Annotated in this window: 74 protein-coding genes and 2 tRNA genes; 67 read left to right on the plus strand and 9 right to left on the minus strand. The window is 49.0% G+C overall.

Annotated features, from left to right (window positions below):
* Positions 1 to 827: 827 nt before the first annotated feature.
* Entirely contained in the window at positions 828 to 1061 is a 234-nt protein-coding gene (locus B5F29_RS02270; protein WP_087153072.1) for a hypothetical protein, read from the plus strand.
* Positions 1062 to 1196: 135 nt separating this feature from the next.
* Positions 1197 to 2222: an Rpn family recombination-promoting nuclease/putative transposase gene (locus B5F29_RS02275; RefSeq protein ID WP_087153073.1), complete on the plus strand. Its 1026-nt coding sequence runs from the start codon at positions 1197 to 1199 to the stop codon at positions 2220 to 2222.
* Positions 2223 to 2305: 83 nt separating this feature from the next.
* Here the strand turns inward: B5F29_RS02275 and B5F29_RS02280 are convergent, their stop codons facing one another.
* Entirely contained in the window at positions 2306 to 2554 is a 249-nt protein-coding gene (locus B5F29_RS02280) for a TIGR03905 family TSCPD domain-containing protein (RefSeq protein WP_206414171.1), read from the minus strand.
* Between the two features lie 167 nt (positions 2555 to 2721).
* Here B5F29_RS02280 and B5F29_RS02285 point away from each other — a divergent pair, with 167 nt between their 5' ends.
* From B5F29_RS02285 to B5F29_RS02300, 4 genes are all read left to right on the plus strand, one after another.
* Positions 2722 to 3429: a 5'-methylthioadenosine/adenosylhomocysteine nucleosidase gene (locus B5F29_RS02285; RefSeq protein WP_242955555.1), complete on the plus strand. Its 708-nt coding sequence runs from the start codon at positions 2722 to 2724 to the stop codon at positions 3427 to 3429.
* 79 nt (positions 3430 to 3508) lie between these two features.
* Positions 3509 to 4213: a hypothetical protein gene (locus B5F29_RS02290; protein ID WP_087153075.1), complete on the plus strand. Its 705-nt coding sequence runs from the start codon at positions 3509 to 3511 to the stop codon at positions 4211 to 4213.
* Between the two features lie 96 nt (positions 4214 to 4309).
* Entirely contained in the window at positions 4310 to 5656 is a 1347-nt protein-coding gene (locus B5F29_RS02295; RefSeq protein WP_087153076.1) for a glucose-6-phosphate isomerase, read from the plus strand.
* A 156-nt stretch (positions 5657 to 5812) separates the two neighbouring features.
* Positions 5813 to 6475, plus strand: coding sequence for an RluA family pseudouridine synthase (locus B5F29_RS02300; protein ID WP_087153077.1), 663 nt, complete (start codon positions 5813 to 5815; stop codon positions 6473 to 6475).
* Here the strand turns inward: B5F29_RS02300 and B5F29_RS02305 are convergent.
* On the minus strand, positions 6387 to 7355 hold the full coding sequence (locus B5F29_RS02305) for an AI-2E family transporter (protein WP_162608343.1): 969 nt from the start codon (positions 7353 to 7355) through the stop codon (positions 6387 to 6389). The two genes, B5F29_RS02300 and B5F29_RS02305, sit on opposite strands and share 89 nt — an antisense overlap.
* A 155-nt stretch (positions 7356 to 7510) precedes the next feature.
* Here B5F29_RS02305 and proS point away from each other — a divergent pair, with 155 nt between their 5' ends.
* From proS to B5F29_RS02430, 25 genes are all read left to right on the plus strand, one after another.
* Complete coding sequence (gene proS, locus B5F29_RS02310; protein ID WP_087153079.1) at positions 7511 to 8947, plus strand: proline--tRNA ligase; 1437 nt, start codon at positions 7511 to 7513, stop codon at positions 8945 to 8947.
* 12 nt (positions 8948 to 8959) lie between these two features.
* Positions 8960 to 10303: a CCA tRNA nucleotidyltransferase gene (locus tag B5F29_RS02315; RefSeq protein WP_087153080.1), complete on the plus strand. Its 1344-nt coding sequence runs from the start codon at positions 8960 to 8962 to the stop codon at positions 10301 to 10303.
* 99 nt (positions 10304 to 10402) lie between these two features.
* Complete coding sequence (locus B5F29_RS02320; protein WP_087153081.1) at positions 10403 to 11425, plus strand: CotS family spore coat protein; 1023 nt, start codon at positions 10403 to 10405, stop codon at positions 11423 to 11425.
* A gap of 9 nt (positions 11426 to 11434) precedes the next feature.
* The gene (locus B5F29_RS02325; protein ID WP_087153082.1) at positions 11435 to 13168 is read left to right on the plus strand and encodes a phospho-sugar mutase; all 1734 of its coding nucleotides are present in this window, start codon (positions 11435 to 11437) and stop codon (positions 13166 to 13168) included.
* Positions 13169 to 13284: 116 nt separating this feature from the next.
* Positions 13285 to 13728 carry a MazG family protein gene (locus B5F29_RS02330; protein WP_087153461.1) on the plus strand — a complete coding sequence of 148 codons (444 nt, stop codon included), beginning with the start codon at positions 13285 to 13287 and terminating at the stop codon, positions 13726 to 13728.
* A 50-nt stretch (positions 13729 to 13778) separates the two neighbouring features.
* Positions 13779 to 14051 carry an HU family DNA-binding protein gene (locus B5F29_RS02335; RefSeq protein WP_087153083.1) on the plus strand — a complete coding sequence of 91 codons (273 nt, stop codon included), beginning with the start codon at positions 13779 to 13781 and terminating at the stop codon, positions 14049 to 14051.
* A 7-nt stretch (positions 14052 to 14058) separates the two neighbouring features.
* Entirely contained in the window at positions 14059 to 14298 is a 240-nt protein-coding gene (locus tag B5F29_RS02340) for an RNA-binding S4 domain-containing protein (RefSeq protein WP_087153084.1), read from the plus strand.
* Positions 14299 to 14375: 77 nt separating this feature from the next.
* The gene (gene yabP, locus B5F29_RS02345; RefSeq protein WP_334293248.1) at positions 14376 to 14663 is read left to right on the plus strand and encodes a sporulation protein YabP; all 288 of its coding nucleotides are present in this window, start codon (positions 14376 to 14378) and stop codon (positions 14661 to 14663) included.
* A 4-nt stretch (positions 14664 to 14667) separates the two neighbouring features.
* Entirely contained in the window at positions 14668 to 15111 is a 444-nt protein-coding gene (gene yabQ / locus B5F29_RS02350) for a spore cortex biosynthesis protein YabQ (RefSeq protein ID WP_087153086.1), read from the plus strand.
* Between the two features lie 26 nt (positions 15112 to 15137).
* Complete coding sequence (locus B5F29_RS02355) at positions 15138 to 15449, plus strand: FtsB family cell division protein (RefSeq protein WP_087153087.1); 312 nt, start codon at positions 15138 to 15140, stop codon at positions 15447 to 15449.
* 149 nt (positions 15450 to 15598) lie between these two features.
* On the plus strand, positions 15599 to 17005 hold the full coding sequence (locus B5F29_RS02360) for a SpoIIE family protein phosphatase (protein ID WP_087153088.1): 1407 nt from the start codon (positions 15599 to 15601) through the stop codon (positions 17003 to 17005).
* 55 nt (positions 17006 to 17060) lie between these two features.
* Positions 17061 to 18458 carry a tRNA lysidine(34) synthetase TilS gene (tilS, locus tag B5F29_RS02365; RefSeq protein WP_162608344.1) on the plus strand — a complete coding sequence of 466 codons (1398 nt, stop codon included), beginning with the start codon at positions 17061 to 17063 and terminating at the stop codon, positions 18456 to 18458.
* Positions 18439 to 18966 (plus strand): hypoxanthine phosphoribosyltransferase, encoded by a 528-nt coding sequence (hpt, locus tag B5F29_RS02370; RefSeq protein WP_087153090.1) that lies wholly within the window; start codon positions 18439 to 18441, stop codon positions 18964 to 18966. The genes tilS and hpt overlap by 20 nt, the downstream gene beginning before the upstream one ends.
* Positions 18967 to 18983: 17 nt before the next feature.
* Positions 18984 to 20798, plus strand: coding sequence for an ATP-dependent zinc metalloprotease FtsH (ftsH, locus tag B5F29_RS02375; protein WP_087153091.1), 1815 nt, complete (start codon positions 18984 to 18986; stop codon positions 20796 to 20798).
* 251 nt (positions 20799 to 21049) lie between these two features.
* On the plus strand, positions 21050 to 23158 hold the full coding sequence (locus tag B5F29_RS02380; RefSeq protein WP_206414163.1) for a glycoside hydrolase family 13 protein: 2109 nt from the start codon (positions 21050 to 21052) through the stop codon (positions 23156 to 23158).
* Between the two features lie 61 nt (positions 23159 to 23219).
* The gene (locus B5F29_RS02385; RefSeq protein ID WP_206414173.1) at positions 23220 to 23942 is read left to right on the plus strand and encodes an AzlC family ABC transporter permease; all 723 of its coding nucleotides are present in this window, start codon (positions 23220 to 23222) and stop codon (positions 23940 to 23942) included.
* Entirely contained in the window at positions 23939 to 24238 is a 300-nt protein-coding gene (locus B5F29_RS02390; RefSeq protein ID WP_087153093.1) for an AzlD domain-containing protein, read from the plus strand. Before B5F29_RS02385 ends, B5F29_RS02390 begins: the two co-directional genes overlap by 4 nt.
* 99 nt (positions 24239 to 24337) lie before the next feature.
* Positions 24338 to 25933 carry a xylulokinase gene (locus B5F29_RS02395; RefSeq protein ID WP_087153094.1) on the plus strand — a complete coding sequence of 532 codons (1596 nt, stop codon included), beginning with the start codon at positions 24338 to 24340 and terminating at the stop codon, positions 25931 to 25933.
* A 101-nt stretch (positions 25934 to 26034) separates the two neighbouring features.
* Positions 26035 to 27018, plus strand: coding sequence for a D-2-hydroxyacid dehydrogenase (locus B5F29_RS02400; protein WP_162608345.1), 984 nt, complete (start codon positions 26035 to 26037; stop codon positions 27016 to 27018).
* 109 nt (positions 27019 to 27127) lie between these two features.
* Positions 27128 to 27307 carry an iron chelate uptake ABC transporter family permease subunit gene (locus tag B5F29_RS02405; protein WP_087153096.1) on the plus strand — a complete coding sequence of 60 codons (180 nt, stop codon included), beginning with the start codon at positions 27128 to 27130 and terminating at the stop codon, positions 27305 to 27307.
* Position 27308: 1 nt separating this feature from the next.
* The gene (locus tag B5F29_RS02410; RefSeq protein ID WP_087153097.1) at positions 27309 to 28061 is read left to right on the plus strand and encodes an iron ABC transporter ATP-binding protein; all 753 of its coding nucleotides are present in this window, start codon (positions 27309 to 27311) and stop codon (positions 28059 to 28061) included.
* A 20-nt stretch (positions 28062 to 28081) separates the two neighbouring features.
* Entirely contained in the window at positions 28082 to 28270 is a 189-nt protein-coding gene (locus tag B5F29_RS17230; RefSeq protein WP_087153098.1) for a hypothetical protein, read from the plus strand.
* On the plus strand, positions 28207 to 28587 hold the full coding sequence (locus B5F29_RS16670) for a hypothetical protein (protein WP_330397511.1): 381 nt from the start codon (positions 28207 to 28209) through the stop codon (positions 28585 to 28587). The genes B5F29_RS17230 and B5F29_RS16670 overlap by 64 nt, the downstream gene beginning before the upstream one ends.
* 110 nt (positions 28588 to 28697) lie before the next feature.
* Positions 28698 to 28768 (plus strand) — tRNA-Gly (locus B5F29_RS02425).
* A 28-nt stretch (positions 28769 to 28796) separates the two neighbouring features.
* Positions 28797 to 28868 (plus strand) — tRNA-Gly (locus B5F29_RS02430).
* Between the two features lie 30 nt (positions 28869 to 28898).
* Here B5F29_RS02430 and B5F29_RS02435 read toward each other — a convergent pair.
* The 4 genes from B5F29_RS02435 to B5F29_RS02450 all read right to left on the minus strand — a co-directional run bounded on the left by B5F29_RS02435 (position 28899) and on the right by B5F29_RS02450 (position 31475).
* On the minus strand, positions 28899 to 30014 hold the full coding sequence (locus B5F29_RS02435; protein ID WP_087153099.1) for a tyrosine-type recombinase/integrase: 1116 nt from the start codon (positions 30012 to 30014) through the stop codon (positions 28899 to 28901).
* 188 nt (positions 30015 to 30202) lie between these two features.
* On the minus strand, positions 30203 to 30667 hold the full coding sequence (locus B5F29_RS02440; RefSeq protein WP_087153100.1) for a hypothetical protein: 465 nt from the start codon (positions 30665 to 30667) through the stop codon (positions 30203 to 30205).
* A gap of 18 nt (positions 30668 to 30685) precedes the next feature.
* Positions 30686 to 31111 (minus strand): hypothetical protein, encoded by a 426-nt coding sequence (locus tag B5F29_RS02445; protein ID WP_087153101.1) that lies wholly within the window; start codon positions 31109 to 31111, stop codon positions 30686 to 30688.
* Positions 31092 to 31475: a helix-turn-helix domain-containing protein gene (locus B5F29_RS02450; protein WP_087153102.1), complete on the minus strand. Its 384-nt coding sequence runs from the start codon at positions 31473 to 31475 to the stop codon at positions 31092 to 31094. Before B5F29_RS02450 ends, B5F29_RS02445 begins: the two co-directional genes overlap by 20 nt.
* 373 nt (positions 31476 to 31848) lie before the next feature.
* On the opposite strand from B5F29_RS02450, the gene B5F29_RS02455 reads away from it, so the two are divergent.
* From B5F29_RS02455 to B5F29_RS02620, 34 genes are all read left to right on the plus strand, one after another.
* Positions 31849 to 32055 (plus strand): helix-turn-helix domain-containing protein, encoded by a 207-nt coding sequence (locus B5F29_RS02455; protein WP_162608346.1) that lies wholly within the window; start codon positions 31849 to 31851, stop codon positions 32053 to 32055.
* A complete protein-coding gene (locus B5F29_RS02460) occupies positions 32048 to 32230 on the plus strand; it encodes a hypothetical protein (protein ID WP_087153104.1) in 183 nt (60 codons plus the stop codon). Before B5F29_RS02455 ends, B5F29_RS02460 begins: the two co-directional genes overlap by 8 nt.
* Before the next feature lie 19 nt (positions 32231 to 32249).
* Entirely contained in the window at positions 32250 to 32501 is a 252-nt protein-coding gene (locus tag B5F29_RS02465; protein WP_087153105.1) for a hypothetical protein, read from the plus strand.
* On the plus strand, positions 32498 to 33055 hold the full coding sequence (locus B5F29_RS02470) for a hypothetical protein (protein WP_087153106.1): 558 nt from the start codon (positions 32498 to 32500) through the stop codon (positions 33053 to 33055). The genes B5F29_RS02465 and B5F29_RS02470 overlap by 4 nt, the downstream gene beginning before the upstream one ends.
* A gap of 334 nt (positions 33056 to 33389) precedes the next feature.
* Positions 33390 to 33662, plus strand: a complete 273-nt coding sequence (locus tag B5F29_RS02480) for a hypothetical protein (protein ID WP_087153108.1) — start codon at positions 33390 to 33392, stop codon at positions 33660 to 33662.
* Between the two features lie 79 nt (positions 33663 to 33741).
* On the plus strand, positions 33742 to 35172 hold the full coding sequence (locus B5F29_RS02485) for an AAA family ATPase (RefSeq protein WP_087153109.1): 1431 nt from the start codon (positions 33742 to 33744) through the stop codon (positions 35170 to 35172).
* An 11-nt stretch (positions 35173 to 35183) separates the two neighbouring features.
* Positions 35184 to 35813, plus strand: a complete 630-nt coding sequence (locus B5F29_RS02490) for a recombinase RecT (protein WP_087153110.1) — start codon at positions 35184 to 35186, stop codon at positions 35811 to 35813.
* Positions 35810 to 36607, plus strand: coding sequence for a PD-(D/E)XK nuclease-like domain-containing protein (locus B5F29_RS02495; RefSeq protein ID WP_087153111.1), 798 nt, complete (start codon positions 35810 to 35812; stop codon positions 36605 to 36607). Before B5F29_RS02490 ends, B5F29_RS02495 begins: the two co-directional genes overlap by 4 nt.
* Positions 36604 to 36915, plus strand: a complete 312-nt coding sequence (locus B5F29_RS02500; RefSeq protein ID WP_087153112.1) for a hypothetical protein — start codon at positions 36604 to 36606, stop codon at positions 36913 to 36915. The genes B5F29_RS02495 and B5F29_RS02500 overlap by 4 nt, the downstream gene beginning before the upstream one ends.
* Entirely contained in the window at positions 36912 to 37313 is a 402-nt protein-coding gene (locus tag B5F29_RS02505) for a hypothetical protein (RefSeq protein WP_087153113.1), read from the plus strand. The genes B5F29_RS02500 and B5F29_RS02505 overlap by 4 nt, the downstream gene beginning before the upstream one ends.
* 67 nt (positions 37314 to 37380) lie before the next feature.
* Positions 37381 to 37773 (plus strand): hypothetical protein, encoded by a 393-nt coding sequence (locus B5F29_RS02510; protein WP_087153114.1) that lies wholly within the window; start codon positions 37381 to 37383, stop codon positions 37771 to 37773.
* Positions 37774 to 37795: 22 nt separating this feature from the next.
* Positions 37796 to 38521, plus strand: a complete 726-nt coding sequence (locus B5F29_RS02515) for a hypothetical protein (RefSeq protein ID WP_087153115.1) — start codon at positions 37796 to 37798, stop codon at positions 38519 to 38521.
* Positions 38522 to 38566: 45 nt separating this feature from the next.
* Complete coding sequence (locus tag B5F29_RS02520; RefSeq protein WP_087153116.1) at positions 38567 to 38995, plus strand: single-stranded DNA-binding protein; 429 nt, start codon at positions 38567 to 38569, stop codon at positions 38993 to 38995.
* A gap of 15 nt (positions 38996 to 39010) precedes the next feature.
* On the plus strand, positions 39011 to 39391 hold the full coding sequence (locus B5F29_RS02525) for a hypothetical protein (RefSeq protein WP_087153117.1): 381 nt from the start codon (positions 39011 to 39013) through the stop codon (positions 39389 to 39391).
* Complete coding sequence (locus B5F29_RS02530; protein ID WP_087153118.1) at positions 39385 to 39981, plus strand: hypothetical protein; 597 nt, start codon at positions 39385 to 39387, stop codon at positions 39979 to 39981. Before B5F29_RS02525 ends, B5F29_RS02530 begins: the two co-directional genes overlap by 7 nt.
* Before the next feature lies 1 nt (position 39982).
* On the plus strand, positions 39983 to 40876 hold the full coding sequence (locus B5F29_RS02535; RefSeq protein WP_087153119.1) for a DUF4373 domain-containing protein: 894 nt from the start codon (positions 39983 to 39985) through the stop codon (positions 40874 to 40876).
* Positions 40873 to 42723 (plus strand): bifunctional DNA primase/helicase, encoded by a 1851-nt coding sequence (locus B5F29_RS02540; RefSeq protein ID WP_087153120.1) that lies wholly within the window; start codon positions 40873 to 40875, stop codon positions 42721 to 42723. The genes B5F29_RS02535 and B5F29_RS02540 overlap by 4 nt, the downstream gene beginning before the upstream one ends.
* Positions 42724 to 42845: 122 nt before the next feature.
* Positions 42846 to 43070: a hypothetical protein gene (locus B5F29_RS02545; protein WP_087153121.1), complete on the plus strand. Its 225-nt coding sequence runs from the start codon at positions 42846 to 42848 to the stop codon at positions 43068 to 43070.
* On the plus strand, positions 43067 to 43225 hold the full coding sequence (locus tag B5F29_RS16380; protein ID WP_162608347.1) for a hypothetical protein: 159 nt from the start codon (positions 43067 to 43069) through the stop codon (positions 43223 to 43225). Before B5F29_RS02545 ends, B5F29_RS16380 begins: the two co-directional genes overlap by 4 nt.
* 5 nt (positions 43226 to 43230) lie before the next feature.
* Positions 43231 to 43497: a hypothetical protein gene (locus tag B5F29_RS02550; protein ID WP_087153122.1), complete on the plus strand. Its 267-nt coding sequence runs from the start codon at positions 43231 to 43233 to the stop codon at positions 43495 to 43497.
* A gap of 2 nt (positions 43498 to 43499) precedes the next feature.
* Positions 43500 to 43796 (plus strand): hypothetical protein, encoded by a 297-nt coding sequence (locus B5F29_RS02555; RefSeq protein ID WP_087153123.1) that lies wholly within the window; start codon positions 43500 to 43502, stop codon positions 43794 to 43796.
* Positions 43777 to 44628, plus strand: a complete 852-nt coding sequence (locus B5F29_RS02560; RefSeq protein WP_242955557.1) for a phosphoadenosine phosphosulfate reductase family protein — start codon at positions 43777 to 43779, stop codon at positions 44626 to 44628. The genes B5F29_RS02555 and B5F29_RS02560 overlap by 20 nt, the downstream gene beginning before the upstream one ends.
* A 31-nt stretch (positions 44629 to 44659) precedes the next feature.
* Entirely contained in the window at positions 44660 to 44821 is a 162-nt protein-coding gene (locus tag B5F29_RS16675) for a hypothetical protein (protein WP_242955558.1), read from the plus strand.
* A gap of 1 nt (position 44822) precedes the next feature.
* Entirely contained in the window at positions 44823 to 45266 is a 444-nt protein-coding gene (locus B5F29_RS02565; RefSeq protein WP_087153124.1) for a hypothetical protein, read from the plus strand.
* A gap of 74 nt (positions 45267 to 45340) precedes the next feature.
* Positions 45341 to 45784, plus strand: coding sequence for a YopX family protein (locus B5F29_RS02570; RefSeq protein ID WP_087153125.1), 444 nt, complete (start codon positions 45341 to 45343; stop codon positions 45782 to 45784).
* Between the two features lie 16 nt (positions 45785 to 45800).
* The gene (locus B5F29_RS02575) at positions 45801 to 46139 is read left to right on the plus strand and encodes a hypothetical protein (RefSeq protein WP_087153126.1); all 339 of its coding nucleotides are present in this window, start codon (positions 45801 to 45803) and stop codon (positions 46137 to 46139) included.
* A gap of 28 nt (positions 46140 to 46167) precedes the next feature.
* Positions 46168 to 46659: a GNAT family N-acetyltransferase gene (locus tag B5F29_RS02580; protein ID WP_087153127.1), complete on the plus strand. Its 492-nt coding sequence runs from the start codon at positions 46168 to 46170 to the stop codon at positions 46657 to 46659.
* Positions 46660 to 46894: 235 nt separating this feature from the next.
* Entirely contained in the window at positions 46895 to 47161 is a 267-nt protein-coding gene (locus B5F29_RS02590) for a hypothetical protein (RefSeq protein WP_087153129.1), read from the plus strand.
* A 141-nt stretch (positions 47162 to 47302) separates the two neighbouring features.
* Entirely contained in the window at positions 47303 to 47650 is a 348-nt protein-coding gene (locus tag B5F29_RS02595; RefSeq protein ID WP_087153130.1) for a zinc ribbon domain-containing protein, read from the plus strand.
* A gap of 35 nt (positions 47651 to 47685) precedes the next feature.
* The gene (locus tag B5F29_RS02600) at positions 47686 to 48261 is read left to right on the plus strand and encodes a hypothetical protein (RefSeq protein WP_087153131.1); all 576 of its coding nucleotides are present in this window, start codon (positions 47686 to 47688) and stop codon (positions 48259 to 48261) included.
* 433 nt (positions 48262 to 48694) lie between these two features.
* Complete coding sequence (locus B5F29_RS02605; protein ID WP_087153132.1) at positions 48695 to 49105, plus strand: hypothetical protein; 411 nt, start codon at positions 48695 to 48697, stop codon at positions 49103 to 49105.
* Positions 49080 to 49382 carry a hypothetical protein gene (locus B5F29_RS02610; RefSeq protein ID WP_087153133.1) on the plus strand — a complete coding sequence of 101 codons (303 nt, stop codon included), beginning with the start codon at positions 49080 to 49082 and terminating at the stop codon, positions 49380 to 49382. The genes B5F29_RS02605 and B5F29_RS02610 overlap by 26 nt, the downstream gene beginning before the upstream one ends.
* Complete coding sequence (locus tag B5F29_RS02615) at positions 49379 to 49783, plus strand: hypothetical protein (protein WP_087153134.1); 405 nt, start codon at positions 49379 to 49381, stop codon at positions 49781 to 49783. The genes B5F29_RS02610 and B5F29_RS02615 overlap by 4 nt, the downstream gene beginning before the upstream one ends.
* A 178-nt stretch (positions 49784 to 49961) precedes the next feature.
* On the plus strand, positions 49962 to 50984 hold the full coding sequence (locus B5F29_RS02620) for a tyrosine-type recombinase/integrase (protein WP_087153135.1): 1023 nt from the start codon (positions 49962 to 49964) through the stop codon (positions 50982 to 50984).
* Between the two features lie 137 nt (positions 50985 to 51121).
* Here B5F29_RS02620 and B5F29_RS02625 read toward each other — a convergent pair whose 3' ends face one another.
* The 3 genes from B5F29_RS02625 to B5F29_RS02635 form a co-directional block, all read right to left on the minus strand.
* On the minus strand, positions 51122 to 51976 hold the full coding sequence (locus B5F29_RS02625; RefSeq protein ID WP_087153136.1) for a recombinase family protein: 855 nt from the start codon (positions 51974 to 51976) through the stop codon (positions 51122 to 51124).
* A gap of 290 nt (positions 51977 to 52266) precedes the next feature.
* On the minus strand, positions 52267 to 52473 hold the full coding sequence (locus tag B5F29_RS02630) for a hypothetical protein (protein WP_087153137.1): 207 nt from the start codon (positions 52471 to 52473) through the stop codon (positions 52267 to 52269).
* A 177-nt stretch (positions 52474 to 52650) separates the two neighbouring features.
* Positions 52651 to 52848: a hypothetical protein gene (locus tag B5F29_RS02635; RefSeq protein ID WP_087153138.1), complete on the minus strand. Its 198-nt coding sequence runs from the start codon at positions 52846 to 52848 to the stop codon at positions 52651 to 52653.
* Positions 52849 to 53020: 172 nt separating this feature from the next.
* Between B5F29_RS02635 and B5F29_RS02640 the strand changes: the two genes are divergently transcribed.
* Positions 53021 to 53419 carry a CopG family transcriptional regulator gene (locus tag B5F29_RS02640; RefSeq protein ID WP_087153139.1) on the plus strand — a complete coding sequence of 133 codons (399 nt, stop codon included), beginning with the start codon at positions 53021 to 53023 and terminating at the stop codon, positions 53417 to 53419.
* Between the two features lie 162 nt (positions 53420 to 53581).
* On the plus strand, positions 53582 to 54025 hold the full coding sequence (locus B5F29_RS02645; RefSeq protein ID WP_087153140.1) for a hypothetical protein: 444 nt from the start codon (positions 53582 to 53584) through the stop codon (positions 54023 to 54025).
* Positions 54026 to 54340: the final 315 nt, after the last annotated feature.

The raw sequence follows: 54340 nt of genomic DNA on the forward strand, positions 1-54340 counted from the left end.
TCTCCTTTGTAAAAATGGTTTCTAGTCAATTCCATTATACCAAACGGAACAGGTTTATGCCTTTTTTATTGGCTGAAATATTGAATTTTCAAGGTTCAACACACCGTATTGGTGTGGGAAGTTTTAGTTAGTTATAAGAAAAACAGTTCCTCCAGACGGTGATTTCATATTTCATGGTCGGTCGTAAAGCCGCATTTTATCAGTGGAAGCAAATTTCCTGTCGGGATCACGGATGCGGAGGTATTTAACAGAGCCATTCGTGGGTACCTAAAGGACCCAAGGCGAAATGAATCTCGTCTTGGGAAGTATGTTGCTGCACTCAGGGTGCAGAGAAATGTGTGTAAATATAATGTGCTATTGAAATATAATGCAATAAAATGTAAAATTTAATTAAATATAAGGAGGGAGGGGACGGCTGTGAATAAGAACAGATACCCATTTATTATTATGTTATTGGTAATTATTTTATTGCCGATGGAATGGTATTGCTCAATGGATCCTGGTTCAGGTATAAAGTATACGGGAATTCTTGTAATGAATCATGATTATGGAAGAGTGCTGATTATTTATATTTTAGTTCTGATGATTCAATGGATCTCAGAGGGACGGAAATATTTTGCAATAAGAATTATTGCACAGTGCATTTTCCTTTTTACATTAATCGGGTTCCCTGTCTTTATGTATAGTATCCCGATTAGAATGGAATTCTTAAGTACTATATGTTCAGCATTACTTCCCAGTTATTCATATGGTGCATATTTGACTTTTTTGGTAACAGTTATATCTATTTTGATGAATATAAAATCACAATTCTCTTATAAGAAAAAATGTTGAAAAAAATAGGAATTATATTGTTCAGTATGATACTGGTTTTTTGTATAGGCGGCTGCGGTTCTCAAATTCAGGATGAATTTGGTGACAGGATGGAGATATCCCCAAAGGATCAGACTGAAGATGAAGGAATACCTTGCGATTCCGGTATTGATAAGATAAACGGATGGCATGTCAGGCATATAGATCTGGATTACAGCAAGATTGAAATTGTTGGAAGGGTTGGGTAAGTAAAGCGCAATACTTTCAATAAAAAGGGCCTTGAAATCCTGCCAGGCTTATGATATGTTCCAGATACAGATCAAACAGGAAGCGTTCTGCTTCCTGTAATTCCATTAAAAACAATTACATAGGGGGAATTTCACATGGGAAGAGACAACGTGATTGTGAACCGTTGGCTTTCGCAGAAGGAGCGGTTTGCAGATCTGATGAATGGCTGTCTGTTTCAGGGGCAGCAGGTCATATTGCCGGAGCAGCTGGAAAAAATTGACCGGGAGACGGATCTTTTTATCTCGGAAAAGCCAGGCACAGAGATGATTCAGGGAAAAGGGATACAGCGCTACCGGGATGTGGCGATGCGCTGGGAAGACAGAGCAGAGCTGGCGGTCCTGGCATTGGAGAATCAGGAGCGGATACACTATGCCATGCCGGTGAGGACGATGATTTATGACGGGCTGTCTTACGCGGAGCAGATCGAAGAGAGCTGGAAAAATCGGAAAGATACCGGAAACAGGACGAGCCGGGACGAATTCCTCTCACATTTCCGGAAAACAGACAAACTTTATCCGGTCATTACGCTGGTATTCTATTATGGCTCCAGACCATGGGATGGGAGCAGGGATCTTCATGGAATGATCTTTCCGGAAGGAGCCGGATGTGAAAAAGAAAATCTCCGGAAATACATACCGAACTACAGGATAAACCTTGTGGACGCGGAGCGGCTTCAGGATATAAATGTGTTTCAAACAGATTTACAATATGTATTAAATATGATAAAATACAGGCAGAAGAAAGAGAAAATTCTGGAATATGTGAAAGCGAACAGATCATATTTTCAGAGACTGAACATAGACACTTATCAGGCATTGAGCGTATTTTTAAACTCGGAGAAATGGCTGGAGGGAATAAACGTACCAGAAAGGAAAGGAGAGATGGATATGTGTAAGGCACTGGAAGATATTTATGAAGACGGAAAAGCAGATGGATATGCAAACGGAAAAGCAGATGGATATAAAGACGGAAGAGCAGCTGGAAAAGAGGAGGGGCTAACAGAAAAACTCAGAGAACAAGTATCGAAGAAACTTCAAAAAGGAAAATCACTGGAAACTATTGCAGAGGAACTGGAAGAGAGTGTAGAGACAATCAGCCGGCTGGCGAAGGAATTAGCATAAATAATAAGAGGACTTCTGAATAATAGATATAAGACTGGGGCTGACTCATGAAAAGATGTCAGCCCCATGGTTATTTCTGTTTCTCAGCCCTGCTCTTCTTTCCACTGTTTCAGCGCTTTCGCCAGCTGATCCGGACATGAGGTGGGTCTGCGTCCGCAGGTGGTTCCTTCCAGCTTCTGGATCACATCGTCCACTTTCATGCCTTTTACCAGCTTGGAGATACCGGCGGTGTTGCCCGCGCAGCCTCCGATAAAATGAACAGATTCGATGATTCCGTCTTTTGCTTCTACTTCAATGGCCTGGGAACAGGTGCCTTTTGTACGATATAAAATCATGATCGATGCCTCCTTACAATGATAATTATACTTTCTTACGGATACAGAACCGTCTGAATTGGTAACAGTATAGCAGAAAATAGAGGATTTTTCTAGTCAAATGCACCGGGTTCAGCTATACTGTAAGAAGGTAACGTGAATTTGACAGAAAATGGAGGTTTCAGATGATGATAAGAAAGATTGGTATTATAGGAGCCATGGAAGAGGAAGTGGAGGCACTGCGGGAACGGCTGGTGCGTCCGCAGAGGCTGACGAGAGCGTCTATGGATTTTTATTCCGGAACATTGGAAGGGCATGAGGTGGTGATCGTCCGCAGCGGTATCGGCAAGGTAAATGCAGGGATCTGTACACAGATCCTGGCGGATGTATTTCAGGTGGACGCGGTGATCAATACAGGAATCGCGGGTTCTCTGGACGCCAGGATTGATATCGGGGATATTGTGATCTCCACAGATACCGTACAGCATGATATGGACGCCACCGGATTCGGCTATGACCCGGGTGTGATTCCGAGAATGGAGACCAGCTTTTTCAAAGCGGATAACAGGCTGGTAGAGGCGGCAGAAGCGGCATGCAGGGAAGCTGTGCCGGATGTAAATGTCTTTACGGGACGGATCGTGAGCGGAGACCAGTTCGTGTCCGACCGGGAGACGAAGAACCGGATCTCCAGCCGGTTCGACGGACTGTGTACGGAGATGGAGGGCGCCGCGATCGCGCAGGCGGCCTGGCTGAACGGAATTCCGTTTGTGATCATCCGGGCTATCTCTGATAAGGCGGACGACAGCGCGACGGTGGATTATCCCACTTTTGAGCGTCAGGCGATCGAGCACAGTGTGGCGCTGGTGCGTAATTTTGTCGGACGGCTGGCGTAAAACGTCGACAAGTTCCGGTTCCACCGTTGGAAACTTCGTGGTATGATGCAGACATCTTGAAACAGGGGAGGCGTTTGGGATGTATGTATTATGCTATGACATGTGGAGAAATTATGCGGAGTTCTGGTTTTTGGGCGTCTGGGGAGTCCTTTTGGCATTGTCACGCAGAGGGATCATCGGAAAACTTTGCCGGGAGGCAGCCCTGGGAGGCGGGAGCAAGGGAAAAATGCTCCGGCAGATGACGCTCAAATTCGAGAAAAGCTATGAGGTACATGTGGAGATCCACGATATTACTGCGTTCGTGAAGAAATACCTGTATCAGGAAAAGCGGTTCGGAGTCCGGCTGGGGAGATGGCTGAAACTGCCCGACCGGTGGGTTCGGCTGATCTTGTACGCGGGGATGGCAGAGGGCATTATCCTTTATTTTCTGGGCAGTGAACCGTCGTTATGTGCGAATCGGCTGCTGGCGGCGCTGCTGGCCGTATCAGCGGTGCGGATTGCCGCGCTCGTGTTCGAATCGGACAGCCTGTGGATACGGGCGGAGAACAGTCTGACCGACTATGTGGCGAATACTCTCTATCCTCGCCAGCATCATGAGTATGAAGGGTTTGAGGAAGAGGCGGCGCCGGTGCAGAAGGCGGCATCGGACAAAGCTGCTTCAGAGAACGCTCCTGAGACGAAAACGTCTGATTCGTCGCAGGCCGAACCGGAAAAATCCATTGTACTGGAAAAAGAAGAGAAGAAGATTTTTCAAGAAGTGCTCTCGGAAATTTTATCAGGGTGAAAGGCACTTTTTAAGCCTGTATACTTGATTTTTGCCTTGCACCAATGCTAGAATAGACGTAATAAAAAGGACATTTCTGAAAAGGAGAGTAAAGGCATGTCTAAGATTACACTTGATTATTCCAAGGCAGGGCGTTTTGTCAGCGCTGAAGAAGTAAAGAACATGAAAATCCAGGTGGAGGCAGCGAAAAAGGTACTGTTGGACCGCAGCGGAGCAGGGAACGATTTCCTTGGCTGGATCGATCTTCCTGTGGACTATGACAAAGAGGAGTTCGCAAGAATCCAGAAGGCTGCGGAGAAGATCCGCAATGACTCTGAAGTACTGCTGGTGATCGGCATCGGCGGTTCCTATCTGGGAGCGAGAGCTGCTATCGAATTTCTGAGACACAGCTTTTATAATATGATTCCGAAGGAGAAGCGCGGTACGCCGGAGATTTATTTTGTGGGCAACAGCATTTCCACCCGTTATATCTCCCATCTGATCGATGTGATCGGAGACCGTGATTTCTCTATCAATATGATTTCCAAGTCCGGTACGACGACAGAGCCGGCCATCGCGTTCCGTGTGTTTAAAGAGATGCTGGAGAAAAAATACGGAAAAGAAGAGGCCGCGAAGAGAATCTATGCGACCACGGACAAGGCAAGAGGAGCATTGAAGAATCTGGCTACCGAGGAAGGTTACGAGAGTTTTGTAGTGCCGGATGATGTGGGAGGACGTTTCTCTGTGCTGACGGCTGTGGGCCTTCTTCCTATCGCGGTAAGCGGCGCGGATATCGTGAAGCTGATGGAAGGAGCCGCAAGCGGACGCGAGATGGCGCTGAACGCTCCGTATGAAGAGAATGACGCGGTGTTGTATGCGGCGCTCCGCAATATTCTGCATAGAAAAGGAAAGTCCACCGAGATTCTGGCCAATTATGAGCCAAGTCTCCACTATGTATCTGAGTGGTGGAAGCAGCTCTACGGCGAATCAGAAGGCAAAGACCACAAGGGTATCTTCCCGGCATCGGTAGACCTGACCACGGATCTGCATTCGATGGGACAGTTCATCCAGGACGGCGCCCGCATCATGTTTGAGACCGTACTGGAAGTAGAAGAATGCGAGCAGGAGATCGTGATGGGCGAGGAACCGGTGGATCTGGACGGTCTGAATTATCTGGCCGGAAAGAACGTAGACTTCATTAATAAGAGCGCGATGAACGGTACGATCCTGGCGCATACGGATGGAGAAGTGCCGAATCTGCTGGTGAAGATTCCCAGACAGGACGAGTTCTCTCTGGGCCAGCTGTTCTATTTCTTTGAGTTTGCCTGCGGAGTCAGCGGATATATGCTCGGTGTGAATCCGTTCAATCAGCCGGGTGTAGAGAGCTACAAGAAGAATATGTTTGCCCTGCTTGGCAAGCCCGGTTATGAAAAAGAGCGCGAAGAGCTTCTGAAGAGACTGTAATCGAAACTGCATAGTCGGCGGCGCGCTGCGCCGCAGTGATCAGACCGCTGGCGGGGATTCCATTGCCGGCGGTCTGTGTTTTGTGTGCCCGGCGGGCGCACGTTCTAACGGGTGAAAGTCCCTGACCCGTCCGTCCGGGACCGGGAGAGAATAAAGATGAAAAAATACAGGATATTATATGAAGACAAAGACCTTCTGGCAGTATATAAACCGGCGGGAGTAGCCACGCAGAGCGCCCGGCCCACAGTTCCCGATCTGATGAGCATGCTCCAGAATGAGATGATTCTGCGGGGAGAGAAGATACAGCTCAGGCTGGTGAACCGGCTGGACCAGCCGGTGGAGGGGATCCTGCTGGTGGCGAAAAATCGTGATGCGGCGGCGGATTTGAGCCGACAGGCAGCGGATCACACACGTATGGAAAAATGGTATCAGGCTCTGGTATGTGGAAAACTTCCTGAAAAAGAAGGCATGCTGGTGGATTACCTGACGGAAGACGCCAGGGCGAACCGGTCCGGTGTCTGCACGCCGGATACGCCGGGAGCGAAGGAATGCCGCCTGTCCTACCGGGTTCTGGAAGAAGGCGGGGGATGGAGTCTGGTTGAGATCCGGCTTCTGACCGGCCGGCGGCACCAGATCCGGGTGCAGATGGCCCATGCGGGGGCTCCGGTCATGGGTGACCGGAAATACGGAAAGGCCGATCCGGGGAGCAGGGGACTTGCCCTCTGCTCTTTCAGGCTGACGTTTTGTCATCCCCGGACGGGAGAGGTCCTGAGTTTCCAGATAGACCCTGCATTTCCAGTTCCGCCCACAGCTCTTTGATCAGCAGTACGCCAAAGGGACCGGAGAACAGGCCGAAGGGACCAAAGAGCTGCAGGCCCACGATGACGGACATGAGGAAACCGATAGGGAGCAGTCCCAGTCCGCCGCCCAGCAGCCGCGGTTCCAGAAACTCACGGGTCAGCCAGGTGACAGCCAGAAGAACCGCCAGCCAGAGGGACATGGCAAAATTCCCCTGAAGGATCTGGATCACGACCCAGGGCACGAAGACGACGCCGGTGCCGAAGACCGGCAGGGCATCGACCAGTCCGGTCAGTATCGCCCAGAACCAAAAGAAAGGGATATGCAGGAGGAAATAACCCACGGCACATTCCGCGGATATGACCAGCATGATCTTCCCCTGGGCTCTGGCCCATCCCCGGAACGCCTGCGCCATACGTCCGGATGCCCGGGAAACCGGCGTGAAGAAAGGGAGTTTCTGCAAAAGTCCCTTCACCCGTTCCCAGTCTTTGGCAAGAAAAAGGACTGAGACGAGATAGATAAATATGCCGAACAGCCAGGAGAGAACCGTCGGCATCTGATCCATAAGGAAACCGGACAAGGATTCCGGGATCCATACCAGATGTTCGGAGAAACGGCTCCAGTAGTCCCGACATACAGGAATCAGCTCCTGACAGGGTTCATAGAGCAGCGTGCACCCGCACAGTACGCCGGCGCCGATAAGGAGAATACATACCGCCAGAAAACAGATTCCCAGCGGGAGCAGCCGCATCCGGATCCATTTCTGCAGAAAAACCAGAAAGTGGACGGTGAGCCAGGCAAGAAAGAAGGGCATTCCCAGCGGGAGCAGGTACCGCAGGAACAGATAGACTGCCAGAAGGATGCCGGCCTGTTGAAGATATTTTTTTCTCTGTTGTGTCATCCGTGATCTACCTCCGATAACAGTATCTGCAAAAACCTCCGCAGTATGGCAGCAAAGTATTGGTAAATGGGAAGATACTTGACAAAACATGCGTTCCTTCTTACAATGAAAATCAATGTAAAAGACAGTAAAAAGTAAAGGAGAACCCTTAAATTATGGCAAAAGAAAAGAAGCTTGTGGAAGATATTACTTCCATGGACGTGGACTTCGCCCAGTGGTATACCGACGTGGTGAAGAAAGCGGAATTGATCGACTATACCAGCGTCAAGGGCTGTATGGCTATCAAGCCGGCCGGTTACGCGATCTGGGAGAATATTCAGAAAGAACTGGACCGCCGATTTAAAGAGACCGGAGTGGAGAATGTATATCTTCCTATATTTATTCCGGAGAGTCTTCTGCAGAAAGAAAAGGATCATGTGGAAGGATTCGCACCGGAAGTGGCGTGGGTGACTCACGGCGGTACGGAAGAGCTGCAGGAGCGCCTGTGCGTGAGACCTACTTCCGAGACGCTGTTCTGTGATTTTTATGCCAATGACATTCATTCATACCGCGATCTGCCAAAGGTATATAATCAGTGGTGCTCGGTTGTGCGCTGGGAGAAGACCACCCGTCCGTTCCTGCGTTCCAGAGAGTTCCTGTGGCAGGAGGGCCATACGGCACATGCCACGGCAGAAGAGGCAGAGGCAAGGACTGTACAGATGCTGAATCTCTATGCGGATTTCTGCGAGGAAGTACTTGCGATACCGGTGATCAAAGGGCAGAAGACCGATAAAGAGAAATTCGCGGGCGCGGAGTCTACTTATACGATAGAATCTCTGATGCACGACGGAAAAGCGCTGCAGTCCGGCACCAGCCATAATTTCGGGGATGGATTTGCCAGGGCGTTTAATATCCAGTATACCGATAAGGATAATCAGCTCAAATATGTACATCAGACATCCTGGGGTATGACTACCCGTATGATCGGCGCCATCATCATGGTGCACGGAGATGATTCAGGACTGGTGCTGCCGCCCAGGATCGCTCCGGTACAGACCGTGATCATCCCGATTGCCCAGCACAAAGAGGGAGTTCTGGAGAAGGCGTATGAGCTGAGAGACCGTCTGGCCGGCAGATTTCAGGTAAAGGTGGATGATTCGGAAAAATCTCCGGGATGGAAATTTGCCGAGCAGGAGATCAAAGGAGTGCCGACCCGTATCGAGATCGGCCCCAAGGATATGGAAGCAGGACAGGCAGTCATCGTGCGCAGAGACACTAGAGAGAAGATTCCGGTGGCCCTGGACGAGCTGGAGACAAAACTGTCCGAGGTGCTGGAGACCATGCAGAAGGATATGCTGGAGAGAGCGCGCCGTCACAGGGACGAGCATACCTATGACGCGGTAACTTATGAAGAGTTTGTAGAGACGATCAATACAAAACCGGGTTTTGTGCGCGCCATGTGGTGCGGCGACCAGGCCTGCGAGGACAAGATCAAAGAAGATACCACGGCGACCAGCCGCTGTATGCCGTTTGAACAGCATAAGCTGTCCGACAAGTGCGTATGCTGCGGAAGACCGGCCAGGAAACTGGTTTACTGGGGAAAAGCATATTAATCAGGTGTGACAATGAAGATTCAGATTCCGGAAAAAGTCAACAGAATAATCGGCACGCTGACATTTGCAGGGTATGAGGCCTATGCAGTAGGAGGGTGTGTGCGTGACGCGCTTCTTGGAAGGGAACCGTCGGACTGGGATATTACCACGTCCGCATCCCCCCAGGAGGTGAAACGTCTGTTTCCCAGAACTGTCGATACAGGCATCCGTCACGGGACTGTAACGGTTATGATGGGCAAAGAGAGCTTTGAGGTAACCACTTACCGGGTGGACGGCGTATATGAGGACGGACGCCATCCGTCGGAAGTACATTTTACGAAAAGCCTTCTGGAAGATCTGAAGCGGCGGGATTTTACGATCAACGCCATGGCTTACAACGAAGAGACCGGGCTGGTGGACGAGTTCGACGGGATCGGCGATCTGAAGAGAGGGCTGATCCGCTGCGTGGGCGACGCCGGGGAGCGGTTTACGGAGGATGCGCTGCGCATGATGCGAGCGGTGCGTTTTTCCGCGCAGCTTGGATTTGAACTGGAAGAAGATACCCGGAGAGCCATCCGGGAACTGTGCCGCAATCTGGAAAAAGTCAGTGCGGAACGGATTCAGGCGGAACTGGTGAAGCTGTTGGTGTCCCCGCATCCGGAGCGGATCCGGGATGCCTGGGAGACCGGCCTGACTGCCGTTTTCCTTCCGGAGTTCAACCGCTGTATGGAGTGTGAGCAGAATACTCCCCATCATATGTACACGGTGGGCGAGCATACGATCCGCGTCATTCAGGGGACAGACCCTGACAGGGTGCTCCGCCTGGCGGCTCTGCTCCATGATTTCGGAAAACCGCAGATGAAGACCACGGACAGCCAGGGAGTCGATCATTTCCAGGGCCATGCGGCATACAGTGAGGAATTGGCGGGACGCATCCTGAGAAGATTAAAGTTCGATAACGACACAGTGCGGCGGGTGAAGCGCCTGGTTTACTGGCATGATTGCCGCCCATCCGCCGCGGCTGCCGCGGTACGCAGGTCGGTGAGCAAGATCGGCGGAGATCTGTTCCCGTTATATCTGAAGCTGAGGCGGGCGGATATCCTGGCTCAGAGTCTTACCTTCCGGGAAGAGAAACTGGAGGACCTTGATCGGGTGGAAGCGATCTACCATCAGATTCTGCAGGATCAGAACTGCCTGACACTGAAAGATCTGACGGTGACAGGCAGAGATCTGATGGCTGCCGGATTCGCCGCCGGTCCGATATTGGGAGAGACACTGCAACATCTGCTGGATCAGGTGATCGAAGAACCCGCACGGAACAATAAAGAATGGCTGCTGGCGGAAGCGCTGCGCTGGAAAGAAGAGGTCGGAAGATAAAGTCTTCCGGCCTTGTATTTTGAACCGGATACCGTAATAATTTTCCTTCCGCACACATAAGATGGAAAGTACGAGAAGACGTGTGTGGGGGGAAATTCTATGAATGAAAGAGAACTGCAGGTGCTGGAACAATATCCGTTTGCCGTGGAAGGAAGCTGCAGGATCCGGGGGGCGTTTCTGCTGGATACCAGCGTGGGCAAAAGGCTGATAAGGGAATTTTCCGGAAGCGCATACAGACTGGAGAGGGAGCAGGAACTGCTGGAACATCTGAGGGAGAGAGGATTTCTGGTGGACCGCATAGAACCTGACCGGGAGGGGCGCCTGTCTGTTTCCTGCAGGGAGAACGCCCGCTATATTGTCAAAGAATATATCGGCGGCAGAGAGTGCGATACCCGGAGCGAGAGCGAGATCCTGAAGGCTGTCTCTTTGCTGGCGGGACTTCACAAGGTAATGAGAAATGTATTTCCTGTGACGGAAGAAGACCTCCAGCGCCTGGGAGGGACTGATATTCTGGAAGAAATGAAGCGCCATAACAGAGAACTTCGCAAAATCTACAGCTTTATCAGGAAGAAAAATCGTAAAAATGTATTTGAGGCTGCATATTTATCCTGTTTTGCGGATGTGATCAGAGAGGCTCAGGAGACGGAACGGATTATGGAAACTTCCGGATACAGAGAGCTGCGGGAGCGGGCCGTGCAGGAGGGACATCTGTGTCATGGCGAATATGTGCACCACAACATTCTGGTATCGGACGGCAGGATGGCGGTAGTCAATTTCGAGAAAGCTTCTCTGGACATACAGATCGGAGACCTGTATCTTTTCCTGAGGAAAATACTGGAAAAGCAAAACTATGATCTGCATTTGGGCAGAAAGATGCTGGCGGCTTATGAAAGCGTAAAGCCATTGGAACATGCGGAACGGGAATATCTGAGCTGCCGTCTGAGATATCCGGAAAAATTCTGGAAGCTGGCAAATTATTATTACCGTACAAATAAAGCATGGATCCCCGGAAAACATGTGGAAAAGCTGGAAAAATTTTTGTCCCAGAGGGAAAAAAGAGTTTCCTTTTCCATGGAGGTATTGTATAATAATTCTAGTTACAATACAAAAAACGGGAGGTAATTGTGCAAAATGGACTACAAAGAAATATACCAGGAATGGCTTGCCAATCCATATTTCGATGAGGCTACCAAAGAAGAACTCCGGGCTATTGCAGATGACGACAACGAGATAAAGGAACGCTTTTATAAAGATCTGGAATTTGGCACGGCAGGACTGAGGGGGATCATCGGAGCAGGCATTAACAGGATGAATATCTACGTGGTGCGCCGTGCGACTCAGGGTCTTGCAAATTACATTATCAAACAGGGAGGCCAGGACAAGGGCGTGGCGATCGCGTTTGACTCCCGGCATATGTCTCCGGAATTCGCGGAGGAAGCGGCTCTGACGCTGGCTGCCAATGGGATCAAGGCTTATAAGTTCGAATCCCTGCGTCCGACGCCGGAACTGTCCTTTGCAGTGCGCGAACTGGGATGCGTAGCGGGCATCAATATTACAGCCAGCCATAATCCTCCGGAATATAACGGTTATAAAGTATACTGGGAGGACGGCGCTCAGTTTACGCCTCCTCATGACAAAGGCGTGACCGCAGAGGTACTGGCGATCACCGATCTGTCCACCGTGAAGACCATGTCCCGTGAGGACGCGGTGGCAGCTGGGAAGTATGAGATCATCGGACAGGCTATTGACGACAAGTTTATCGGCCATGTAAAGGCACAGGTGGTGAACCAGGATGCCATTGACAAGATGCAGAAAGATATCCGCATCGTTTATACCCCGCTTCACGGCACCGGCAATATACCGGCCAGAAGAGCGCTTGAAGAGCTCGGTTTTGAAAATGTATATGTAGTTAAGGAACAGGAACTGCCGGACGGAGATTTCCCGACAGTAAGCTATCCCAATCCGGAAGCGCCGGAGGCGTTTGCGCTGGGCCTGAAGCTGGCGAAAGAAGTGAACGCGGATCTGGTGCTTGCTACCGATCCGGACGCGGACCGTCTCGGCGTTTATGTAAAGGATGCCAGGTCCGGAGAATATATTCCGCTGACCGGAAATATGTCCGGTTCTCTTCTGTGCGACTATGTGCTGAGCCAGAAACAGGCGGCAGGCAAGATCCCGGCAGACGGCCAGGTGGTAAAATCCATCGTAACAACCAATCTGGTGGACGCGATTGCGAAGAATTACGGGTGCCGGCTGGTGGAAGTGCTGACCGGATTCAAATACATCGGACAGCAGATCCTGAAAAACGAGACTACCGGAAAAGGCACCTATCTGTTTGGAATGGAAGAGTCTTATGGATGCCTGATCGGGACCTATGCCCGTGACAAGGATGCGATCTCTGCCACAGTAGCCCTGTGCGAGGCGGCGGCTTACTATAAGATGAAAGGTATGACGCTGTGGGATGCCATGATCGCCATGTATGAGAAATACGGCTATTATAAAGACGCTGTGAAGTCTATCGAGCTGAAAGGCATCGAAGGGCTTGCGAAGATCCAGAAGATCATGGATACCCTTAGAAGCAACACGCCCGAGAAGCTGGGAGAGTATCCGGTGGTTTCTGCAAGGGACTATAAGCTTGATACCGTAAAGGATATGAAGACAGGAGAAGTGAAGCCTACCGGGCTTCCGGAATCCAATGTGCTGTATTATGACCTGCCGGACAACGCATGGGTATGCGTCAGACCGTCCGGTACGGAGCCGAAAGTAAAGATCTATTACGGAGTGAAAGGAATGTCTCTGGAAGACGCGGATGCGAAGAGCGCTGCTCTGGGAGACGCCGTACTTTCCATGATCAACGGTATGATTTAGGCAGCGCTGTTTCGGCGGACATGCAGATTATATGGGAACTGATATAGAAGGGGGCGCTTTGGCGCCCCTTTCGTGACGGCCCTGTTTTATGACGCGGCGGGAGATGGAGGATGAAGATGTACAGTTATGAAGAACTGGTCGGGATTATCGCAGAACTGAGAAGTGATCACGGATGTCCCTGGGATAAGGCACAGACCCATGAAAGCCTGATCCCGTGCCTGAGAGATGAATGCGAAGAAGTTGTGCAGGCCATTGAGAAGAAGGACGGGGAAAACCTGTGTGAAGAACTGGGCGATGTACTGCTTCAGGTGCTGATGCACGCACAGATTGCAAAAGAGGAAGGGATGTTTACCATCGAAGATGTGGTTAACGGATTGGCGGAGAAAATGGTTCGCCGTCATCCTCATGTATTCGGAGATGAGGAGTACGGATCCGCGGAGCAGAACCGGCTTCGGTGGGAAGAGATAAAAAAAGCAGAAAAAGAGCAGAAAGAAATGCGGAAAAAAGCCAAGATACAGGGAATACAGCTTGACAAACCCCGGGAAACACGATATAACTAATGATACATGTAGATGTACGCATCATTTAGTAAATCAGGAGGAAATAAACAATGAATAAGGCTGAATTAGTTGCAGCAGTGGCAGACAAGGCAGAACTGACAAAAAAGGACGCTGAGAAGGCAGTAAAAGCATTCGTTGATGTAGTTACAGAAGAGCTGAAGAAAGGTGAAGAAGTTCAGGTAGTAGGCTTTGGTACCTTCAAGGTAGCAGAAAGAGCTGCCAGAGAGGGAAGAAATCCGCATACTGGCGAGCCGATGTCCATCGCAGCTTCCAAGGCGCCGAAATTCAAAGCCGGAAAAGCTTTAAAGGATGCACTGAACTAATATACGCATGAGACTGGATAAATTTCTGAAGGTTTCCCGGCTGATCAAACGTCGCACAGTAGCCAATGAAGCTTGCGACGCGGGACGCGTCCTGGTAAACGGCAAAGTCGCGAAGGCATCCCAGAATGTGAAAGAAGGAGATGTGATTGAGATCCAGTTCGGCACAAGATCCGTGAAGGCAGAAGTGCTGGACGTACAGGAAACCGTGAAAAAGGATGAAGCCAAGGAGCTTTATCGATATTTATAAGGAATATTTTAAGGGACCTCCTAATATATTTGATTAGAATATAGAGGAGGTCTTTTGCTATGATAAAAACGGGATCTGTGGAAGAACGCCCGCAGGGACGGGGCGCTCACAAGATCTCCCTGCTGAACCGGCGCACGGCCAGCATAGGAGGTGTGTCGGATGTTATCTCCTTTGATATATCGGCAGTGCTGTTGGAGACAGAACTGGGAATGCTGCAGATCAAGGGCGCGGATCTGCACGTAAACCGTCTGTCCTTGGAGAAGGGAGAGATAGATCTGGAAGGAAGGATTGACAGCATACAGTATTCGGAGGTCTCCGATCTGAAGAAGAGTGGAGAATCCCTGCTGAACCGGCTGTTCCGGTGAGCGGATGAGTCCGGGGATTTTAAAAGAACTGCATTTTTTCGGGCTTGCGGTTCTGAGGGGGATGTTGATTCTGGCGCTTTATGATCTGATCCGCATATTCCGGAGAGTGGTGCCTCACGGCGTCTGGCCGGTAGCGTTGGAAGACCTGTGTTACTGGGTCGGCACGGCGCTCTTGATTTTTCAGCTTTTATACAGGGAAAATGACGGCGCGGTGCGGGGATATGCGCTGCTGGCGGTGGGAGTGGGGATGCTGGTTTACCATCAGATCTTCGGAAACTGGATGGTTAACCGGATTGCCGGGATCCTGGGCCGTATTCTGGGGTGGATCCTGAAGCCGTTCTGTATAGTCTGGGGGAAACTGGTACAAGTCCTGCGGATGGCAGGTAAATTCTACAAAAAGAAATTGAAAAAGAGTCTCAAAGAGTTTATAATAATGTTATTCTCTTAAGAGCGTCAGATAAGGGAGTGAGGCCGATGGCGGACAAGACGCGGAGCAGAAGATTACGGGAAAAGAGAAAGCATCTGGGATCCTGGGCGATCCTGCTGGTAGTACTTGCTGTATTTGCGGTGAGCACCATCGGAGGCATACGGCTGAGACAGAGGAATCGCTCTTATGAAGCCAGAGAAGAGGCGCTTCAGGAAGAGATCACGGCGGAAGAAGGCCGGGCAGAAGAGATCGAAGATCTGGAGGCTTATACAAAGACGAAAAAGTACGTGGAAGATGTGGCAAAAGACAAGCTTGGGCTTGTCTATGAAGATGAGATTATTTTTAAAGCAGATGAATAAAATACCTGGATCTGTCCGGAAAGTTCGGCTTTCCGGACAGATCTTTTTTTGTCGAACGAATTTTTTTCGAGCCACTTCTAAATGACAAAGATTTCGGACGACTCTTCCTATAATTGCCCATACAAAACCGGAGGAGGAGTGAAGAAGAAATGGAATGGACCAAGTATGTGTTGGCATTGTCGATGGGAGCAGGACTGATGATTATGTTTGGCAGGAAAGGACAGAAGAGAAATAAATGGCTGCTGGGCGCAGGAGCGGGCATCGGACTGACTGCCATGGAAATGGTGGTACAGTATATATGGAATCGGGAGATATGGGAGATGGCGATCAGTGTCCTCAGAGGGACCGCCTTTTTTTCACTGCTGGTACTGTTGGGGTATGGAAAGGAATGGCTGGAGGCCCGGGGGCAGGGCCGGGAGGAAAAAGAGGCTGTCCATCCGGTTCGGCAATGGATGCAGGAATATCAGGAGAGTTTTGCGCAGCTGTCCAGGAGTTTCTGTATGGCGCCGCTGCCGGTCCAGGGTATGGACAGGGCGGACCGTATCTGGCAGAGCCGCCTGGCAGAGAGCCGCCTGGCTGCGGCGGGTCAGCTCCAGGAGATGGGAAATATCCTGGAAGGGGCTATGGAACGGATTTACAGCACCAGAGAGGACGCGGGCCTGGAGCAGGAGATCGGGAACCGTCTTCGGCTGATGGGCGTGCTGGTACAGCGTGTGTTTTTGTACGGAGTGAAAGGAAAAAGGCGGCAGCTTTATGTGACGATGCGGACCAAAAAGAAGACTTGCGTGCCGGTAAAAAAGATTGCCCAAGTTCTTTCGGAGATCGTGGAGTGCGAGATGATGCCGGCCAGGGACAGCCGCTCTTTTGTCACTCAGGACCGTACTACGGTGCTGTTTGTGGAAGGGATGGCGTATAACGCGCTGTACGGTGTAAAAAAGGCAACCCGGAAAGACGAAGCGGTATCCGGGGACAACTTTTCTGTATTCTGGCTCCCGGACGGATATTTTTATGCCGGAGTATCGGACGGCATGGGATCCGGACTGCAGGCGTGCACACAGAGCGAACTGGTGCTGGACCTGATGGAGCAGTTCCTGGAAGCCGGATTCAGCAAGGAGACGGCAGTGCGGATGATCAATTCCTCCATTGTACTGCAGCCGGATTCGCCGGTCTTTTCTACGGTGGATCTTGCGTCCATCGATCTGTATACGGGTGTGTGCGATTTTCTGAAGATCGGGGCGGCGCCCAGTTTCCTGCGCAGAGAACACGGGGTAGAGTGCATCCGGGGGACAGGCCTTCCCGCCGGGGCGAGCAGCTGCCTGTCCCTGGAGCCGTACCGCATCCGCATGTATGATGGCAATCTGTTGTTTCTGGTGACAGACGGCGTGCTGAACGCATTGCCGGAAGGACAGGAGGAGGAGATCATGGAGACGCTGATCCGGGGCCTGGCTCCCGGAACGCCGTCTGAAATGGCGGAGCGGCTGTTGGAACAGGTGCAGGCGTATGGCGGCGCCCGGGATGATATGACCGTCCTGGTGGCGGGGATCTGGAAAAGATAGAAAGCATTTGCATTTTCCGGCGTCATTCTTTATAGTTATAAGCAGGAGGATGAAGATGGAAGAAAAAGTGCTGGCGTATCTGAACCGGCGGGAGATGACGGCGCCGGGACTCACGGTCTGCGTGGGCTTTTCCGGCGGGGCGGATTCTGTGGCGCTGCTGCAGCTGTTGTGGGAGAACCGGAAACGTATGGGTATCCGGGTCAAAGCTCTGCATGTGAATCATGGAATCCGGGGAGCGGAAGCGCTGAGAGATCAGCGGTTCTGCGAGACGTTCTGCGGGGAGAGGAAGATTCCTATCCGTATCTGTGAGGAAGACATTCCGGCGGATGCCGCGGCGGAAGGGGTTGGCCTGGAAGAAGCGGGACGGAACGCGCGGTACCGCGCGTTTGAACGCTGTGTAGAAGACGGGTGGACGGACCGGATCGCCCTGGCACATCATCAGAATGACCAGGCGGAGACTATGCTGTTTCATCTGATGAGAGGCAGCGGGATCAAGGGACTGCGGGGTATGGAGCCGGTGCGGCTGCCTTATATCCGTCCGCTCCTGTGCGTGGGAAGAGATGAGATAGAGACATGGCTGAGAGGAAAAGGGCTCCTCTGGATGGAGGACGCCAGCAACCAGGAGCTGGAGTTTACCAGAAACAGGATCCGGCATCATGTGCTCGCCGCTATGGAAGAGATCCGGCCGGGAAGCGCTGAAAGGATGGCGGAGACGGCGGAGCGTCTGCTGGAGATAGAAGATTTTCTGGAGCAGAATCTGGAACAGGCAAGAACTGCCTGCGTGCGGCAGACAGGACGTGAGATCCGGATCCTACTGGAACCTTTTGGGAAATTGCATCCGGCGCTGGGTAAGATGCTGGCTGTGGACTGTCTGGAAAAACTGTACGGAACCAGGAAAGATCTGTCGGCGGTACATGCGGAGCAGCTGAGCGCCCTGGCGTACGGCAGACGGGGCAGCCGGATTACGCTTCCGGACGGGCGGTATGCGGTACTGGGTTACGACGCGATCCTGCTGAAAGAAGGCTATGGAACGGAAAAAAGAGAGGAAGAGGTATATTGTGTGCCCGGCGGGGAATATCATTACAGGGGGGATGTTTTCCGGTTCACTCTGGAAAACCGGGAGAAAAAGGAGAAAATTCCTGTAAATTGCTATACGAAGTGGTTCGATTATGATAAAATCAAACAAGGCGCCGTACTGCGGACACGCAGACCGGGAGATTATCTGGAGGTGGCGGACGGCGCGCATAAAAAACTGAAGGATTACCTGATCGACTGTAAAGTTCCCAGAGAAGACCGTGACAGTCTTACGCTCCTGGCGGACGGGAGCCATATTATCTGGACGGTGGGCATGCGGATCAGCGAACGATATAAAGTGACGGAGCAGACGAAAAGGGTCTTGAAAGTACAGTGGATGAATGACGGAGGGACGAAGGATGGAGAAATATCATATTGAGGTTATGCTGCAGGAAGAGACGGTGAACCGCAGAATCCGGGAACTTGGGGAAGAGATCAGCCGGGATTATGAGGGGAAAACCGTACATCTGATCTGTATTTTGAAAGGAAGCGTTTATTTTACCTGTGAACTCGCCAAAAGGATAACGGTACCGGTGACAATGGATTTTATGCAGTGTTCCAGTTATGGGGCGGCAACGAAATCCAGCGGTGTCGTCAGGATCGTAAAAGATCTGGATGAGCCCATCACAGGACGGGACGTGATCATCGTGGAAGATATTATCGATTCCGGGCGTACGCTCAGCCATCTGAAAGATCTGCTGGGGCAGAGGCAGCCTGCGAGTCTAAAAATCTGTACGCTGCTGGATAAACCGGAACGCAGAGTTACGGATGTGGACGTAGAGTATGTGGGATTTCAGATTGAAGATAAATTTGTGGTCGGGTACGGACTGGATTATGACCAGCAGTATCGGAACCTGCCTTATATTGGCGTGGTGGAATTTGACTGACAGGAGGATAAGAAAGATTGAACGGACAATGGAAAAACATTGGCAGCTATCTGCTGGTTTTCGCGCTTCTGTGTGCGCTGCTGGTGTTTTTTGAAAACAGGAGCATCGAGAATTCGACTGACTCCTACCAGACGTTTGTACAGCGTCTGGAAGAAGGGCAGATTGCGTACGCAGAGATCGAGCCCAATGAAGAGACGCCGACCGGATCTGTGAATTATACGTTGGAAGACGGTTCTGTACGTATCACTCATGTGCTGAATACAGAGAGTGTGGAGGCTCTGCTGGAAGACGCGGGCGTGGCCTATGACGTGGCGGAGGTGGAAGGACCGGGATTTCTGATCACGTTCGGACCGACGCTTCTGATGTGCGGCGTCATGCTGTTTCTCATCGTTGTGGCGTTCGGCAGGAATACCGGAGGAAGCAACGGAAAGATGCTGGATTTCGGAAAGAGCCGGGCACAGATGACGATGACCGGGGACACCAAAACCAGTTTCAAGGATGTGGCCGGACTGGATGAGGAGAAAGGCGAACTGGAAGAGATCGTAGATTTTCTGAGAAACCCTGGAAAATACACAAAAGTGGGAGCGCGTATCCCCAAAGGAGTACTGCTGGTGGGGCCTCCCGGAACTGGAAAGACGTTGATCGCCAAAGCGGTGGCCGGGGAAGCGGGAGTGCCGTTTTTCAGCATATCCGGCTCTGATTTTGTGGAGATGTTTGTGGGCGTGGGCGCGTCCCGAGTAAGGGATCTGTTTGCCAGCGCCAAAAAGAACTGCCCGTGTATCGTATTCATCGATGAGATCGACGCGGTGGCGAGACGCCGCGGTACCGGTATGGGCGGCGGACACGACGAGCGGGAGCAGACGTTGAATCAGCTTCTGGTAGAGATGGACGGCTTTGGAGCCAACGAGGGCATCATTGTCATGGCCGCGACAAACCGGGTGGATATTCTGGATCCTGCCATCATGCGTCCTGGACGTTTTGACCGGAAGATCGCGGTCAGCAGGCCGGATGTAAAAGGCCGGGAAGAGATTCTGAAGGTACATGCCAAGAACAAGCCGCTGGGCGACGATGTGGATCTTCATCAGATCGCTCAGACTACGGCGGGATTTACCGGAGCCGACCTTGAAAATCTTCTGAATGAAGCGGCGATCTACGCGGCAAAAGGAAGCCGCGCGTACATGATTCAGGAGGATATCCGCAAAGCGTTTATAAAAGTCGGAATCGGAGCGGAAAAGAAGAGCCGTGTTATATCTGAAAAGGAAAAGAGGATTACTGCGTATCACGAGTCCGGCCACGCGATCCTGTTCCATGTGCTTCCGGACGTGGGGCCGGTATATACAGTATCCATTATTCCCACCGGTGTGGGCGCGGCAGGATATACCATGCCTCTTCCGGAGAGGGACGACATGTTCAATACCAAAGGAAAGATGCTGCAGAATATTATCGTGGACCTGGGCGGACGCGTAGCGGAAGAACTGGTCTTCGACGATATTACTACAGGCGCGTCTCAGGATATCAAGCAGGCGACCTCTATTGCCCGGTCAATGGTTACAAAATACGGTATGTCTGAGAAAATCGGTCTGATCAATTACGGCAGCGATGATGAGGAAGTCTTCATCGGCCGGGATCTGGCGCATACAAGAAGCTATGGCGAGCAGGTGGCCGGTCAGATTGATGAAGAAGTAAAGCGGATTGTGGACGAGTGCTATGCCAAAGCCAGAGAACTGATCAATGCCAACAGGAAGGTGCTGGATGCCTGCGCGGAGCTCCTGCTTGAAAAAGAGAAGATTACCAGGGATGAGTTTGAAGCTTTGTTTGTACAAAACACCTAAAAAGCAAGATGCATTTTTGTAAAGTTTGTGCACACTTCAAGGGACAGCTATGCTATTATAATTAACGTAAAAACCCCCAATACATTATATAGTTTTTGCTACACCCCATAAGAAATAAGAAATACCTTCTCCTAAAAAAGACAGCACAACCCCCGCTGTCTTTTTTACTATGCATTTTTAGGGAAAAGGGTTGTTTCCCGAGGGGATTTCATTGTATGATGTAAATGCAGAAAATGCAGAAAGGATGTCACATGGACGAAAAAGATATCGCAAAAGTAAAACGTGTGCAGCAGTATGCATTGAATATGAGACCCATCATGAATAAAGAGGCGCTGTTCAGCGACGAGACGGAAAATTACCGGACTCCGTTTGAACCGGAGGTAGGGGATCGGGTAACGATTAAATTCCGGACCGCCCGGGACAACGTGGATTATGTGTTTATTATCTGCGGAAGCCGCAAAGTTCTGATGCAGAAGGCCTATACAAAGGGTGCTTTTGATTATTATACGTATACGACGGATCCTTTGAAAGAAGGAACGCTGCATTATTATTTTGAAATTTATACGGGAAAGCAGAGATGCTTTTATAATGAACTGGGAGTGTCCAAAGATTTGCAGGAAGTGTATTCTTTCGGTATTGTTCCCGGTTTTAAAACGCCGGACTGGGCGAAGGGAGCCATCATGTACCAGATCTTCACCGACCGGTTCTGCAACGGAGATCCCTCCAACGATGTGCTGGACCGGGAATACATCTATATTAACGAGGGTGTGCAGCGGGTGACGGACTGGGAAAAGACACCGGATTATATGGATGTACGTTCTTTTTACGGAGGGGATATTCAGGGAATCTGGGATAAGCTGGATTATCTTCAGGATCTGGGAGTGGATGTGCTCTACCTGAATCCGATCTTTGTATCGCCGTCCAATCATAAATATGACAGCCAGGATTATGACTATATTGACCCGCATCTGGGAGTGATTGCAGAAGACGGCGGGGAGTGTCTTCCGGAGTGGGACAACAACAACAGCCACGCCACCAGATACATTCAGCGCGTGGTCAACAAGAAGAACCTGGAAGCCAGCAATGATTTTTTTGCAAGATTTGTGGAGGAGGTACATCGCAGGGGGATGAAAATTATCCTGGACGGTGTGTTCAATCACTGCGGTTCCTTCAATAAATGGCTGGATCGGGAGCTTTTGTATGAACACGCGGAAGGCTATGAAAAAGGAGCCTATATCTCCGCGGACAGTCCGTACAGGTCTTTCTTCCGGTTTAACAATGAGCATGACTGGCCGTATAATGAATTTTATGAGGGCTGGTGGGGACATGATACGCTGCCCAAACTGAACTATGAAGAGTCGCCTCAGCTGGTGGAGTATATCCTGGGCGTGGCAAAGAAATGGCTGCTTCCGCCGTACAATGTGGACGGCTGGAGACTGGACGTGGCCGCGGATCTGGGATTCAGCGAAGAATATAATCATGAATTCTGGAGAAAGTTCCGCAAAGCGGTCAAAGAAGTCAACCCGGACGCGCTGATTCTGGCGGAGTATTATGGAAATGCGAAAAAATGGCTGTTGGGAGATCAGTGGGATACCATCATGAACTATGATGCGTTCATGGAACCGGTGACCTGGTTCCTGACCGGTATGGAAAAGCACAGCGACGACTACCGGGAAGATATGTACGGCAACGCCGAGGCGTTCGTGCGGGCCATGATCTACCAGATGGCGAATTTCTACGGGCCGTCGCTGCAGACTTCTATGAATGAATTGTCCAATCACGACCATTCCAGGTTTCTGACGCGCACGAACCATAAAGTAGGTCGTATCCACACGCTGGGAGCAGACGCGGCCAGCCAGAATGTGAATAAGGGAGTCTTGCGGGAAGCTGTAGCGATCCAGATGACCTGGGTAGGAGCGCCGACCATTTATTATGGAGACGAAGCCGGCGTATGCGGATTTACAGATCCGGATAACAGACGGACATATCCGTGGGGAAAAGAGGATCAGGAACTGCTTTCTTTCCACAAAGAGGCGATTCATATCCGCAAGAGCAACCCGGTGCTGACTCACGGTTCCACCCGATTCCTGGCGGCGGATTATCAGTTCCTCAGCTATGGCCGTTTCAGTGAAGAAGACCAGATCATTGTGGTGGTCAATAACGGGCAGGAAGAAAAAGAAATAAATCTGCCGGTATGGCGTGCGGAGGTCCCCAAAGAGGCGGTTATGGAGCGCCTGATGCTGACTCTCGAAAACGGATTCAGCACAGTGGGAGAAATCTACGAAGTGAAGAAAGGAATTCTCTACCTGAAGGTGCCGCCGATTTGTTCCATGATCTTAAGAACAATAAAGAATAAATAAAGGGTATATATGACAGGGAGTTCACGGACGGACTCCCTGTTTGAACGAAAGAAATACGGGGATAGAACATATGAATAAGCAGGAGTTTCGATGCGGGCTGAAAGACGGGGCGCCCATTGCGGCAGGGTACTTGTCGGTCAGTTTCAGCTTCGGCATCATGGTGCTGGGCGGGGGCTTAAGCATCTTTCAGGGAGCGCTGATGAGTCTGACCAATATGACCAGCGCGGGACAGTTTGCGGGGCTGCAGGTCATCATAGCGGGGGGCACGCTTCTGGAGATGGCGGTGACCCAGTTCATTATCAATCTGAGATACGCGCTGATGAGTCTGTCGCTCTCGCAGAAGCTGTCAGATGCGGTGACGTTCCGGGAACGGCTGGTCATCGCGTTCGCGAATACTGATGAGATCTTTGCGGTGGCCGTAGGACGGGGAAAAAGCCTGACGTTTTCCTATATGCTGGGACTTCAGCTTCTTCCGGTCTTAGGGTGGACGTCCGGCACGGTTCTGGGAGCTGCGGCTTCCGGGCTCATGCCGCCGGCTCTTGGCAGCGCCCTGAATGTGGCGCTGTACGGGATGTTCATCGCGGTGGTGGCGCCAAATGCCCGAAAATCCCGGGCGGTGTTGTTTGCGGCGGCGTTGGCGGCAGCGATTAGCTGTATGATTTATTATGTGCCGGCCTTGTCGGGAATCTCGTCGGGCACGGCGATCATTCTCTCTACAGTGGCGGCTTCCGCCGCGGCGGCATTTCTGTTCCCGGTGCGGGAGGAAGGAGAAACGGAAGCATGATCTATCTTTATATATTAGTAATGGCAGCAGTGACTTATCTGATCCGGGCAGTGCCGCTTACGGTTTTTCAGAAAAAGATAGAAAACAGGTATATTCGGTCGTTCCTCTATTACGTGCCATATACCTGCCTGACAGCCATGACGGTTCCCGGTATTTTTTACGCTACGCGAAGTCCCGTAAGCGCGGCGGCAGGAGCCCTTGCGGCGGCAGGGCTGGCGTTCCGGGGCAAAGGGTTGGTGACGGTGGCGGCGGGGGCGTGCGCCGCGGTATTCGTTGCGGAGCGGATCCTGATATAGTTGATTTTTTTAGTAAAATTAACCTAAAATATCTTTGAAATCTATAGTCAGTCAGGTTATAATAGACCTAAGACAAGCTTATATCAGGAGGGGAAACTTATGAGCGATGTGAAAAATACGATAGTAAACGGTAGAGCAGTTCTTGGAATTGAATTTGGATCTACCAGAATCAAGGCGGTGCTGATCGATGAAAACAACACACCGATCGCGTCCGGCGCCCATGATTGGGAGAACCGTCTGGAGAACGGGATCTGGACTTATTCGCTGGAGGATATCTGGACGGGACTTCAGGATTGTTATCGGAAGATGACTGAAGATGTGCAGGCGCAGTACGGAGTAAAGGTGGAGAAGTTGGGAGCGATCGGCTTCAGCGCCATGATGCATGGGTATCTGGCATTCAATAAGGATGGAGAGCTGCTGGTTCCGTTCCGCACCTGGAGAAATACGATCACGCAGGAAGCGTCAGAAGCGCTTACGGAAGCGTTCCAGTTCCATATTCCGCAGAGGTGGAGCATCGCGCATCTGTACCAGGCTATACTGAATGGAGAGGATCATGTAAAGGATGTGGATTTCTTCACAACGCTGGACGGATATATCCACTGGCAGCTGACCGGAGAAAAGGTTCTGGGAGTGGGAAGCGCATCCGGTATGTTCCCCGTTGATTCTGATACAAAAGATTATTATACTTCCATGATTGAAAAATTTGACGAAATGGCAGCGGCCAAGGGAATGCCCTGGAAGGTGGAAAATCTTCTTCCGAAGGTGCTTCTGGCAGGAGACAACGCCGGGGTGCTGACTGCGGAAGGTGCGAAGAGGCTGGATCCTACCGGAACACTGCAGCCGGGCTGCCCGCTCTGCCCGCCGGAAGGCGACGCAGGTACGGGAATGGCCGCCACGAACAGCGTGAAGCAGCGCACCGGAAATGTGTCTGCCGGTACTTCTGTATTTGCCATGATCGTTCTGGAAAAAGCGCTGAAAGAAGTGCATGAAGAGATCGATATGGTGACCACGCCCAGCGGCGACGCGGTAGCCATGGTACACTGCAACAACTGTACTTCAGATCTGAACGCGTGGGTGAATGTTTTCAAAGAATTTGCGGAAAGCTTTGGAATGGAAGTGGATATGAACAAGCTTTTCGGTACATTATATAATAAGGCCCTGGAAGGCGACAAGGATTGCGGCGGACTTCTGGCTTACAACTACTTCTCCGGAGAGCATATTACCGGATTTGAAGAAGGCCGTCCGATGTTTGTGCGTACACCGGACAGCAAGTTCAATCTTGCCAACTTCATGCGCGCGAACCTGTATACCTCCCTGGGAGCGCTGAAGGTCGGTCTGGACATCCTTCTGAAAGAAGAGGGAGTGGCAGTGGACCGCATCACCGGGCATGGAGGACTCTTCAAGACCAAAGGAGTGGGACAGAAGATCCTGGCAGGCGCTATGGACGCTACGGTATCCGTCATGAAGACGGCCGGTGAAGGAGGAGCATGGGGTATTGCCCTGTTGGCTTCCTATATGATTCAGAAAGAAGAAGGCGAGAGTCTGGCAGATTATCTGCAGAACAAAGTCTTTGGCGGAGACGAAGGCGAGAAGATGGATCCGGATCCGGAAGATGTAAAGGGATTCGATGAATTCATCAAACGCTACAAAGCGGGATTCCCCATTGAGAGAGCGGCGATCGACGCGCTGAAATAAGAGATACCAATGATATGGAGCTGTCGCAGAATGTTTGGAAAAACGGGCGGCAGCTCTGTTTTTATATATTGGCCGATGCTTTTGGAAAGGAGATTGGGTTCATGGAGAAAATCAAGGCGGCGGTAATGTTTCCGCTGGACCGTATGCAGAGGGAGGCGCTGGAGGAAGCCGGAGCAGAGCGCTGCGAATGGCGGTATATAGACGATACAATGACGCGGGAGGCGCGGCTGGATGTTCTGAGAGAGGCAGAAATCGTGATGGGTCAGCCCGGCCTGCGGGAGATTCGTCAGTGCCCGCGTCTCAAGTGGATCCAGATGGGCTGGGCCGGAACCGATATTTATACGTCCAGGGACGGATTTCCCAGGGAGATTCTTCTTACGAATGCCAGAGGATGTTTTCAGGTGGTGATCGCGGAGTATGTCATGGCCGTTGTGCTGAGTCTGTGCCGGCGCCTGAAGATATATGCCGGACAGCAGAGCGAAGGATTATGGAATCCGCTGGGAGAGGAAACTCTGCTCTACGGAAAGCGGGCCCTGATCCTGGGAGCAGGGGATATCGGCACCGGAGTTGCAAAGCGCCTGAACGCGTTCGGTGTCCATGTGACCGGAATGCGCAGAACAGACCGCAATTATCCGGACTGTTATGACGCTATGATTACGACAGACGCGTTGGACCGGGAGCTTCCGCTGGCGGACATTGTCATCGGCTGCCTGCCGGAGACGCCGGAGACAAAGGGACTGCTGGATATCCGCCGGCTCTGCATGATGGGACCGGACGCGTTTCTGATCAATGTGGGGCGGGGCAGCCTGATCCGTACAGATGAACTGGTAGAGGTGCTGGAAGCAGGTCATCTGGGCGGCGTGGCGCTGGACGTGACAGACCCGGAGCCGCTGCCTGCGGATCACCCTCTGTGGAAGATGGACAAGGTCATCCTGACGCCCCATATCGCAGGACAGAGTTTCGGTTATTCCAAAGATACAGAGAACCGGGTAGTACAGATTTGCTGCCAGAATCTGGAGCGGTATCTGAACGGCAGAGAACTGCTGAATAAAGTTGATTTTGATACGGGTTATGTATCAGAATGAGAATATTTCTAAAAAGGGGAGAGAAAAAGTGCTTGCATTTTTTTCCCCTTATATGACATACTGCGGCCCGTGGTTAGTAATAACTAATTTTTGCGAGGAGGTTTCTTTTATGAAAAAACGGTCGATGACCCTGATTCTGGGATCTGCTTTCTTCGGAATGATTGTGCTGGTGGAAGGACAGATGATCGTGGAACATGTGTTTTCTTACACGGTTCCTGTAAGTGTGTTTATCACCGTGGGTGGAGGGATCTATTTCCTCTATCTCCTTTTGACAAACAGGAGGGTATAGTATGCGTATCACAGAACTGACAAAAAAATATGACGGAAAGACAGTGGTGGACGGCGTTACGTTCGAGATTCCGAAGGGAAAGGTACTGTCTCTCATCGGACCGAACGGAGCAGGAAAATCCACCGTCATGGGGATCATATCCCGGTTAATCGCCAGGGACGGAGGTCAGGTGTTTTTTAACGGAACGGATATTGTGAAGTGGAAAAGCAAGGATCTGTCCAGGAGACTGGCCATCCTGACTCAGAATAATGCCGTACAGATGAAACTGACAGTGAGAGAACTGGTCTCTTTCGGGCATTTTCCGTACTCTGGAAATCACAGAACAGAGGAAGACGAAGAAATGATCGACAAGGCGATTGCGTATATGGAACTTCAGGAGATCCAGGATCAGTTCATTGACGAACTTTCCGGGGGACAGCGTCAGAGGGCGTTCATCGCCATGGTGATTGCCCAGGATACGGAATACATTCTGCTGGACGAACCCACGAACAACCTGGATATCTATCATGCCACCGACATGATGAAGATGGTCTGCAGACTCTGCGATGAACTGGGGAAGACAGTGATTCTGGTATTGCACGAGATCAATTACGCTGTGTTTTACTCGGACTGTATCTGCGCGTTTGTGGATGGGAAGATCGCCAAATTCAGGACTGTGAAGGAGGTGATGACCAAAGAAACCTTATCTGAGATTTATAAAGTTGATTTTGAAATCCTTGAGATTTCAGGGAAACCGTTGACCATTTATTATTAAAGAGGCCAGAGGGAAGGACTTTGGTATTTACAGGAGGAAATACAGCGCAGGAAACGATCATGGTGGAAAGTCTGAACGGGAACCAGGAGACGGCAGAGGTAGAAGTCCCTTATGATCCGGAGAGAATCGCGATCCTGGATATGGCGTGCGATCCGGATGTGATCTTTATCGGAGGGCAGCTTTTGCGGAGGGAAAAACTGCCATTATAGGACTTTGCACCAGCGGAAGCTTCAACGTACTGGGAAATGACGGCCGCTGCTCGCTGATCGGAAAAGAGATCGGGTTCGAAAATGTGGGAGTCGATGCGGAGGTTGAGACTTCCATCCATGGAAATGAGGCGTCCTTTGAGTTTGTCGTAGAGAAGAATCCGGAATATATCTTCGTTTTGGACAGAGATGCGGCAATCGCTGCGGAAGGGGCACAGCTGGCGCAGGAGATCATGGAGAATGAACTGTGCGAGCACGACGCATCTGGCATCACTTCTGAATCGGCTGTGAATAGTAACAAATTTTTTTCAAAAAAATAAAAAAAAGCGCTTGACAATTTAGAAAGCCCATAGTAGAATACTCATTGTTGCGAAACGGAGCTGTTTCCGACACGCATTCGTAAACAACCCGAAAGGGTTTTTACATATATGCGGGTGTAGTTCAATGGTAGAACACTAGCCTTCCAAGCTAGATACGTGGGTTCGATTCCCATCACCCGCTTAAACACCCGAAAGGGTTTTATATATATGCACGAGTGGCTCAGTGGTGGAGTATCGCCTTGCCAAGGCGAGGGTCGCGGGTTCGAATCCCGTCTCGTGCTTCTAAAAAGTCCCGAAAATACGGGACTTTTTCATTTGTGTTGCATTTCATGTTGCATGATATTCTCAAAGTAGTTGTCTATGATATCATCATACCTCTCTCGATCCTCTGAAAATGTCTGCATATACACATCTTTCATCACTCGATCAGAAGCCCATCCTCCGCGCTCCTGGGCGTATTTATCCGGTATTCTCAGCGCAGCCATAACGGAGGCATTGATATGTCTTAGATCGTGGAATGTTATGTGCTGCATCCCATTCTCGTCCTGTATCCGGATCCACCGGTGATACAATGCTCTCCCGCTCATCGGGACGAGTACATCACCGTCAACCTTGTCGATCAGACCTTTAATATATTCCGGTATCCTGTGTCTTCGTTTTCGTGTAGGTGTCTTTGCATCTTTCTTCGTGATCGCAACTCCATTTACATCCACCGTGACCTCTTCGATGGTTATGTAATCTCCGTGTATGGATTTTGATTTTGTCAGGCCACGGATCTCTGACATAGAAAATGAAAGCCATGCGGCCAGAAGTACAGGAAGCTCTATGTCAGTTCCATTGACGATCTCAAAGACCTTGCTTACTGATGGCAGTTCAACAGTCCTCTTCTGCGCCTTGGGAAGCTCTATGTCATCCAAATACAGTCCCTTGCAATATTTCCCCAGTACCGCAGTCAAAAGCCCGTATTCGTTTCTCAGGCGCTTTGCAGAGAGTGTCTTTTTGGTGCGGCTTATAGTTCTCCGAGCCTCATTATTGACAGCTTCCTGGATGATATCTTCATCTATGTCTTTAAGCTGCATCTGCATCAGATCCTGGAATCCGTTTTTCTGGATGCAACGGTAATCCTGTATAGTGGTTGGAGATCTCCCTAAAAGTTTCCGTGAGTCAATGTACATGTCAATGGCCTGATGCAGAGTAAGATCTTCATACTGCTTCTTTTTATCTCTCTTCGACTTCTCTTTGTTTGCAGCCCATTCCGCGGCATCTGCTTCACATTTCCGTTTTCCTTGTGTAGATGTGTCAGAATTTGTAAATGATTTATAGATTCTCTTTTCCTTCTTCGTTCCGTCCGGTTGCATGATTGTTTCAGTATGACTGTACACCAAACACCTCCAGCTCCCGGAAGGTAACTTCTTCGCTTTTGCCATCGTACATCCTCCTTTGAATGCAATTAAATGCAATTTCGTTGCAATTTTTGGTACAAAAATAACAGCCAGCGCGAACTCATGTTCCGCTTGCGGGCTGTCTCCAGAGGTGATACAATAACTTTGATATGTGGGGTATCTCTCTGGAGATATCTGTGACCGTCCTGGTGTTGGCGCACTGGGGCGGTTTTTTAGTGACAATCTAAACAGGGTTCATATCCGTTTGCTTCAGCAGCATCAATGTTGTAAATCCAAAAGTCACTTCCAGTTTGCCAATGGTAGCAATTGTATGTATGATATTTTTCCCCTGACACGGTAACAATTCCTGCGTACTGGTCAAAAAAGTTACATTGTTCCCATAGGTCATAGTTTTCTGAAAGCATTCTGGTATTAAGATCTTCACTTTCCTCTAATTCCTTGCGAAGTTCATCCACGTTGACTTCCCATGCAGAGTTTTGCTCTTGAAGATTAAAGATCTCTTCATCCATTTCTGCTATTGTTTCATTGGCTACTTCCAGTTCATCTTTCAAATCAGAATTTTCTGATTGCAAAGTTATAATCCAAGGTACACATATTATGATAATGAGTAGCATATAACCTGAATATTTTGCGAATGGATTGTTGTTTTTGCTACTTTCCGCTGTTCCATCAAACATTTTATTCCCCCATTATTTTTAGTACACTCCATCATAAAGCCACTTCTTCTCTTCACTCTTCTGGATTGTATCTGAACCGGAAAAAGAAGAAATGAACTTCATGTCGTTTTCGTATTCTTCTATTTGTTTTCTGAGTTTCCTTCGGTCTTTCCGTATCCGTTTAAGGATATTTTCCAGCACATCCTCTGATCCCTTTTTCGCTTTTGATGAAACAACAGGAACGGCGAGATTATGCGCGGCATGCTCAATCCTCTGCACATCCTTTCTTTGGAAATCCTGATTCTGGATGTGCTTCATGGCGTGCTCATAAGCTGCCGCCTGTTGTTCCACTGAGTGTTTGGCGTTAATCATGATAGTAAATGACCCGTCTTCGTTTGGAACAACCATCTCTTTCTTTAAGTTTGGAAAATCCAGAAGGACGACATTAACATCCGGTGTCGTCATCGGACCCACGCTCCTTCCTTTTCAGAGCCAGTGCCATATTATGTAGTGCCCGGAGGTCTTCCGGATCAGAGTCCCTTGTTGCATCGAAAAGTGCACGAAGCTCTTTATTTTCAAATATTTCTTGTGCTACCTTAGCGGTTTCCTCGTTGAAATAATAACCGGCTTCATTGCTTTTTTCTTCGCCAGTTGTCAAGTATTCGAGTGAGACATTGAAGAAGGAAGCAATCTTATTTAACCGTTCATTACTAGGTTTCACATTATCTATTTTGGATAGATAGCCCTTAGAGATCCCTAATTCTTTTTCTAATTTATTCACAGAGATTCCGTTCAGTTTGCACAAGTGTTTGATTCTGTCATATATCATTTTACCCTCCGAATAAAATTCTGAATAAAAACCGCAATTAGGTATTGACATTCTGAATTTATTCGGTATAATAAAAACAAGTTCTGAATTAAAGCCGCAAATAAAAGCAGAATGTTGGTGAATCTATTCAGTTTTGTCTGACAACTTAACTATAGAATAAAACACTCAATCTGTCAATAGAAAAGGTGAAAATAATCAGAACCAGATCAGAAACCGCGTTATAAAAACTTTCAGCGGAGGCAACCCTCAAAATGTGGCGCGGGGCGGAACAGAAAATCTTTCATCGAAGACCCTCCTTTCCGCCTCATAACACGAGGCAAGATCATTATAACGCGGCATCTGATTAAATTCAACGCAAATGGGAGGTGGTTATTTGGTTTTTGAAAATGTGAAAACGGAGGCTGACAAAAAGGGGATGTCCCTTAATGCGCTGGAAAAAGCAGCAGGATTATCCAAAGGGACGATCGCAAAATGGAGGACGGCAAGTCCAACGATAAAAAGCCTTATGTCAGTTGCCAGTGTTCTTAAAGTGAATCTCGAAGATTTAACGAAAGGTGAAAGTGGTGAACGGAATGATTAAAGGTGCAAAAACAATAGCGGAATATGCTATCCGGTCATATTTGGAAAACAAATTCCAGATGGAAAAATTCCGCTTGCAGGTGGATGGGAATAATGCGGTGCTGGTCGATATGAACGGGGACACGCTGAGGCTGAGGTATGACAGCGAAAGGCGCTCTGTATCCATCGTAGAGTAGGAAGAAGGGAGTGAACAGGATGCCAAGATTACAGCCGAGTCTTGATGAAATGCGTGACAGAGAATCCCGGGCGGTTATGGCAGACGGGCAGGCCCGGAAAGCATACAACGATGAGGAAATGGGAAAATTTTTGGCGATTACTCGTCCGACATACCAGAAGCGCCGGCGGCAGCCGGATACCTTTACCATGAGGGAATTCCGGGCAATGGTTCGGGTCCTTGGATTAAGTGATGAGGAAATTGTCCGATTTATAAGGGGTAAACGGAAATGAGAAAAGCAGATCTGAAAGATGGAATGATATGTGAATTGCGGAATAATATCCGGGGTATATGGTTGAATGGAAGAGTAAGGACTGTTAAGAGATGGTTCAGCGATATCCGGGAGGATCTTACGAATGGCATAACCCCCAATTTTGACATCGTGAGGGTTTATGAAGCGTCTGACATTGGGTGTATAGAATATATGCTTTACGATGTTGGGAAGCTGATTTGGGAGAGGCCGGCGATACCTATTGATGATGGGAAGGAAGAAGAGCCTATTGTTATAATGACAGTCAATAAGTTGATGCATAAATTGCGTAAGGATGGAAAAGAACCAACGTATATTTATGAGAATTATTCTGCTCTGAGAGACTTACTTCGCTCGCAAAAAGAATTTGATATTCAAACGCAGGGAATCAATAAACTGATGGAGATCGTTTTTAAGAGAACCTGCTATGCAAGATCGCTTGCTGGATATTTCGCAGGGCTTTACGAAAGCGGATACATCACAGAGTCAGAGTATCAGCAGGTGGCAATTGATGCGGGAGTGGTGAGATATGTATAAAGTCGTATGTGCCCTTCTCGTTGGAGGCGTGTTCCTTTGCTCAGCAGATAATGTCGCGGTAGTTGGTGTTGGAGTGGTTATGCTGACAGTGGGAATGATACTGGCAAAAAAGTGGAGGTTATAACGTGGAAAGGCGCCCATTGACATTTCAGGAACATCAGAATCTGGCGTGCCGGATTCGCTCAGAACTTCAAAGACAGTGCCTGAGCATAGCGGATCTGGCAGATATGACTGGATACAGTAAGCGAAGTATATATCGGCTTTTGGATCCGATCCAGACGGTAAGCTGGGATCTGACATATGAAGTGTTTAGGGTACTTGAAATGGAGGACTTATGATACATATCGTTGGTAATTATTATGTCGGCGCAGATGAGCTTTGCTATACCGTCTATCAGAAAAGGAAAGCTGTTCGTGACGGAGAACAGACCGAAGTAGTGAAGCCGATTCATTATTTCGGGACATTTGATAAAGCCGTTATGGATGCGGTGGAGCTTTACAGAAGGCGGAAACTGGCTGACCTGGACGGAGAGTTAAAAGAAGCCATAGAGTCCCTTAAAACGGTAAATAACGAGTTGAGAGACCTTTTACAGGTGGTGGGCGAATGAGATTTTTCAAGGATAATAAGTGGGTGTTTCTGGCGCTTCCAGGTGCAGCACTTATATGGACCATATGGAGGATTATTTCATGCATGTAACAAAAATCAAAATCAAAAATCTTTATGGAATTAAAGAATATGAATCAGATGGCGGCTCCAGAGAGCTGACCGGCGAGAATGGGACCGGAAAATCTTCCGTCATTGACGCGATCAAATATGCTCTGACCAATAAGTCCGACCGGAAATATATTGTCCGGAACGGGGAGACGGAAGGGGAAATCCTGATTGAGACGGATACTGGCCTGAGAATTAACCGGAAAGCCAGGACGAACCAGGCGGATTATAAATCCGTAAAGCAGAACGGGCGGGAGGTCGGAAGCCCGGAAAGCTTTCTTCGTGACATTTTTTCTCCGCTGCAGCTCTCCCCGGTGGAATTTCTGGAAAAAACGGAGAAGGAACAGAACGCGATTATCCTGGACATGATCAATTATGACTGGGACTTGAATACGATCCGGGAATGGTTTGGCGAACTGCCGGCGTGGGTCTCCTATGACCAGAATATCCTTTCCGTATTGAATGACATCCAGTCGGAAAAGGGGAAGTATTTTCTGGACAGGCAGGATATCAACCGGTATATCCGGAATAAGAGAGCCTTTATTGAAGATATTGCTTCTACGATCCCGGCTGGATACCAGGCAGAGAAATGGGAGAATGAAGATCTGGGAGGTCTTTACCGCGAGATCGAACGGATCCGGAAGCAGAATGAAGAAATAGAGAAAGCGCGCCGGGTTGTAGAGGATCAGGACAAAAAAGTGAGGTCGTTTGAAGCGGAAAAAGAGATTGCCCTTGCCGCTCTTGACAGAGAACTTTCTGCGGAGCGTGAACGGCTGGTAAAGGAGACAGAACGACTCCAGGCGCAGCTGAAAGAGAATCAGCAGAACATTGCCGCTCTTGGCGAAAAGAAGGCTAGCCGGGAAGAAGTGATTTTGCAGAAATTCCGGGCAGATGTGGCTGGATATGAAGCAAAGGTAGAGGAATACCGGGAACTGGCCGGGAAAGAGACGGAGGACTTTTCAGCGCTCCAGGAACAGGCTGCCCACACCGAAGAAATGAAAGGGCACCTGCGGGAATACCGCCGGATGGTAAGTCTTCAGGAAGAAGTAGAGAGCCTGAAAGAAGAATCGGAAGACCTGACAAGAAAAATTGAGAAGGCCAGATCCTTGCCGGGTGAAATCTTGGAGACGGCGACGATCCCCATTAAGGGGCTGACAGTAAAAGATGGGATCCCGTTGATTAACGGTCTGCCGGTGAGCAACCTGTCCGACGGGGAGAAGCTGGATCTGTGCGTGGACGTGGCCGTACAGAATCAGACAGGTCTGCAGCTGGTGCTGATCGACGGAGTGGAAAAATTATCCTCAAAGATGAGGGAATCTCTTTATCAGAAATGCAAAGAAAAGGGGCTGCAGTTTATTGCCACCAGGACGACGGATGACGATGAACTGACAGTGATCACATTATAAGGAGGATGGATATGGAAAATGAGGTTATGACTCAGGATCAGGCATATGAAGTGGCAAGCCCATTTGGAAGTTCTGAGAATTTCCAGAAATTGTTTGATATCGGAAAGATGTTTGCCAGCTCCTCTCTGGTGCCGGACCGGTATAGAGGGAAGCCAATGGACTGTACGATCGCGGTGGATATGGCAAATCGGATGGGGGTAAGCCCTATGATGGTGATGCAGCAGCTTTATGTTGTGAAAGGGAATCCGCAGTGGAGTGGACAGGCATGCATGAGCCTGATCCGCGGCAGTTCGGAATATAAAAATGTACGGCCTGTCTACACGGGAAAGAAGGGTGAAGACTCCTGGGGCTGCTATATTGAGGCGGAAAAGAAAAAGACCGGGGAGATCGTAAAAGGGACAGAAGTTACGATTGCGATGGCAAAGGCAGAAGGATGGTATTCCAAGAAGGACAAATATGGCAATGAGACCTCGAAGTGGCAGACCATGCCGGAGCTGATGCTTGCATACCGCGCGGCGGCATTTTTTGCGAGGGTCTATATCCCGAATGCCCTGATGGGATGCGCCGTGGAAGGTGAGGCGGAAGATATTATGAAACGGGCGATCACGGCGGAAGACCCATTCAAGGAGGACGCGAAATGATTTTAACGGCGGAGAATTATTACAGCCAGGAGGCGAACAGGGAATACCTGAGCGTATCTCAGTATAAAGATTTCTGCGGATCTCTTGGGAAGATCCCTTGTGAAGCCCAGGCGCTTGCGAAACTGAACGGGGAATGGGAGATGGAGGAAACCACTTCTATGCTGGTGGGATCTTATGTAGATGCCCATTTTGAGGGAACATTGGATATTTTCCGCGCGAAGCATCCGGAGATCTTCACGAAAGGCGGTCAGCTTAAAGCGGAATATCGGAAGGCAGAAGAGATTATCAACAGAGTTGAGCGCGATGAGTATTTCATGAAATATATGTCAGGCCAGAAGCAGGTAATAATGACGGGGGAAATCGGCGGGGCGCCGTGGAAGATTAAGATTGACAGTTACCTTCCGGGAATCTGTATCGTAGACCTGAAGGTCATGAAAGCGATCCGTGAGACATTCTGGTGCCACGACGCGGGATATATGGATTTCGTCCAGTATTGGGGATATGACATCCAGGGGGCAGTTTATCAGGAGATTGTCCGGCAGAATACCGGAGAAAAACTCCCCTTCTACATAGCGGCGGCCAGCAAAGAGAAAGAACCGGATATTGAGATTATCCATATCGACGACACGCATCTGTTTGAGAAGCTGACAGAGGTAGAGAGCAACGCCGCGAAGATTGTCGCCTTGAAAGAAAACGATTACGAGCCGATCCGTTGTGAACGGTGTGATTACTGTAAGCACACGAAGATCTTAACCGCGCCGATCCACTACTCGGAGTTAATGACAGACATATGAAAAGTATTATCACGAAGTATACGAAAAACTGCATGATCTGCGGGAAACCAACGACAACGGAACATCATTTCCTGTTTGGAAAAGGTATCCGGTCTTTGGCGGACGAGGATGGGGTGAAAGGCCCGGTATGTGATGAACATCATAATATGGGCGAAATTACCAGGAGAATCCATGATAATTCGGCGGCGGAGGCGCTGTCAAAAATGGTGGGGCAGCTTGCCTGGGAAAAGAATCGAGTTGCCGCCGGAATGACAGAAGATGAGGCGCGCGAGGCGTTCCGGAAAAGATATGGGGTGAGTTATCTGTGAAGTTCAGAATTGAAGGACGATTCTGGAAGAATGAAAAGACCTTCCCCGGGTTGAATGATTATATTCATGAATTGGGACGAAATCCCAAGAGCGGAGCGCATATAAAGAAAAAGTACGAAAAGATAGCGTGTGACGCGTTGAGAGCCGTTTCAGGGCGCAAAAGATATGCGGGTAGAGTGACGTTCCATTATCGTTTTGCAGAGCCGTCAAGCGGCCAAAAAAGGGACCACATGAATGTATTTGCTTTCGCGGATAAGGTGATTGAAGATGCACTCCAGAAATGCGGAGTGATTCAGGATGATTCTCCGCGGTGGGTGGATGGAAGCAGGATCACACATGAATTTCTGTATACGGATGGAACACCGTGGATTGAAGTGGAGATTGAAGAAGTAAAATAAAGCAATTTTGACCGGTCAAATTTATATACAGTAACCCGAAAACCAATTCTTTAGGAAAGGAAATATCATGTTTGATATTAATTTAGATGATCTGGCGGGCGGTGAACTGGGAATCCAGTTCCAGGCAGCGGCGAAGAAGGTCATAGAAAATCTTCTGGACCCGAACACGCCATATAAGAATAAGCGAGGGATCACTATCAAGCTCACTTTCGAGCAGAATGAGCAGAGAAACGATGTGACCGTAGGCGTTCAGGTGGAGACGAAACTGTCCCCGCGTAGTCCGATCAAGACGCAGATGGCGATAGGAAAGGATCTGAGAACAAAAGAGCTCTTCGTGGAAGAGTATGGAAAAGGCATCCGCGGTCAGGTGCGGATGGAAGGCCTTCCAACGGATGAGAATGGGAATATCCTGATAGGAGAAAAAGCAGCAGATCCGGAAACGGGAGAAATCGTAGATTAAAGGAAAGATGAGGTAAAAAAATATGGCAGGAATTATCAAAGAAGCATTGCAGTGGATCGTGGAGTCTCAGAAGCCGAAGATCATTAAGGATGGGGATTGGAGTTATACCAGTGAAAACCTTCAGAGACTGGATGAAGAATTGAGGGCGGACCCGATAGGTATGTCGACGCTTTCCGGTCTGGTGGATTACATCAAATCAAAAGTAGATGTTTTGGATGATAAGATGCTGATCCATGTAGTGTCTCCAACGGAAGTCCAGCTTATTTCTCCGCTGGATTTGGACAGGGAGAGGGAGTGCCTGGTGAAAGTCAGAGCGGAACTGCCGGAGATTACATATGGAAGATTTTTGAATACGGAACCGTTCCTGATCAGTATTCGCGCCAACTTCGTCCAGAATGAAGGCTCAGAGGCGGTTCTCCGGTTCGCAGGAACGATTGAGAGCGGCACGCTGGCTGCATACAGTGACGACGGTATTTCTCAGTCTGCAACGGTTAAGAAAGGTATTGCTGGTAAAGAGAGTGCATTGGTTCCGAATCCGGTGAAGCTGAGGCCGTATCGTACCTTCATTGAAGTGCAGCAGCCGGAATCTGAATTTATATTCCGGATGAAGGACTACGACGGGGAAATTGGCTGCGCCATCTTTGAAGCAGACGGCGGAGCGTGGAAACGAGAAGCCATGAAGAACATCAAAGAGTATCTGGAGTTCGAGCTGGCAGATCTGGCGCCGCAGTTTACGGTGATTTCATAAAAAGTGTATGCGCCCTGCCGGTGGTGGGGCGCAGAAAGGAAGAACATGAACAAAGTAATCTTAATGGGTCGCCTAACCAGAGATCCGGACGTTCGTTACTCCAATGGAGAGAACGCAACGGCAGTGGCAAGGTTTTCCCTGGCGGTAGACCGTCGATTTAAGCGGGACGGAGATCAGAAGGCAGACTTTATTAGTTGTGTGGCATTCGGGAAAAACGCGGAATTCATCGAGAAATACTTCCGTCAGGGAATGCGCGTGACGATCTGCGGACGTATCCAGACCGGCAGCTATACGAACCGTGACGGACAGAAAGTGTACACTACAGACGTGGTTGTGGAAGAGCAGGAGTTTGCGGAGAGTAAAAAGGCTTCCGAGGGAAACCGTGATGCGGGTCCAGCACCGAATAATGCTCCTGGAGGCGATGGATTTATGAATATACCGGACGGTATAGATGAAGAGCTGCCATTCAATTAACAGGAGGATGAGCATATGCAAAAATTATTGCCGTCAGAACAGATCGCGGAGTTTCTGGATTTTTTACAGGAGTGTCAGTCCATATATAAAACCAATATTCAAGAGGTTTGGAAGTACGATAAACGCCAGCAGGATCAACTTCATGATCTGGAGTTTGCGATGGATTATAAAGAACGGTGCCGGATAGGGACCAGGGTGCATAATGAACGGCTCGCGCGGCGCGCTTGCAAGGATCAGGCTGAAATGACAGAAGAGATTGCAAAGTTCTGCTCGGATAAACAGAATAAGCAGTTCTTGGACAAGTTGAAAGGGCTTGTAGAGCGTCAGCGGCGGGCGGAGGAGTATCTGACAGGGGAACGGCATTATAACAGGAGAGGCGGTGACGCGGAATGTTGATTATAGAAGATAAAGGGCAGCAGGCGGGAAAGCATGAAATGAAACACCGTTGGTTTGACTGGCATGAGGTAGAACTGCTGCAGGCTCCGCTTCCAGTCGGAGACTATGTACTGGCAGATGATAAGGTGCTGGACGTGATCCAGAGAAAGACCCGGCGGAGTCTGGAACTGAAAAAAATGGACTTTCTCGGAAGCTATAAAATCGCCGTCGACACCAAACGGGACATGCAGGAAATCACAGGGAACATCTGTGGGAAACAGCATCCGAGATTCCGGGACGAGTGCATTCTGGCGCAGAATAACGGCATCAAACTGTATGTCTTGATCGAAAATACAGATCAGATCACCTGCCTTTCCGATGTGGTGAGATGGAAGAACCCGCGGATGGCACGCTATGAAAAGATCAAACGCATGCACAGCATCGGGAAATGGCGGAATGTGAAGCTGCCGAAGTCTACACCTACATCTGGAGAAATCTTGATGAAGGCTATGCAGACGATGCAGGAGAAGTATGGTGTGAAGTTCCTGTTCTGTCATCCGGAAGAAGCAGGAGCGCATATCATTCGATTATTGACATACCAGGAGGGCTGACATGGCAAGACCACAAAAGGTAGGACTTGACTACTTTGAGTTGGATTGCCACATGGATGAGAAAATAGAATTGATCGAAGCTGAGTTTGGGCTAAAGGGTTTTGCAGTGATCGTCAAGTTGTACCAGAGCATATATTCGGGATTTGGTTATTACTGTGAATGGACTCCCGAAATCTCCGTGCTGTGGGCGTATCGGCTCGGATGTACCCGCAGTGTGGACTGTCGGAATGTTGGCAGTGTGTGTGAAGAATGTGCGCTGCCCGGATTCCCCAATAACTTAATAAATGAGATCGTTGCAGCTTCGATCCGGAGGAACATTTTTTCAGGAGAACTTTTCAAGAAATATCGGATTCTTACCTCATCTGGAATCCAGAAAAGATATTTGAACGCAGTGTCCAGGCGCGAAAGGGTAGAACTGAAAAAAGAGTACCTCTTAATTAGTGTTGGCAAAAATCTTCAAAATGTAGTCATAAACTCAGTTAATGATAGCAGAAACTCAAAAAATGAATACGAAAATACGCAGAGTAAAGAAGAGAAGAGTAGAGAAGAGAATTATATATCACGCACTCCAACGGAGCGCGATGCAGATTCCCTGGAAGAATTCTTTGAGTCCATCTGGAAATTGTATCCCATCAAAAAGGGGAAGGGACAGGTGTCAAAGACCAAGAAACAAAAACTCCAGCGGATTGGGTATGACCAGATTAAGCGCTGTGTGGAACGGTTCGTAAAGGATATGGAGTCGGAGCATCGCGATAAGAAGTATTGGATGCATGGAAGCACGTTTTTTAATTCCGGCTATGTGGATTATCTGGATAAGAATTATGATTCTGAAATTCCTGAGAAGGAACCAGAGATTCCGGAAGAGGAAGAAGAATTGGTAGGTGATGACTGGTGAAAATTTATGAATTCCGGGAAGCGGATGCGTTCGCGTTTGCGCGACATGTGGGAGCGGAAACCAAAGTGCAGGGAGGGGAACTATTCTTCAAGATTTGTCCGTATTGCCGCCCCAGACCTACACATGGGAATACGCGAACATTTTCCATCAACCTTCAGACAGGGCAGTTTAAGTGTCTGCGGGCATCCTGCGGAGTGTCCGGGAACATGATCACCCTGAGCCGGGATTTTGATTTCTCCCTGGGGAATGAGGCGGATGAATATTACCGGCCGCGCAGGAAGTACCGGAAGCTGAAAACGCCGAAGGAGCCGATCCGGCCGAAGGAATCGGCGGTGAGATACCTGGAGGGCCGCGGCATCCCGGCAGAGATCGCCCACCGGTATGAGATTACGACGCAGACGGACCATGATAACGTGTTGGTATTCCCGTTCTACGACGACCAGGGAAACCTGCAGTTCGTGAAGTACCGAAAGACAGACTATGACCGGGAAAAGGACAAGAACAAGGAATGGTGCGAGAAAGACTGCAGGCCGATCCTGTTTGGCATGAAGCAGTGCAGTGAAGACCATGACCGGCTGGTAATCACGGAGGGTCAGCTGGACAGCCTGAGCGTGGCCGCCGCCGGAGTCGAAAATGCAGTATCCGTGCCGAACGGCGCGAAGGGAATGACCTGGGTCCCGTACTGTTACGACTGGGTGAGCAGTTTTTCTGAAATCGTGATCTTCGGGGACTGCGAGAAAGGCCATATTACCCTGTTAGAAGACGTTCAGCGCCGTTTCCCGGGACGAATCAAGCACGTGCGGGAAGAAGACTACCAGGGATGCAAAGACGCCAATGAACTCCTGCAGAAGCACGGGTCCGGGGCTGTTCGGCGGGCGGTGGAGAATGCCGTGCTGGTGCCGATCCAAAGAGTATTACCGCTGGCGGACGTGGAAGCCGTGAACATCTACCAGCTGCCGAAGCTGAAATCCGGGATCACGGAGCTGGACCGGATGCTTTACGGCGGGCTGCCGTTCGGGATGGTCTGCCTGATCTCCGGCAAGCGCGGTGACGGCAAGAGCACGCTGGCAAGCCAGATTATGGGGAATGCGGTGGATCAGGGATATGTGACATTCGCCTATTCCGGGGAACTGCCGAATTACCTGTACAAAAACTGGTTTGACTTCCAGATCGCCGGCCGGAACCATATCACCGAGAATAAAACTGACTTCGGGACGCCGGACCGGTTCCTGACCAGGAAGAACCAGGAGCTGATCAATGCCTGGTACCGCGAAAAGGCTTATATCTACGACAGCCGGATCATCGAAAGTGATGAAAAAGAGGATTTGCTGCGGACCATCCGGAAAGCGATCATGCAGTACGGCGTAAAAGTAGTACTGGTGGACAACCTCATGACTGCGATGTACATAGACGAAAGGCCGGGAACAGACAAATATGACTGGCAGGGAAGATTTGTTCGAGAACTGGCGGCGATCGCGGTACAGTTCGATGTCCTGATCCTCCTGGTGGCGCATCGGCGGAAGAATGCTTTCGGCGGGGATGCGAACGATGAAGTTTCCGGATCCGGAGACATCACGAATCTGGCCGGAATTACCCTGGGATATGACCGGGGGACGAAGGATGAAGTGGAAAAAGGGTTGATGCTGGAAGAGCAGAGGAAGCTGATCGTGGCGAAGAACCGGCTTTTCGGGAAGACCAACACGGCGGGGATCATCCTCAGCTACGACGAAAAGAGCAAGCGGATCTATGGCAAGCGCGACGACGTGAACCGGCGGCTCGGCTGGGAGACGGAGTATGACCCGGCGGGAGGATTCGAATATGCGGATATGGAAATACCATTTGATTAAAAACCTGCGGCGGTTATATGTCCGGCTGTCAGGGAGAGATTGCGACACCTGCCGGCACTATGATGGTCGGTTCGGGGAAGACTGCTGCTTCCAGTGTGAGCGGAGCATAAAGGCGGTGAATTATGACAGAGAATGAACTGAGAAGATATTTTGACATGTTTACGGACTGCTGGAAGTTCTTCCGCCGGAATGTGGGCCGGATGGATGATCCGGGATTCTGGCAGCAGGTCGCAGACGATAACTGCGAGACATGGGCAAAGCATAACCATGATCCGTTGATGAAGACGCTTCTGGCGGCGACGACAAAGGAGATTGAGCGGATATATGACGGGAGGAATGCGAAGTGACGGTGCTTTATGACATATACGATAACGGGCGCTTAATCGGGCCAAATAAGACCCTGCGCCAGATCCGGCAGCTGTTCGGCGATGGTGTTGCCGCTATGCTGCAGGCATCCGGATCCGTAACCTATGAAAAATACCAGATTGTAAAAAAGAGGTGAGTGTAATGGATTGGACGAAAAGATTTACGGAGCCGGGAGGCGACACTTCTTTCCGGGTGACAGGGCTGAGCACGATCTATGACCGGCAGCCGCCGAAGACGCAGAAGCTGAGCATGGCACTTGCAAAACTCTTCCGGATGGAGCAGATGGGTGTTGATTATTACTTGGAGCACCCGGAGCATCAGGAATATTGCTCGGTTTGTGACCATTATTTCCGGGTCCCGGATGCCGTGGAATATAAGTATTGCCCATACTGCGGAAAGGAGCGGTGACTATGACGGCAGAAGAGAAGATTCGGTATATTGCGGAGCACAATGGTCTGGAAAAGGCCCTGGATAAATTAGCAGAGGAATGTGCTGAATATGCTGCGGCGCGGATCAAGCATAATCTCGGTGAGGGCAACGGGGAATACCTGGAAGAGCTAGCGGATGTAATTATAATGCGTGCAGAGGTTCAGCAGCTTATGCCGAAGGAAATGAAAGACCAGATCTCGGAAGAGATTAACAGAAAGCTGGATCGGCAGATAGAGAGGATCAGAGAGAAGGAAGAGCATGTATATAAAAGAGGATGACCTGAAGTTGAACGAATGGCAATTTTCTCAGCGGAAATACCTTCCGTATGAGATCAAAATCAGGCTGACGGAAACACGTATCCGCGAATGGTACGACAACTGGGACGGACAGGTATATCTCTCCTATTCTGGCGGCATTGACAGCACAGTGCTTTTGCATATGATCCGTAAAGTGATCGGGGATCATGTGCCGGCGGTGTTTTCTAATACAGGGATGGAGTTTCCGGAGATTATAAGATTTGCGCGAAAAGCGTCAGGGGAGTACGTAGAGATCGCCCCGCGGGATAAGGACGGGAAAAGAATCCTGTATCGTGATGTGATAATGAAATATGGATACCCACTGGTGAGTAAAGAGACAGCTATGAAAATCAGAAAACTGCGTCATGGAAATCTATCTGACCGGTACAGGAATTATCTTCTGAATGGAGATGAACGTGGAAAAATGGGAGTCTTATCCAAAAAGTGGAGACCTCTTCTGACAGCTCCGTTCGATACCAGTGAGAAATGCTGTGATGTCATGAAAAAGGCTCCGTTCAAGAAATATCACAAGGATACGGGAAGGGTCCCATACATTGGAGTGACTCAGGATGAGGGAATTATGAGGGCGAGGCAGTATGCCCACACCGGATGCAATGTCTATGACGGAAATACAGTCAAGAGCCAGCCTATCGGATTCTGGACGCGACAGGACGTGCTCAGATATGTAATGGAGAATGATATAGAAATCTGCTCTGTATATGGAGACATCAGAAGAAGATTAAATGGAGATGTTATACACCACAGGGGAGCAGCGGACCGGGTGCATGTTTTGCGCTTTTGGTGCACACCTTGAATCAGAGCCGAACCGGTTCCAGCGAATGCAGATGACACATCCAAAATGCTATGAAAAATGCATGAAGCCGCTGGACCAGGGCGGACTGGGGATGGCCGTTCCGCTGGATTACATAGGGATCCCGTACACAACCTGGGAAAGTATGGGGCAGATGAACCTGAAAGAATTCATGAATGAAGCAAAGGAGGGGTGACATGCAGGAATTAGAGAATATTCTGGAAGAGATAGACGAAATGATAGATGGATATAGGAAAAATCCAGATTTGATCACAGAGAATATTACAGATTTTTGTTATGGCTTGATACGAGCAAAAGATATTATCCGCAGGCACATGAATGACGGATGGACTCCTGTGAAAAAAGAACTTCCGCCGAACGCAAAGCACATGGGAGCATTATGCCAGAGATATCAGCTGAGTACAAAATACGGAGTGACGGAAGGCTGGTATAATCCAGATCTTGAAAGTTGGTTTGTTTTGTGCTGGTTCTTAACAAAACGATATGAGGAAGAAGATATAAATTTTGAAAAGGGATCATATCCCAAAATCGTACGGTGTGAAAATAAAGTCAATGATAAGTATAGTATAGTTCTGGCTTGGCGGCCCCTTTCGGAGCCGTACAGACCAGAAAAGAGATGAATAAGTTAAGAAGAAATCTTGGAACAGACTTGGAACAAGATTGGAACCAGCTGAATAAAGTGTGAGGTTGAGAAATGAGAGAAATACTTTTTAAGGCGAAGCGGATAGATAATGGGGAATGGGTAAACGGGCAGGATGTTTATTTTGAAAATCCAAAAACAGAAAGCGGAGAGCCTGTCAAACATTTTATCGGCAATGGAACGACCATTTTTACAGATGAAATTGATTTGAGCACTCTCTGCCAGTACACCGGGCTGAAAGACGGGAATGGTAAGCGGATCTGGGAGAATGATATTGTTTTACTCCGTGAAGAAATCCAAAACTATGAATGGAAAGCAACGGTTAAATTTGGAAATCCAAATTGTGAATCTAATTGGGGTTGGCAGCTTGTCCCGATTGAAGAATGTGATATGAATAAAGACATTCTTTTATGTATTGACATGGGAATTGCGAATTGTGAGGTTATCGGAAATATTTTTGATGACCCGGAATTATTAGGACAGTTGATAAATGAATAGTTAGTGGAGATGTGAGATGAAATTACCAAAAGAAGAATACATTCATGTTGAAGAAAATGGTCGCAAGGTAACTTACTGCACAATGCGTCAAAAAGTACTGCATACGATAGGGCTTAATTCTGGTCATACGGGTCGAAGGTTATATACCAGGCAAGGAAAAAAGTACTACAAACCATATAGAAATTATTTTTATGGAAATGATAAGGATTTAGATAAATTGGTTGAAGCCGGTTACATGGAGTGTAGCACAGAGATAGCGCATGGAGAAAAGTCAAAGACGTATTGGTTTAACCGAGATGGATTGGATTGGCTTGGAACACAGATCGGCATACATATTTATGATGAGGAAAACTGAGAGTGAATAGTTAGTGGAGGCGATATAAATGCTTAAACCAGCACAATTATATACGGATCGTTTACGCGAAGAGATCTTGAAGACATGGTATAGGCCGGAAAATATCTACTGGAACGGAAGCTATTGGGATTCGCTTGTGGATATCCCGGAAGATAATGCCAGTAAGCATTGTTTTGCATCAGTTGATAGACAGGATCGATTGATGGGGTATATATGTTATGCGGTAGATTGGGCGGCAATGTCTGCTGATGGATTTGGGATAATCAGTTTCGACAAAGGAAACATGGAATTTATCAAAGATGTCTGTGAAGCGGTCAGTGATATATTCACAAAATATCACATGAACAGGATATCGTGGTTTTGCTACGCAGATAATCCAGCGATTCGAGGGTATCGGAATTTTATCCGACGTCACGGTGGGAGAGTGTGTGGACACTACCGACAGTATGCCAGGCTACAGGACGGAAAACTACACGACAGTGTTATGTTTGAGATTCTGGCAGACGAGTATAGGAACTAATCTATTGTTCTAAATGTGGTCAGGCTCTTATGAATGAGAATTAGGAGGGAATGGAAGATGAGTGAGATTTGTTGCAAAGGCACAGGAGCGCCGGAAACAAGATGCGAATATGATGATGCGTGGTTTTGTAAAAATCCAGACTGCAAAAGCCCTGTGCTGACATCTACAATGCTTGGAGCACATCCGAGCGGATGCCCTAAAATTTACGAATGGAACAGAAGGGCAGGTAAACAGAATGAGACTGATTGATGCTGAAGCATTTATTGAATCACTTGGTCTAGATGTGGAAAATGCGAGAGAAGACAACATTGGAGAAATTGTTACTCTTGAAGATTTTGATAGACAGGCGACAGCCTTTGACAAGGAAAAGGTGATTGAGGAATTGATGAAGTATTCTGACGATCCATGCATTCTGCATGAATGTGGAGTGAGAAGCGAATATTGCAGTGTATGCATGGCAAAGAAAGCAATCGAGATTGTCGAGAAAGGCGGACTAATCTGAGAGTGAATAGTTAGTGGAGGTGCAAGGTGAGCAAAGGAATTACCGTGGTGGACATTCCGGAATATTGTGATTATTGTCCGAATGGAAGAATATTCGGAATTAATTCTGCAGTTGAATAGTTAGTTGAAAGGAGCGATAACCATGACGGGAAATGAAGTTTTAATTAAAACACCAGAGGAAGCAATAGAAACAATAAAATCAAATATGCCTACAAGCGGATATCAAATGTTGAGAGAGTCACTTGACATGGCAATCACTGCCCTCGAAGAAATCCCGCAGTACTGGGCGATTGGAACCGTGGAAGAGTGCAGGGAAGCGGCGGAGAATCAGATACCGAAAACACCAGACTATGAGGGTGACGGATATGCAGACGGTCACATGGTATATGACACATGGATTTGCCCGAACTGCGGAGAATATTACGAGGTAGATCATGACGATTACAGGTATTGCCCCAATTGCGGACAGGCGTTGGATCATGTAATCTAACCTGAGATTTAGTCATAGAGAGGGGAAGAAGCAATATGGACGGCCAGTTGAGCATATTTGATTATCTGGAAACACTGCAGATGCCTCCTAATAAAAAGCATATTCTTTCTGTTGGAGATAAGGTTGGCCGTATAGTTCTGGGAGAATGTAGAATAGCGACGGTAAAAAAAGTTGAGGGGCTTCCGAAATATCCATTCTATCGGACAGATCAGGGGTGTTATAGCTACGAAGAAGGTCTTGAGGATGTAAATGGACTGGAAGAGGTTGCCAAGAAAGAACGAGCAAAATACAAAACCATAATTCCAGAGAATCTTGCAAGCCGGGTTACGGTTGAGTATGAACCAAGAAGATGCGATGGATATGTATTATGGGCGCAGATCGGTATTATGGGGAATATGCTTTTTTGGAAAGAGGACGTGACATATCAATTTATGGAACCATACGATGACGAAAAGAAATTAAAGAAAGAGTATGAGAAGCATAAGAAAAAGATATTGGACGATACATATAACAAATTCCGTATTGTCGATGTAGAACATCCCATGCGCCGTTTATATTGGTCACAACATGGATTTTATGCGGATGCGGAGTATGTGAAATTCAATGGGTAAAAGTGTTATGAAAGGCCAAATGACATTAGATGAATATTTGAAGAATATATCTCGCCCGGTAATTGGAGGATGCACAGGATGTGCCTGCAGGAATTGCTTATACTGGTGGTCAAACAGATGCCCATACGGAGAATGCTGGGACGATCACCGGGCAAAGACTGATCCGTATGATCGGGCACATTCGGGAGATCCTCCACGAACGGAATGGTCGAACTGGAATAAGCCAGGGGAACAGGCGCACTGGTGCCGCGGTGCGGCATGTTATCCGACGCATTATTGCTCACATTTCGAGAAATACAAGGGGCAGCAGGTGAAGACCTGTCTGCTGGAAAATGTGTCAGTATTCCAAGATGGGTATATACAATGTGGAATTGTTGATTCGGTGGGATGCGAAGAATGTTACCGAAGGTTTGAAGAGAGGGGATGAAACGCGATGGATAAAGTGGATATTGAAAAAGCACAGAGACTGCTGGATCAGGGCATGAGACGTGGAGAGGTAGCTATCCGGATGGGTGTTACATATAACGTCATATCGGGCATGATAGCCCGTAAGGTACTGAAAGATCCAGATACTAGAAAGTGGTGTTATGTAGAATATAAGCCCATGCTCCAGCGTCGTCCGATCACAAAGCAGGAAATAGAGGAATACCGCGAAATTCTAAAGATAGGGGATCCGGTGGAAGCAGAGTATGACGGTGTAGTCAGGAAATTTAAGGTCACAGAAAAGTACAGATATTTCTGCATGCTGCAGAATTTAAGATGCAGGACATCGGCTACATATGTGGATCTGATATTGCGATACAGAGGGAGGGGAACCAATGAGACAGAAAGTGAATCTATATAATGTGCTGGATCTTGAAGGGAAGGTACTGCATGAGAATGTATCTGCCCGTGAGATCGCAGAAAGAACCGGGCAAAGCCAGTCGTTTGTGCTTCGTGCTGTCCAGCGCGGGAACATCCTGTCAAAGAAATACAGGGTTGAACTGGCCCAGGAGCGGATACCGGACGGAAATGATCTGGCGAAACAGAAGCTGCTTGAAGAATGGGACGAGATCAGAACGCCGTTCCTGCGGGTGATATGGGTAAAAGAAATGGGAAAGGGAGTGAAGTGCCTTAAATGACGTATGAAGAGAAAAAGGAATTCCTGTCCGGATATATTGAATGCAAAAGACAGATCGCAGCACTGATCAGGGACTGGGAGTATTGGTTGAACATAGGGACATCTATGGGCGCCAGTTCCGGCGAGGGACATGGCGGCGGGACGGGAAGCAAAGTTGAAACGGCAGCCGTGAAAATAGCCGATATTCAGCGGGAAATTGAATTTAACATAAACGACTGCGACAAGCTCAGAAAAGAGGTAAGAAACACCGTAGAACGGCTCAGGACAAGTAAATATAAGACAGCATTATATGATATTTATATCGCGGGGATATCCAGAGATGCCGCAGCCAATGAGCGGGGCATCAGTGTGGGGCGGCTTAACGCCATGATCCACCGGGCCATAGACCAGCTGGACATTTAACCTTCACCGGGCATTCATTTGCCCGGTAAAAAAATAATTTTAAACAGAACATCAGTTCTAAAAGGCAAGAAAAACGGCGACCGGTACGCCAATACCAGCCGCCAATGTGCTATACACATGTCTTACCAAGAACAGTATAGCACTTGCCGCCAAATTTCACAAGGAGGAAAGTGTTACCATGACGAAAAAAGATATTTTCAAAAATGAGATTTTGATGAACATGAAGTACCATCTAAAAGCGGATCAGATGGCGATCCTGGAAAACGTGCTCTCAGAAGCTCTGTACCGCATCGACATTGTAGAGATGGAATGTCTGCCGGCAACCATCGACATGACGAACGAGTACATCCTGAGTCTGTATGAACTCAAAAAAGGGGCGCGGCTTTCTTCGGAGACCATGCGCGCTTATATGATCACCTTCCGTGAATTCTTACGATATGCGGATAAGAACCTTACGCAGGTAACACAGGAGGACGTGGAGTATTACCTGCGAACAAAATACCGGGAAGGGAACGGAAACGCATCACTGAATAATAAGCGCCGGAAGCTGAATGCGCTTTTTGAGTGGATGAGGAAAAGCGGTCTGATTTTACGAAATCCGGTAGAGAATATCGAAAAATTTAAAGAGATCCTGGCTCCGATCGACCACATGGAGGCAGAAGAGGTGGAGCAATTGAAGAACGGCTGCCGGACAAAGCGAGACCGCGCACTGATCGAATGGATGCGCTGCACGGCCATGCGAAAGGGGGAAATCCCGGAGATCACGATCAATCAGATCGATTGGCAGAAAGGCCGCGTGATGATCTATGGGTCGAAGGGGAAAGCATTCCGGACTGTTTGTCTGGACACCATTGCATTGAAATACCTGCGGGAATATATCGTGGATGAACGCGGCCTGGATCTGCGAAGCCCTCAGCCGTTGTTTACACATAACAGAGGGAATACCACACAGGCTTTGAGCAAAAGCGGGATATATTCCGAAATTAAGCGTATTGCAGCTGCTTCCGGCCTGGATCGGCGCGTGTATCCGCACTTATTCCGGAAGACCACCGCAACCAACATCATCCGGCGCGGCGGGACGGATTCTGATGCCGGGGAATACCTGGGCCACAAGCCGCAGGGAGTAACGGCGCGGCATTATGCATTCCGGAGCGAAGATCACACGGTGAAAATCTTTGAGTCTTATGTGGCTGCGGTGTGACCATCAAAAAATAATGCAAAAATTTTGATACCCCCTGGGTGCCGAAAAAAATGCGGGAAGAAATCCGTACTGTTTTTCTTCTGTATTTTGTGACGATTTTTGCTTCAGATTGGAGAAAAAATAGATTGAAGGGGATGCTATGAGTTATCCCCTTCAGGAAGAATGAACAGTTTCTTTTGACGCTCACGCCCAGATATCTTCCCTTGCCGAAGAATGAGCCGCTGAACCTTGTTGAAGTCTTGTACAGTCCGAATTGACTCATAATTTCCCTTGTAGATATTCCCTTTATAAACATTGTACCCGGCATATATTGGACGGGTCAGGATCTTATGTATAGATTCGGGGTTAGGAATTTTCCCACGTTTTCCGCGAAAGCCCATTCCCCGGCAGAGTTCCGCAACTTCGGAAATATTTTTTCTGATCAGATAATTATCAAAGACAAAATTGACGTATTTGGCTTCTTCCGGGTTGATACGGAAAGAGTCCTTCCCGTCCGGATCATATCCAAGGACATCGGTGCATGTGCGCTTTCCCTGCCGTGCCCGTTCCAACATCCCCAGAGCTACGTTCTCCGCCGTTACTTCCCGTTCAAATTGTGCCACGGTTCCCAGCATGGAGCGAACCATGCGACCGGCGGGAGTATAACTGTCAAACGCTTCAGAATAGCTTATAAGGGCTATACCGAGCTTGTCCAACATCTCGCATGATGCCGTCAGGTCTGCCAGACTCCGGGAAAACCGGGTCAGCTTCCAGACCAGAATCAGATTAAATCTTTTTTCCTGTGCGTCTGCCAGAAGAGCGATCATCCCGGGCCGGTGCCGGATATCTTTGGCGCTTATGCCCTCGTCGCTGTAGATCTTATAGACCTGGTAACGATGGGATTTGCAATAGTCCATCAATAATCGTTCCTGAGCGTCCAGGGAGTAGCCGTCTTCGGCTTGCTCGCGGGTGCTAACCCTTGTGTAGATTGCCGCCGTTAATGTGGTTTTCATGGCTTCGCCTCCTTCTGGTAATAGTAATTTTGCAGACTCCCAGCCCTACACCCGGCGCGCGTCCCGTCCCGTGGCTCTGGGTGTAGGGCTGGCGGTATGCTGGATGGTATCGCCCAACCGTTAGGCGCCGGATAACTTCACCGGGGCGGTGTGTGGTTGACAGTAACCGGCTTGCCGTGTCCCTGTAGACGGGTACAGGATCAAGGGCAAGTGCTTTCAATTCCTTCCGTTTTCAGGAGGGAAACCGCCGCCGGGCATCGCTCCCGGCTTGCATCCTCTGCGGCGGTTAGTCAATCATTTACCACAAAATCAAAATTGACAGCGTTAAAATCATCTTCCTTTTCGGGAAGTGGCATGCATACGCCTACCGCATCTTTTACGTAATATTTTCCGTCCGGAAATTGTTTTACTTCCATGGGATAATACCCGAATATACGTTTTTTTCTGTCAATTTTTTTACCCAAATATTGGTGGGCGTTCCCTGCGTATAATCTCATATATTTTTCCTTTCTGGCTTGCCATCATCAGCGGAAAAGTTGCCATCTTTCCCGGACGCCCTCGCGGGCGTTTCGGCTATTTAATAATACCTGCCTTTCTTTTGATTGGTGCCGCTGGTTCAGTTTCTCAGGCCGTCCAGCGGCTTTTTTCGTGTTCTCTTGTGATCTGGTTCATCGTTATACCTCAATTCCGAATTCCTGGTAAAGCAGATCTTCAAAGTCTGGATCAAGTTCCAAGTATCTTCTTATAAACTCTTCACAAGTGCACGGGGCGAGTTCAAAGTGTACATGCTCTCTTTTGTCGTCATCCATATAGGACGCGATTGTGTCCATCAGATCTTGATTGATTTCAAATTCTTCGTTAAATCTCTTCATTTTGTTTTCCTCCTGTTTGGTGGTCTTGTTTTGTTGTGCCCTCATCATATCATCGTAGTGCACACTACGTCAATATACACAATCACCAAAAATCGTAGTGCACACTTTGTGCAAGTTGCATAGTGCGCACTACGGTGCAAAGCGATATAATAATATGGCAGGAGGTGATACAGTGCCGGAAAATACCAAAAAAAGAAATGCCAGACAATACGCATGGCAAAAAGAGACCTACGATCGCAAAGCATATCTGCTATTTAAGGGGCAAGGCGATGCAGTGGATCAGGCCGCAAAGACTGCAGGCGTAAGCGCGTCAGAGTGGATCAGAGAGGCGATCCGGGAAAGACTGGAGAATGGTGGAGATCACTATATAAGAGAGCGCGGACAGACAGCAGATCACGAGATCGTGAGATATCCGGACGAGATCGCAAGTATATCTGATCTGGAAGTATATGCACGCAGCGCAGGGCAGACCATAGATGATTATATAGCGCAGGCTGTCAAAGAGAGGATGCGGAGACAGGACGCAGAGTATACAGAGGACATACAGCGGGTAGGCCTGGACGACCTGTAAGAGCGCGGGAGATCCGGCGATATGGGGGAGAGATCGGACGATATCGGGCAAATGTGACAAAAGTGCGGTTGATCGTGACCGGATAACATGATATTGTAGTATTAACCAATTGGGACGCAAAAGACAGCGTCCCTTTTTTATTGCCTGGAAGGAGGTGGAGAGATGGCACAGAGGACCGAAGAGGAGAAGAGAGCGGCGAGGGAGCGGAGCAACGCGAATCTTATGACGCCGCAGGAGGTCAACGCGCGGAAGACGCCCGAAGAGAGGCGAGAGAGCGCCAGCAAAGCGGGCAAAGCGTCAGCAGAGGCCAAGAAACGGCGTAAGACGGCGCGCGAGATCTACGAGGCCATGCTTTCCCGTCCTGCATCTGATCAGGTGATGGGCGGACTTCCTGATCTGCCAGATGGGGCCACAAATTACGACGTATTGTTAGCGCGAATGATGCTTTCCGCACAGAAAGGAAGCGTAAAAGCGGCGCAATTTGTCCGCGATACAGCAGGGGATCAGCCGACGACCAAGGTTGAGGCTGATATAGGCATGACGGACGGAGACAGGGCGCTGCTTGAAAAGGTAGCGGAACGTATCAAGAAGGATAGCAATCAGTAGAACATGACGCAAAATTATTCTTTTGCGACGCGTTAAACATGATTTGTTAGTGCCAATAATACATCTAGTATGTAATTGATAGGGATAGGGCGGGAGAGTCCGCACTCTGCGCACACCTGACAGCCAGTGACAGCAGGTAAGGGCGCAGAATATTTTATATGATGATCATGCAGGGGCGCGCAAATTTTTTTTGCGTGCTTTTTTGGTGGCTACTCATAGACCCGCACCCACCCCAGGGGCATCCCCCTCCCATCGGGATGCGGGTCGCTTTATTTTACCTCCTGTATATCCATCAGAAAATTTATAAAATTTTGA

The sequence above is a fragment of the Lachnoclostridium sp. An196 genome (genome assembly GCF_002160135.1).
Classification (GTDB): Bacteria; Bacillota; Clostridia; order Lachnospirales; family Lachnospiraceae; genus Hominiventricola; species Hominiventricola avistercoris.

Bases quoted from the DNA above. Each gene is read 5' to 3' on its own strand.
- B5F29_RS02270 (WP_087153072.1), top strand. From the start codon at position 828: ATGTTGAAAAAAATAGGAATTATATTGTTCAGTATGATACTGGTTTTT.
- B5F29_RS02275 (WP_087153073.1), top strand. From the start codon at position 1,197: ATGGGAAGAGACAACGTGATTGTGAACCGTTGGCTTTCGCAGAAGGAG.
- B5F29_RS02285 (WP_242955555.1), top strand. From the start codon at position 2,722: ATGATGATAAGAAAGATTGGTATTATAGGAGCCATGGAAGAGGAAGTG.
- B5F29_RS02290 (WP_087153075.1), top strand. From the start codon at position 3,509: ATGTATGTATTATGCTATGACATGTGGAGAAATTATGCGGAGTTCTGG.
- B5F29_RS02295 (WP_087153076.1), top strand. From the start codon at position 4,310: ATGTCTAAGATTACACTTGATTATTCCAAGGCAGGGCGTTTTGTCAGC.
- B5F29_RS02300 (WP_087153077.1), top strand. From the start codon at position 5,813: ATGAAAAAATACAGGATATTATATGAAGACAAAGACCTTCTGGCAGTA.
- B5F29_RS02305 (WP_162608343.1), bottom strand. From the start codon at position 7,355: ATGACACAACAGAGAAAAAAATATCTTCAACAGGCCGGCATCCTTCTG.
- proS (WP_087153079.1), top strand. From the start codon at position 7,511: ATGGCAAAAGAAAAGAAGCTTGTGGAAGATATTACTTCCATGGACGTG.
- B5F29_RS02315 (WP_087153080.1), top strand. From the start codon at position 8,960: ATGAAGATTCAGATTCCGGAAAAAGTCAACAGAATAATCGGCACGCTG.
- B5F29_RS02320 (WP_087153081.1), top strand. From the start codon at position 10,403: ATGAATGAAAGAGAACTGCAGGTGCTGGAACAATATCCGTTTGCCGTG.
- B5F29_RS02325 (WP_087153082.1), top strand. From the start codon at position 11,435: ATGGACTACAAAGAAATATACCAGGAATGGCTTGCCAATCCATATTTC.
- B5F29_RS02330 (WP_087153461.1), top strand. From the start codon at position 13,285: ATGTACAGTTATGAAGAACTGGTCGGGATTATCGCAGAACTGAGAAGT.
- B5F29_RS02335 (WP_087153083.1), top strand. From the start codon at position 13,779: ATGAATAAGGCTGAATTAGTTGCAGCAGTGGCAGACAAGGCAGAACTG.
- B5F29_RS02340 (WP_087153084.1), top strand. From the start codon at position 14,059: ATGAGACTGGATAAATTTCTGAAGGTTTCCCGGCTGATCAAACGTCGC.
- yabQ (WP_087153086.1), top strand. From the start codon at position 14,668: ATGAGTCCGGGGATTTTAAAAGAACTGCATTTTTTCGGGCTTGCGGTT.
- B5F29_RS02355 (WP_087153087.1), top strand. From the start codon at position 15,138: ATGGCGGACAAGACGCGGAGCAGAAGATTACGGGAAAAGAGAAAGCAT.
- B5F29_RS02360 (WP_087153088.1), top strand. From the start codon at position 15,599: ATGGAATGGACCAAGTATGTGTTGGCATTGTCGATGGGAGCAGGACTG.
- tilS (WP_162608344.1), top strand. From the start codon at position 17,061: ATGGAAGAAAAAGTGCTGGCGTATCTGAACCGGCGGGAGATGACGGCG.
- hpt (WP_087153090.1), top strand. From the start codon at position 18,439: ATGGAGAAATATCATATTGAGGTTATGCTGCAGGAAGAGACGGTGAAC.
- B5F29_RS02380 (WP_206414163.1), top strand. From the start codon at position 21,050: ATGGACGAAAAAGATATCGCAAAAGTAAAACGTGTGCAGCAGTATGCA.
- B5F29_RS02390 (WP_087153093.1), top strand. From the start codon at position 23,939: ATGATCTATCTTTATATATTAGTAATGGCAGCAGTGACTTATCTGATC.
- B5F29_RS02395 (WP_087153094.1), top strand. From the start codon at position 24,338: ATGAGCGATGTGAAAAATACGATAGTAAACGGTAGAGCAGTTCTTGGA.
- B5F29_RS02400 (WP_162608345.1), top strand. From the start codon at position 26,035: ATGGAGAAAATCAAGGCGGCGGTAATGTTTCCGCTGGACCGTATGCAG.
- B5F29_RS02405 (WP_087153096.1), top strand. From the start codon at position 27,128: ATGAAAAAACGGTCGATGACCCTGATTCTGGGATCTGCTTTCTTCGGA.
- B5F29_RS02410 (WP_087153097.1), top strand. From the start codon at position 27,309: ATGCGTATCACAGAACTGACAAAAAAATATGACGGAAAGACAGTGGTG.
- B5F29_RS02435 (WP_087153099.1), bottom strand. From the start codon at position 30,014: ATGGCAAAAGCGAAGAAGTTACCTTCCGGGAGCTGGAGGTGTTTGGTG.
- B5F29_RS02440 (WP_087153100.1), bottom strand. From the start codon at position 30,667: ATGTTTGATGGAACAGCGGAAAGTAGCAAAAACAACAATCCATTCGCA.
- B5F29_RS02445 (WP_087153101.1), bottom strand. From the start codon at position 31,111: ATGACGACACCGGATGTTAATGTCGTCCTTCTGGATTTTCCAAACTTA.
- B5F29_RS02450 (WP_087153102.1), bottom strand. From the start codon at position 31,475: ATGATATATGACAGAATCAAACACTTGTGCAAACTGAACGGAATCTCT.
- B5F29_RS02460 (WP_087153104.1), top strand. From the start codon at position 32,048: ATGATTAAAGGTGCAAAAACAATAGCGGAATATGCTATCCGGTCATAT.
- B5F29_RS02465 (WP_087153105.1), top strand. From the start codon at position 32,250: ATGCCAAGATTACAGCCGAGTCTTGATGAAATGCGTGACAGAGAATCC.
- B5F29_RS02470 (WP_087153106.1), top strand. From the start codon at position 32,498: ATGAGAAAAGCAGATCTGAAAGATGGAATGATATGTGAATTGCGGAAT.
- B5F29_RS02480 (WP_087153108.1), top strand. From the start codon at position 33,390: ATGATACATATCGTTGGTAATTATTATGTCGGCGCAGATGAGCTTTGC.
- B5F29_RS02485 (WP_087153109.1), top strand. From the start codon at position 33,742: ATGCATGTAACAAAAATCAAAATCAAAAATCTTTATGGAATTAAAGAA.
- B5F29_RS02490 (WP_087153110.1), top strand. From the start codon at position 35,184: ATGGAAAATGAGGTTATGACTCAGGATCAGGCATATGAAGTGGCAAGC.
- B5F29_RS02495 (WP_087153111.1), top strand. From the start codon at position 35,810: ATGATTTTAACGGCGGAGAATTATTACAGCCAGGAGGCGAACAGGGAA.
- B5F29_RS02500 (WP_087153112.1), top strand. From the start codon at position 36,604: ATGAAAAGTATTATCACGAAGTATACGAAAAACTGCATGATCTGCGGG.
- B5F29_RS02510 (WP_087153114.1), top strand. From the start codon at position 37,381: ATGTTTGATATTAATTTAGATGATCTGGCGGGCGGTGAACTGGGAATC.
- B5F29_RS02515 (WP_087153115.1), top strand. From the start codon at position 37,796: ATGGCAGGAATTATCAAAGAAGCATTGCAGTGGATCGTGGAGTCTCAG.
- B5F29_RS02520 (WP_087153116.1), top strand. From the start codon at position 38,567: ATGAACAAAGTAATCTTAATGGGTCGCCTAACCAGAGATCCGGACGTT.
- B5F29_RS02525 (WP_087153117.1), top strand. From the start codon at position 39,011: ATGCAAAAATTATTGCCGTCAGAACAGATCGCGGAGTTTCTGGATTTT.
- B5F29_RS02530 (WP_087153118.1), top strand. From the start codon at position 39,385: ATGTTGATTATAGAAGATAAAGGGCAGCAGGCGGGAAAGCATGAAATG.
- B5F29_RS02535 (WP_087153119.1), top strand. From the start codon at position 39,983: ATGGCAAGACCACAAAAGGTAGGACTTGACTACTTTGAGTTGGATTGC.
- B5F29_RS02545 (WP_087153121.1), top strand. From the start codon at position 42,846: ATGACAGAGAATGAACTGAGAAGATATTTTGACATGTTTACGGACTGC.
- B5F29_RS02550 (WP_087153122.1), top strand. From the start codon at position 43,231: ATGGATTGGACGAAAAGATTTACGGAGCCGGGAGGCGACACTTCTTTC.
- B5F29_RS02555 (WP_087153123.1), top strand. From the start codon at position 43,500: ATGACGGCAGAAGAGAAGATTCGGTATATTGCGGAGCACAATGGTCTG.
- B5F29_RS02560 (WP_242955557.1), top strand. From the start codon at position 43,777: ATGTATATAAAAGAGGATGACCTGAAGTTGAACGAATGGCAATTTTCT.
- B5F29_RS16675 (WP_242955558.1), top strand. From the start codon at position 44,660: ATGACACATCCAAAATGCTATGAAAAATGCATGAAGCCGCTGGACCAG.
- B5F29_RS02565 (WP_087153124.1), top strand. From the start codon at position 44,823: ATGCAGGAATTAGAGAATATTCTGGAAGAGATAGACGAAATGATAGAT.
- B5F29_RS02570 (WP_087153125.1), top strand. From the start codon at position 45,341: ATGAGAGAAATACTTTTTAAGGCGAAGCGGATAGATAATGGGGAATGG.
- B5F29_RS02575 (WP_087153126.1), top strand. From the start codon at position 45,801: ATGAAATTACCAAAAGAAGAATACATTCATGTTGAAGAAAATGGTCGC.
- B5F29_RS02580 (WP_087153127.1), top strand. From the start codon at position 46,168: ATGCTTAAACCAGCACAATTATATACGGATCGTTTACGCGAAGAGATC.
- B5F29_RS02590 (WP_087153129.1), top strand. From the start codon at position 46,895: ATGAGACTGATTGATGCTGAAGCATTTATTGAATCACTTGGTCTAGAT.
- B5F29_RS02595 (WP_087153130.1), top strand. From the start codon at position 47,303: ATGACGGGAAATGAAGTTTTAATTAAAACACCAGAGGAAGCAATAGAA.
- B5F29_RS02600 (WP_087153131.1), top strand. From the start codon at position 47,686: ATGGACGGCCAGTTGAGCATATTTGATTATCTGGAAACACTGCAGATG.
- B5F29_RS02605 (WP_087153132.1), top strand. From the start codon at position 48,695: ATGGATAAAGTGGATATTGAAAAAGCACAGAGACTGCTGGATCAGGGC.
- B5F29_RS02610 (WP_087153133.1), top strand. From the start codon at position 49,080: ATGAGACAGAAAGTGAATCTATATAATGTGCTGGATCTTGAAGGGAAG.
- B5F29_RS02615 (WP_087153134.1), top strand. From the start codon at position 49,379: ATGACGTATGAAGAGAAAAAGGAATTCCTGTCCGGATATATTGAATGC.
- B5F29_RS02620 (WP_087153135.1), top strand. From the start codon at position 49,962: ATGACGAAAAAAGATATTTTCAAAAATGAGATTTTGATGAACATGAAG.
- B5F29_RS02625 (WP_087153136.1), bottom strand. From the start codon at position 51,976: ATGAAAACCACATTAACGGCGGCAATCTACACAAGGGTTAGCACCCGC.
- B5F29_RS02630 (WP_087153137.1), bottom strand. From the start codon at position 52,473: ATGAGATTATACGCAGGGAACGCCCACCAATATTTGGGTAAAAAAATT.
- B5F29_RS02635 (WP_087153138.1), bottom strand. From the start codon at position 52,848: ATGAAGAGATTTAACGAAGAATTTGAAATCAATCAAGATCTGATGGAC.
- B5F29_RS02645 (WP_087153140.1), top strand. From the start codon at position 53,582: ATGGCACAGAGGACCGAAGAGGAGAAGAGAGCGGCGAGGGAGCGGAGC.